Genomic DNA, 57,671 nt, shown 5'->3' with positions numbered 1-57,671 from the left:
TGGTCGGTGCGCGGACGGCGGACGGCGGACGGCGGACGGCGGACGGACGACGGGGGACGGACGACGGGCCCGCTACCGGAGCACGGTGCCGGGCCCGGCGGCGGTCACATGGACCGGGTTCGTGTTCTGAACGCAGAGTCTTGACGTGTCCATGGGATGCCTTTACGTTCCTCACTCATCGCAGAGTTCACAACACGGCCCAGTGTTCATGTATATGAAATCCCGTGTCGGGTCGCGCTGTTGAACCCCACCGCACCGGAAGGCACCCCACATGCGTACCGGCACCCTCGCCCGCGTCCTGGGCACCGCCACCGCACTGGCCGCGCTGATCGCCACGGCCTCCGCGGCCCCGGCCGCGGCGGACAGGCCCGCCGCGGCCGATGCCGTATCCGTGAAGGCCGCCGCCCCCGCCGCCTTCACCCACCCCGGCGTCCTCGTCAGCCGTCCCCAGCTCGACTTCGTACGCGAAAAGGTCCGGGCCGGCGCGCAGCCGTGGAAGGGGGCGTACGACCAGATGCTGGCAAGCAAGTACGCCTCGCTCACCCGGACCGCCAAGCCCCGCGCCGTCGTCGAGTGCGGCTCCTACTCCGATCCCAACTACGGCTGCACCGACGAGCGCGAGGACGCCATCGCCGCGTACACGCTCTCGCTGGCCTGGTACATCGGCCAGGACGACCGGTACGCGCGCAAGGCCATCGAGATCATGGATGCCTGGTCCGGCGTGATCAAGGACCACACCAACAGCAACGCGCCCCTCCAGACCGGCTGGGCCGGCTCCTCCTGGCCGCGTGCCGCCGAGATCATCAAGTACACCTACCCGAGCTGGCCGGACTCCGGCCGTTTCGGCACGATGCTGCGCGATGTGTATCTGCCGGAGGTCGCGGGCGGCTCCCGGTCCAACGGGAACTGGGAACTGTCCATGACCGAGGCGGCGATCGGCATCGCCGTCTTCCTGGAGGACCGCGCCGCCTACGACAAGGCCGTGACGCTGTTCCGCGGGCGGGTTCCCGCGTACATCTATGTGACCGCGGACGGCTCGCTGCCCAGGACCGCGCCCGGCAGCGGTCTGGACACCCGCGACAAGGTCATCACGTACTGGCAGGGCCAGTCGACCTTCATGGACGGGCTGGCCCAGGAGACCTGCCGCGATCTCACCCACACCGGCTACGGCCTCTCCGCCATCTCGCACATCGCGGAGACCGGCCGCATCCAGGGGCAGGACCTCTACCCCGAGGTCGCCGAGCGGCTGCGGCACGCGCTGGGCCTGCACGCGAAGTACCAGCTCGGTGCGGCGGTGCCGTCCTCGCTGTGCGGCGGCACGCTCAAGGACAGGCTCGGCCCGGTCACCGAGGTCGGCTTCAACGCGCTGCACAACCGGATGGGTTACGCCATGTCGAACACCCAGCAGCTCACCGAGCAGCAGCGGCCCGCCGCCTCCAACAACCTGTTCGTGGCCTGGGAGACCTTGACCCACGCGGACAACCCGGCCTGAGCCGACGGGGAACGAGGGGAATGAAGGGAACGAAGGGAACGACGGAACGGCCCGGAAGGAGTGTGAACTCCTCCCGGGCCGTTCCGGTGTCGTACTAGAAGGTCAGCTTGAAGCTGTTGATGCGTCCGGTGTCCTGCGAGGCGATGTCCTGGACCTTGAGCTTCCAGGTGCCGTTCGCCACCTCGGACGAGGCGTTGACCGTGTAGGTCTCCACCACGTTGTCCGCGGAGTCGCTGGAGGAGGAGTTCTTCAGCCGGTAGGCGGTGCCGTCCGGGGCGACCAGGTCGACGACCACGTCACCACGCCACGTGTGGGTGATGTCCACGCCGACCTTGAGGGCGGCCGGGGCGTTGCCCGTACGGCCGGTGACGTTGACCGAGCTGGTGACGGCAGCGCCGTTGTCCGGAATGGCGACCGCGGTGGTGTTCTCGAAGACCACACCACCCGGGTCGCCGCCACCGGGGCGCGGGCCGACGTTGATGCCGGCCCAGGCGTTGGCCACGGCCGTGTACTCAGGGCTGGTGGCGCCGTACAGCTCACTGGCCACGGCGAGGGTGCCGGTGCGGGCAGCGGCGTAGTTCGTCGTGGAGGTGAACTTGGTGGTGAGCGCCTTGAACCAGATCTGCAGGGCCTTGTCGCGGCCGATGCCGGTCACCGGGAGACCGTCGGAGGTCGGGGAGTCGTAGTTGACCCCGTTGACCGTCTTGGCGCCGCTGCCCTCGGAGAGCAGGTAGAAGAAGTGGTTCGCCGGGCCCGAGGAGTAGTGGACGTCGATGTTGCCGAGACCGGAGTACCAGGCGTCCTTGGACGCGCCGTCCTTGCTCGGCTTGTCCATGTAGCGCAGCGGGGTGCCGTCGCCGTTGATGTCGATCTTCTCGCCGACGAGGTAGTCACCCTTGTCCTCGGCGGTGTTGGAGTAGAACTCCACACCCGCGGCGAAGATGTCGGAGGTGGCCTCGTTGAGGCCGCCGGACTCACCGCTGTAGACCAGCTTGGCCGTGGCGGCGGTGACGCCGTGCGTCATCTCGTGGGCGGCCACGTCGAGCGAGGTCAGCGGTGCGGCGTTGCCGCTGCCGTCCCCGTACGTCATGCAGAAGCAGCTGTCCTGCCAGAACGCGTTGACGTAGTTGTTGCCGTAGTGGACACGGGAGTACGCGCCGACACCGTCACCGCGGATACCGGTGCGGCCGTGCACGTTCTTGTAGTAGTCCCAGGTCTCGGCCGCACCGTAGTGGGCGTCGGCCCCGGCGGTCTCGACGTTCTGCGGGGTGCTGTCGCCCCAGATGTCGTCGGAGCCGGAGAACAGCGTTCCGGTGCCGGACGAACCGTGGTTCAGGTTGTAGGTCTTGTGGTTGCCGCGGGTGGTGTCCGTCAGGGTGTACGACGGCGCGGTGCCCAGCGTGACCTGGCCGCTGTACTGGGTGTTGCCGGTGCCGTTCTCGACGGCCTGCCACTCGTAGAGCTTGGCGCCGGAGGAGGCGTCGGTGACGACGTGCAGCTCGTTCGGGGTGCCGTCGTGCTGGAGCCCGCCGACGACGGTCTCGTACGCGAGCTGCGGGGCGCCGCCGCTGGCCAGCCAGACCACCTTGCGCGGGGCCTTGCTCGCCTCGGTCTGCTTCGAACCCTCGGCCTTCGCCACACCGAGTGCCTGCTTCTCGGCGGCGGCCGGGGCCACGTCCGCCGAGGTGCCGACGGCCTTCAGCTGCGCGGAGGTCGCCTTCGACGCCTTGCTGACGCTCTCGGTCTTCCCGGCCTTGGTCTCCTGCACGACCAGGTCGCCGCCGAGTACGGGCAGCCCGGCGAGGGTGCGCTCGTAGCGGGTGTGCGTGGTGCCGTCCTGGTCCTGGACGACGTCGCGGACGACGAGCTTCTCCCCGGAACCGAGTCCGAGCGCCTTGGCGGTGTCCGCCTTGGTGGAGTTGGCCTCGCTGAGCAGCTCGGCGCGCTGGGCGGGCGAGAGCTTGACGGGGAGCGAACCGGGGTCGGCCTTGGTTGCCGCCGCCGGGACGGCGCCGGGGGCGCTGCCGGGGGTGGCGGTCGCGGTGCCGGACTGGACTCCGACGGCGAGGAGGGCTGCTGCGGCTATCAGAGCGCCGGTCGCGGTGGCACGACGGCTGGGCGTGGATCTCACGCGGACTCCTTCTGCGAGGGGGGTACCGGCGGCGCTGGTGAGCCGTCCGGACAGTGCAGGCGGTGCGCAGAACGGGGGAAGAGTGTCAGCAGTTGCGTACTCGTGTCAGGACCGCGTCAACAAGTTGGCCGGAATTCGTCCGTTGCCGAAAAGGTCATGTTCGTTAAGCGGACGTTTCGCCGATCATCATCGAAATGTCGCCCGGTGCCCCTCCGGCCCGTATTCACAGGGAGCGCACAAGATTGACTTTCCGGTGTCGTGTTCGAACAACGTACGCAGAAGCGGTTTCTGACCACCTGGTGAGACCGGGTCACGCTCTGGCGCGTTCCGGACATCGGATCGGCTACCGGGCCGGCCGCCGGAGGCGTCCCCGGACGGCGGAGGATGCGGCCGAGGGTGCGGCGGAAAGTGCGGCGGAATGCCGAGACCGAAGCCGATCAGTACCACCGGAGCGGTCAGCACGTCGTTCATGTGCTGTCTCCGGTACGTCCCCGCTCACTGGTGGTCGGGAGCGGCACCTTGATCGTCAGGCCGCCATCCGGATTGGCCTCGGCGTGTGCTTGGGTGCCGTGCGCACGGGCGATGGCGGCGACGATCGACAGCCCCAGGCCCATGCCTTCGCTGGGTGCCTGACGGCGCTCGGCCATGCGGTGGAAGGGTTCGAAGAGGCGGGGCACAGTTGCGGGAGGGATGATGGGGCCCGTGTTCGAGACCTGGAGGCAGTCGGCTCCGGTACGGATGGTGACTGTCCCGGCAGGCGTGTTGTAGCGGACGGCGTTGCTCACCAGGTTGTGTACCAGGTGCTCAAGCAGCACGGGGTCGCCCTCGACGTGGAGTGGGTCGGCCGTGAGGTCGATCACGACGTCGCGTTTCGTGGCTTCTGCGGTGAGGGCGTTGGCTACCGTCGCGGCGAGCTCGTGGACGCGAACGGGTTCGTAGCGCTCCAGGCCGCGTTCGGAGGCGGCAAGCAGCAGCAGGCCGTCGATGAGCTGCTGACTGTGCTCACTGATCTTGACGAGTTCGCCACGGATATACGCCACCTGTGCGGGGGTGGGGTCGCCGGCGAGGCCGATCTCCGCTGCGGAGCGCTGGCGCGCCAGCGGCGTGCGCAGTTCGTGGGCGGCGTTGGCGGCGAACCGGCGCTGGGCGGAGACCAGCTGTTCCATGCGGTCCAGCATCGAGTCGAAGGTGTCGGCGAGCCGTTTCAGTTCGCCCGGTGGTGCGTCCAGTGCGATGCGTTCGTGCAGTGTCGCAGCGGACAGGCGCTGAGCGGTGTCGGTGATCACGGCTACGGGGCGCAGGACCCGGCCGGCCATCCACCAGGCCAGGAGCACGGAGACGGCAGCGAAGGCCGTGAGGGCGATGAGGGAGACAACGAGCAGGCGGTGGAGGGCGGCCTGTTCGATCGTCGAGGCGAGTTCCGCGGCGCCTTGATCCTGCGGTACCACTTCGGTGGCCGGCCCGTCCGGGGCGGACTTTTCGGTGACGGTCCCCCGTTTGACCACGTTGCTGATGTTGGCGTGGAGCCCGTTGAGCAGCAGGACGTATACCAAGGTGATGAGCCCGCCGCCGGCGAGCAGGAGCAGGCCGGTGTAGAGGAGAGTGAGACGCAGGCGCTCACCGGGCTGCGGCCATGGCCGCCGACGCAGACGCGGTTGCGGGCGGGTGTTCATGCGGGGGTGTCGTCCTGCTGCGCGAACCGGTACCCGGCTGCCGGCACCGTCTCGATCGCTGGTGGCTCTCCGAGTTTGGCACGCAGGCGGCTGAGGGTGACGCGGACGGCGTTGCTGTCGTAGCTGATGTCCTCGGGCCAGACCTCCTCGATGAGGTCCTCGCGGCTGACCGCACCGCCCCGGGCGCGCATCAGGGTTTCGAGCACGGCGAACTCCTTGGGCGAAAGCGGCAGCGGATGGCCATGGCGTGAGGCTTTCCGGGCGGTGGTGTCCAGGCGTACGCCCGACTGCTCGAGGATGGGAGGTACCGCCGGTCTGGCACGCCGGCCGAGCGCCAGCACCCGGGCGAGCAGTTCTTCGTAGGCGAAGGGCTTGCCCAGGTAGTCGTCGGCGCCCAGGCCGAGCCCCGTGACCTTCTCGTGCACGGAGATAGAGGCGGTGAGCATGAGGATCCGGGTCAGCAGACCCTGAACCACCACGCGGCGGCACACTTCGTCGCCGTGCAGTCCTGGCAGGTCGCGGTCGAGGATCATCACGTCGTACGCGCCGAACCGCAGCTTTTCCAGGGCGGTGAGCCCGTCCGGCGCCCAGTCCACGGCCAGCGCGTCCCGCCGGAACCCGTCGGAGATCATCTTTGCCAGAAAGGCGTCGTCCTCGACGACTAGTACACGCATCCCTTCTGTGTACATCAGTCCCGTGTTTCAGCGGCATAACAGCATCTGTTAGGGAACTGAGACGCCATGGTGCGTCAGCCTCTTCGAGCATCGACACCGCATCGGGAGGCACATCATGAAGGCTCACCGCATCCAGCTCGCCATCGCCGCAGGCATGTCCGCACTGGCGCTCTTCACCGTCGGGTGCTCCGCGGACAGCGGCGCCGAGGACACCGGCTCCAACAGCTCGCAGGACGCCGGATCCAAGCAGGCAAAGGAGGCGGACTGCCTGCGCAGCAAGGGGCTGAAGGTCGAGGACGGCAAGGACGGCCAGAAGACCACCGTCACCAGTGACCTGTCCCAGGAGGCAATGGCCAAGGCGATGAAGGAGTGCGGCATCACCGGCGGCGGAGGCACCGGCGGCTCCGGGGGCGGCAAGGAGATGTCCCAGGCGGACAAGGACAAGCACGTCCGGTATGCCGAGTGCATGCGCAAGGAGGGCATTGACATGCCCGACCCGGAATTCGCGGACGGCGGTGTGCGCGGCGGCACCGTGGACCAGGGGCAGGACCAGAAGAAGTTCGCTGCGGCCGCCAAGACCTGCGCGGAAAAGGTCGGCTTCTGATGCGGCGCAGGACAGTGGTTCTCTCGGTTGCCGCGACCGCGCTGGTGGTGACCGGCGGCGGCATCGCGGCGAACACACTCGTCAAACCCGCAGATGACAGCGGTGGGCAGCAGCAGAGCCCCTCGCTCCCGCAGGCCGGCGCCGAGGTCACCAAAGGTGATCTCGACGCCGCGGTGCGGGTGCCCGGCAAGCTCGTCTTCCCGGCCGGACGCAAGGTGAGCGCCGACGCGTCCGGGGTCCTGACCTGGCTGCCCAAGAGCGGCACGGACATCTCCCGGGGCAACAAGCTCTACGAGGTGGACGCCAGGGGCGTCTATCTGATGTACGGCGCCAAGCCGATGTACCGGGAACTGAAGCACGGTGACGAGGGTGAGGATGTACGGCAGCTGAAGCAGAACCTCAAGGCGCTGGGCTACGGCGCGGTGCTCGCTGACGACGACGAGTTCACCCCCGGCACGGCCGAGGCCGTGAAGACCTGGCAGAAGGCCAGGAAGCTGAAGCAGACCGGGAAGGTGGACGCTGGGCAGATCACCTTCGCGCCCGGTCCCCTGCGGGTGGAAACGCCCGAAGCCACGATCGGTGACCGTCTGGGTCCGGGCAAGCCCGTGTACTCCTCCACGGGCGCGTCCCGTGTGGTGGAGGTCGAAATGAAGATCGCAGACGTCGGAAAGCGCAAGGTCGGTGACAGGGTGACCGTCGACCTGCCCGGCGCCGCCAAGGCCGAAGGCAGGATCGCGTCCATCGGCAACTCGGCCGAGCCCGAGGACCAGGGCGGACAGGGCAAGGGCGAGGACCCCAAAGTGAAGATCACGGTGGAGTTCGACAAACGCAGCGAGGCAGAGGGAGTCGTCGACCGGGCCCCGGTCACCGTGTCCATGTCCGGCGAACGCCGCGAGGACGTTCTCTCCGTACCGGTTGAGGCACTGCTGGCTCTGACGGGTAAGGGCTTCGGCGTTCAGGTCGTCGAGAACGGAAAGACCCGCGACGTACCGGTCACGCTCGGCCTGTTCGCCGACGGACGCGTCGAGGTCTCCGGCGGCGGCCTGAAGGCAGGCACGAAGGTCGGGGTTCCCAAATGAGTTGCCCCACAGACCCCTCGGTGCCCACCCCGTCCGCCGACCGCACGGTGCGGGACTCGGCGCCTCACACTCCGCAGGCAGCACCGGCGGTGGTCACGCTGAGTGGTGTCACCAAGGAATACCCCGGTGGCGTGACCGCCCTGCGCGGTGTGGATCTGGCCATCGGTACGGGCGAGCTACTGGCGATCGTCGGGCCCTCCGGCTCGGGCAAGTCCACCCTGCTGCACATCGTCGGCACCCTCGACCGCCCTTCCGCCGGCGTGGTGACACTGGCCGGGCACGATGTGAACCGGCTCAGCGACAAACGGCTCTCGGCGCTGCGCGCCCAGCACGTGGGCTTCGTCTTCCAGGCGTTCCATCTGGTGCCGGGCGCAAGCGCGCTGGCCAACGTGACCGAAGGACTGCGCTATGCAGGACTGAGCCACAGCGAGCGCCGACGGCGCGCCGCCACGGCACTGGAACGCGTAGGACTGGGCAACCGCATGCACCACAAGCCGCACGAGCTGTCCGGCGGCCAGAAGCAGCGCGTCGCCATCGCCCGCGCCGTCGCGGGCGAGCCGGACGTCCTGCTCGCGGACGAGCCGACCGGGGCGCTGGACTCCGCCTCCGGCCAGGCGGTGATGGAACTGCTGCACGAGCTGAACACCGACGGCGCCACCATCGCCGTCATCACCCACGACCGGGAGGTCGCCGACGCGCTGCCCCGGCGCGTCAGTATCCGCGACGGGCAGATCGTCGACGATTCCCGGCGCGATCAGGTCGCGAAGGCCGGTGCACTGTGAACCAAGCGAGCAGGAAGCTCGTCCCCGCCCGACTGACCGCCCGGGATGTGGCACAGGTCGGCTCGGCAGGACTGCGTGGGCGGCCCATGCGGGTCATCCTCTCCGCACTGGGCATCGCCATCGGCATCGCCACCATGATCGCCGTCGTGGGCATCTCATCCTCGTCCAAAGAGAAACTGATGCAGGACCTCGACAAGCTCGGCACCAACATGCTCGTGGTCAGACCGGGGCAGTCCCTGCTCACCGGTGAGTCCGCGAAACTGCCCCCGAAGGCACCGGAGATGATCGGCCGGATCGACGGCGTCGACCATGTGGCCGCCACGGGCACGATCGATGCCAACGTCTACCGCTCGGAACACATTCCAGACACCCAGACCCGCGGCATCTCCGTCCGAGCCGCCACGCAGGACCTCTTGAAGACACTGCGCGGATCGATGGCTTCGGGAACATGGCTCAACACAGCCAACAGCAAGTACCCCGCAGTGGTGCTCGGAGAGCACGCAGCGGGCCGTCTGGGGGTCACCGAGCCGGGCCAGCAGGTCTACATCAAAGGCCAGTACTTCACCGTCGTGGGAATCCTCGGTCCGCTGCCGCTGGCAGAAGAGATCAGCGCCTCCGCCCTCGTCGGCTGGGAAGCCGCCGAGAAGCTCCTGGGCTTCGACGGACACCCCACCTCGGTCTATGAACGCTCCGCTGACGACAAGGTCGATGAAGTGCGGGACCTTCTGGGGCGTACGGCCAATCCGCAGGCACCGCACGAGGTGGAAGTCTCCCAGCCCTCCGATGCCCTGGAAGCGAAAGCGGCGTCCGAAGGCGCCTTCACCAACCTGCTGCTCGGCCTGGGCGGAATCGCACTCCTGGTCGGCGGAGTCGGGGTCGCGAACACCATGATCATCTCAGTGCTCGAACGCCGCCACGAGATCGGCCTGCGCCGCTCCCTGGGCGCCACCCGCAGCCAGATCAGACTCCAGTTCGTCACCGAATCACTGCTCCTGTCCGGACTGGGCGGCGTGGCCGGCGTACTGCTCGGCTGCCTCGCCACCTGGATCTACGCCACCGCGGGCGCCATGCCCTGGGTCGTCCCACCCACCGCCATGGCCGGCGGCTTCGCCGCCACCCTCGTCATCGGCACCATCGCCGGACTGTACCCAGCGGTCAGAGCCGCCCGGCTCTCCCCCACACTGGCCCTTCACTCCGCGTGACCCACGGGGCCTGCAACGTTCGTCCGGCATGGCAAGGGGCGCCGACGGCCTGTCGAGTCGGAGCAGAGGTGGCAGCCGGACCGCACGGTGCGGCTGGTGCCCGGTCGGGTGGGCCGCATCGTCTTCTCCAGTTGCGCGAGGTGCAGGGCCCTGACGAGGGCTTCGACGTCGGCTTTCAGTTGCTGGATTCTGGCGGCGTCCGAGGCGAAGGGTGATGCGGGTGCGCGTGTTCGGCTGCTGCGGACTTCAGGCGTGCTGCGTGACGGCGGAGGCGGTCGGTAAGGGGGCCGGGGGGGCTGCTTTAGTGTCGGCTTGGTCTTCAAGGGCGGCTGCTCGGCGTGTGAGTTGGGCGGCGTGGTCGTCGGTGCGGGCGATGTTCGTGCACGACGGGCGGCACCGGTCGAGGCTCGGGCTGTCGGTGGTGTCCAGTCGGTGGGTACGCGTGCGTGTCCCGGGCCCTGTCCTCCCGGCTCGTCCTGGACCTCTGACCCCTCCGCCGACCCGGGCTGCCGCAAAGGGACTTCACGCATCCGGGAGCAGGCTCCAGGGCCCGCCCACGGGGCCCGCCCCCAGGGCCCGCCCTCAGGAGGAAGGAGGCCGCTCGCCGTGCCATGAGCGCCAGAGCGCGGCGTAGGCGCCGCCGGCCGCTACGAGAGCGTCGTGGGTGCCGAGTTCGGTGAGCCGGCCGTCCTCCATCACGGCCACCCTGTCGGCGTCGTGGGCCGTCTGCAGACGGTGTGCGATGGCGATGACGGTCCGGCCTTCGAGGACGGCGGCCAGCGCCCGTTCCGTGTGCCGGGCGGTCCTCGGGTCCAGGAGTGCGGTGGCCTCGTCGAGTATCAGCGTGTGCGGGTCGGCCAGCACCACGCGTGCCAGGGCGAGTTGTTGCGCCTGGGCGCCGTCCGGCCGGTGCCCCGCATGGCTCAGATCGGTGTCCAGCCCGTCCGGGAGTTCGGCGGCCCATTCGGCGCCGACGGCGGCGAGAGCCTCGCGCAGTTCGGCGTCCGTGGCGTGGGCGGAGGCGATCCGCAGGTTGTCCCGGACCGTTCCCAGGAACACGTGGTGTTCCTGGGTGACGAGGACGACGTGCCGGCGCAGCCGGTCGGGGTCCAGGTCGGCGACCGGTACCTGCCCCACCGTCACCGAACCGGACCGGGGTCTGTCCATGCCCGCCAGCAGCCTGCCCAGAGTGGTCTTGCCCGCGCCGGAGGGGCCGACGATCACCAGCCGCTCGCCGGGCCGGACGGTGAGGTCGACGCCGTGCAGGACGTCGCTCCCGTCGTCGTAGGCGTGGCGCACGTCGGCCACCTCGATCCGGTCGTCGGCCGGCGTGGGGGAGGGAGCGGCCGTCGGTACGGGCGCGGCCGGGCCGAGGCCTTCGACCCGGGCGAAGGAGGCACCGCTGCTCTGCAGTTGCTCCATCTGCTGAAGGATGGTGTCCAGGGGCTGGGAGAGCTGCCGCAGATACAGGGCCGAGGCGACCACCGCGCCGAGGCTCATCGTGCCGTGGTCGTGCAGCACGCCGCCGACCAGCAGAACACCGACCACGGGAAGGACGTAGGAGATGTCCACGGCAGGGAAGAGCACACTGCGGAGGAACAGTGTCCGGGTCCGGGTGGTCCGGCACTTCTCGATCTCCTCCTGGCATGCCGCCACCCGGCGCCGCTGGAGTCCGAGGGCCTCGATCGTGCGGGCGCCGGCGGCGGTGGACGCGAGTTGCTCCGCGAGAACCGAGTTGGCGGCTCCCTCGGCCAGGTACGCGGTGAGCGCCCGGCGCAGATACCAGCGGGCGGCGAACCAGATGCCGAGCAGGCCCAGCACCCCGCACGCCCCGAGCAGCGGATCGAGGGCGAAGACCGCCCCGAGGATGAACAACGCCTGGACCCCGGCGACGAGGACCTCGGGCCCGGTGTTCCGGAGGGTGGCGCCGACCGCGGCGACATCGGTGGTGCCGCGGGTCGTCAGGTCGCCCGTTCCCGCCCGCTCGACCACCGAGGCGGGCAGCGCGAGCGCCCGGTCGGCGTACTGCTCGCGAATGCGCGCCAGGGTCCGCTCGCCGAAGCGGTGTCCGAGGTAACCGGCGTATCGGGCCAGGACGAGCTGCGCCAGCGCGAAGAAGAGGATGGTGAGCGCCAGGCGGTCCACCGCGGCCACCCCGGCCCCGCCCCTGACCTCGTCGATGATGCGGCCGAGCAGCCAGGGGCCGACGAGTCCGGCACCGGCGGCCAGCGCGTTGAGGCCGATCATGGCGGCGAAGGCGCGAGCGTCCAGCCGGATCAGCCGGAGCGCTTCCCGGCGTATCCGCAGCGGCTCGGCGACGGGCAGGGCCGGGGCCGTGGGCGCGGAGCCGGCGGTCATCGCAGGGCCTTTCGGAACGGCGGGACGGTTCCGTCGCCGGTGAGGTCGTCGTCCTCGTCGTCCGCGCCGCGGGACACGAGACGGCGGTAGCCGGGCTGCCGGTCCAGGAGTTCACGATGGCTGCCGACGGCGGCGACGGAGCCGTCGACCAGGTAGTACACGATGTCCGCCTGGTCCAGCAGGAGCGGTGACGTGCTGGTGACGAGGGTGGTGCGGTCGGCCCGTGCGGTGCGCAGCCGGGTCGAGATGGCCGCCTCGGTGTGCGCGTCGACCGCGGAGGTGGGCTCGACCGCCAGGAGTACCTCGGGATCGGCCAGCAGGGCCCGGACCAGGCGGATGCGCTGCCGCTGGCCTCCGGAGAGGTTACGGCCCTGCGCGTCGACGGGTGAGTCGAGTCCGTCCGGCAGGCCGCGGACGATGTCCTGCGCCATGGCGGCGTGGAGAGCGCGGCCGATGGTTTCCTCGTCCCGGTCCCATCCGCAGATCACGTCCCGCAGCGGACCGGCGAACAGATCGGCCTCGTTGTCCGCGACCAGGATCCGCCGCCGCACCTGCGTCAGGTCGATCTCGTCGAGGCGTATCGCGCCCCAGGTCGCGGCCGACCCGGCGAACCGGCCGAGACGGTCGACCACCGCCGCGGACTCCGACGGCCGGGCGCTGACCAACGCGGTCAGCCTGCCGGGCGCCACCTCGACGCCGGACACCGGATCACGAAGCGTGGACGGCGCCCCGGGCCCGTCGCGCGTCGCCTCCTTGCCGGCGGAATCGGGCTCCAGGGCCAGGAAACGTATGACTCTGCGGGCCGCGACCAGTCCGCGGCTGAGGTCGTAGCCGCCCTCGATGAAGAACGCGACCGGCACGGCGAGCACCGCGGTGTATCCGTAGACCGCGACCAACTCGCCGACGGATATCTCTCCTTGCACGGCCATCCGGGCCGCCAGCCATGTCACGACCCCGAGGAACAGCGTGGGAAGGCCGACACCCAGGGCCTGAACCCAGCTGGTCACCGAGCCGACGCGGTAGCCCTCCGCCCGCAGCGCCCGCGAGCCGCGCCGGTAGCGCTCGGCGTACACCTCCTTGCCGCCGATGCCGTTGAGGACCCGCAGGCCCCTGACGATGTCCTCAAAACGGGAGGCGAGCCCGCCCTGCTGCTCCCGGTACGTCGCCTCGACGCGCTGCAGGCGCCCCAGCAGCGGCCCGACCGACACCGCGAGCAGCGGCACACCGAGCAGCACCACCACGGCGAGCAGTGGCGACACGGCCAACAGCAGTGCGGCCACGACGACATAGGCGAGCACCGCGCCGACGCCGGGGCCGGTGATGGTCAGCGTGCTGGCGATCACGGTGGCATCGCCGAACCCGATCGTGAGGACTTCCCCGGCCGTGACACGGCGCGGCAGCGCCCCGCCCAGCCTGGTCGCCTGCCGGACCACCACCTGCACGGAACGGAAGGCGGCGTCCAGCCGCACCCTGGTCATCGTGCGGTGTCGCATGATGGCCAGCCACGCGTTCAAGACCCCCACACCCAGCAACGCCGCCGCCCAGCCGACGAGCACGGGCCACCGGCCCGGTTCCAGGCCGTCGTCGATGGCGCGTGAGAGCAGGTACGGCGGCAGCGTCAGGCAGAGCATCCAGGCGCTGCCCAGCAGCGCACCGGCGGCGATCCGACGGCGCTGAGCGGTGATCAGCCACCACAGGTACCGCACGGCGCTGCGACAGTCCGGGGCTCCCGGATGCACGGGCGAATCCTTCTTCCACCACACGTCAGTGATCTCCGGTCGGTCGGTACGTGTCCGTCGTCCATCGAAACCCCGGGCCGGTCACCCCCCGCCCTCAGGCCAGGCTGTCGCGCCACGCGCGGTGCAGCCCCGCGAACCGGCCCGTGCCGCCGATCAGTTCGGCCGGGGCGCCGTCCTCCACGATCCGGCCGTGCTCCATCACCAGCACCCGGTCCGCGATCTCCACGGTCGACAGGCGGTGCGCGATCACCACCGCCGTACGGCCGCGCAGAACAGTGTCCATGGCCTGCTGCACCGCCCGCTCACCGGGGATGTCCAGGGAGCTGGTCGCCTCGTCGAGGATCAGCACCGCGGGGTCGGCAAGCAGGGCCCGCGCGAACGCGACCAACTGCCGCTGACCGGCGGAGATCCGGCCGCCCCGCTTGCGTACGTCCGTGTCGTACCCCTCGGGCAGACCGGCGATGAAGTCGTGCGCCCCGATGGCCCTGGCCGCGCGTTCGATGTCCTGCGGTGTCGCGTCCGGGCGGCCGATCGCGATGTTCTCCGCGACCGTCCCGGAGAACAGGAACGCCTCCTGGGTCACCATCACGACGCCCTTGCGCAACCCGGCCGTGTCGAGGTCCCGCAGGTCGACGCCGTCCAGCAGGACCCGGCCGTCCGTCGGATCGTAGAACCGGGCCAGCAGCTTGGCGAGCGTCGACTTCCCGGCACCCGTCGAGCCGACCACCGCCACGGTCTGCCCGGCGGGGATGTCCAGCCCGAAGCGGGGCAGCACCTCGCCGCCCGTACGGTAGGCGAAGCTCACCGCGTCGAAGGTGACCTCCCGGCCGGGGTGGTCGCCGGACCGCGCGGGAAGCTCCTTGGGCGCGGTCGTCTCGGGGACGGTGGGCCGCTGGGCCAGCAGACCGGCGATCTTGTCCAGCGACGCGGCGGCCGACTGGTAGGAGTTGAGGAACATCCCGAGCCGGTCGATCGGGTCGTACAGCCGCCGCAGATACAGCACCGCCGCGGCCAGTACTCCCAGGGCCAGCGTGCCGGACGCCACCCGGTAGGCGCCCCACAGCACCATCCCGGCCACCGCGGTGTTGGCGACCAGCCGGGAGCCGATGACATAGCGGGCCATCTCCAGCATCGCGTCACCGTTCGTCCGCTCGTGGCGGTGGTTGAGCGAGTCGAACACCGCGTCGTTGGTCCGTTCCCGGCGGAAGGCACGGACCGGGCGGATTCCGTTCATCGTCTCCGCGAACTTCACGATGACCGCGGCGATCGCCGTGGACCGCCTGGCGAAGACCCGGCCCGCCCGCCGCTGGTAGAGCCGCACCAGCAGATACAGCGGGACGAACGAGAACACCGCGATCGCCCCGATGCCGAGGTCCAGCCAGAGCAGCATCAGCGAGATGGAGGCGAACGAGAGGACCACGCCGATCAGTTCCTGCAGGCCCTCGCTCAGCAGCTCGCGCAGCGACTCCACGTCCGTGGTGGACCGGGAGATCAGTCGGCCCGAGGTGTAGCGCTCGTGGAAGTCGACGCTCAGGGACTGGGCGTGCCGGAAGATCCGGCCGCGCAGATCGAGCAGCACGTCCTGGTTGATCCGCGCGGCCGCCCTGATGAACGCGTACTGCAGGACTCCGGCAGCGACGGAGCAGAGCGTGTAGCCGGCCGCCACCGCGATCAACGGCCCGTAGTCGTGGTCCCGGAAGGCCGGAACACCGCTGTCGATGGCGTACGCCACCAGCAGCGGGCCCGCCTGGACGGCGGCCTGCTGGAGCAGGAGGAAGAGCGCGGCCACGACGACCCGGCCGCGCATCGGGGCGAGCAGCGAGGTCAGCAGGGTCCGGGTCGCACCGCGCGGTGCGGGCAGGTCGTCCCGGTCGAACGAGTCCCCGGAGGCCTCGGAGCCCCCGCCGGACTCCTCCGACGTCGGTGCGGCCCTGCGCGCCAGGTCGTCGTCCGTGAGCGCGTCGTCGGCGGTGGTCGTCATCGGGTGCTGCCCTCCTCGGCAGGGGTGTGCTCGGCGCCCGACATCAGCCAGGCGTACTCGGCGTTGCCGCGCAGCAGTTCCTGATGCGTGCCGACCGCGGTGATCCGGCCGTCGGAGAGCAGTGCCACCCGGTCGGCGAGCATCACGGTGGACGGCCGGTGGGCGACCACCAGCGCGGTCGTCCGCTCCAGCACGCGCCGCAGCGCCGCCTCCACCAGCGTCTCCGTGTGTACGTCCAGTGCGGAGAGCGGGTCGTCCAGCACCAGGAAGCGCGGCTCGCCGACCACGGCGCGGGCCAGCGCGAGACGCTGCCGCTGGCCGCCGGAGAGGCTGAGCCCCTGCTCGCCGACCTGGGTGTCGAGCCCCTGCGGCAGGTCGTACACGAAGTCGGCCTGAGCGACGGCGAGGGCCCGCCGCAGTTCGTCCTCGCCCGCGCCCTCGGCGCCCATCAGCACGTTCTCGCCGACCGTCGCGGAGAACAGCGTCGGCTCCTCGAACGCCACCGACACCAGCTCCCGCAGCCTCGGCCGCTCCAGCGCGGCGATGTCCTCGCCGTCCAGGGTGATCCGCCCGGCGGTCAGCTCGTGCAGCCGCGGCACCAGGGCGGTGAGCGTCGTCTTCCCGGAACCGGTGGCGCCCACCAGGGCCATCGTCTCGCCGGGCCGGATACGCAGATCGATCCGCGTCAGTACGGGTACGGAGCCGGGTCGCGCGTCGGGGTAGCGGAACTCGACACCCTCGAAGGCCATTCCACCCCGGTCGGGGGTGGTACCGGGGCCGGGGCCTCCATCGGTTGTGGCTTTGGCGTAAGCGTCGGCATGGGTATCGGCATCGGCTTCGGTGTCGGCTTCGGCTTTTGCGCTTGCTTCGGGGGCGGTCGCCCTCACCTCCGTATCGCGTTCCTCCGCCACGTCCATCACCTCGAAATACCGCTCGGTCGCGGTCGCCGACTCCTGGCTGATGGCCAGCAGGAAACCGATCGACTCGACCGGCCAGCGCAGCGCCAGAGCTGTCGAGAGGAAGGCGACGAGCGTGCCCGCCGACAGATCACCGTCGGCCACCTCGACCGTGCCGAGCACCAGTGCCGCACCGATCGCCAGCTCGGGAATGGCGGTGATGAGGGCCCAGATCCCGGCGAGCAGACGCGCCTTGCCCAACTCCGTGGCGCGCAGCCGCTGGGAGAGCGCCCGGAAGGCCAGCGCCTGGCTGCGGTGCCGGCCGAAGCCCTTGATGATGCGGATGCCGAGGACGCTCTCCTCGACCACCGTCGTCAGGTCCCCGACCTGGTCCTGGGCCTGACGTGCGACCACCGCGTACTTCGTCTCGAAGAGCGAGCACAGGATCATCAGTGGTATCGCGGGCGTCAGCAGCACCAGCCCGAGCGACCAGTCCTGGGCGAACAGAATGAGGAAACCGAGCACGATCGTGGCGCCGTTGACCAGCAGGAACGTCAGCGGGAAGGCCAGGAACATCCGCAGCAGCATCAGATCCGTGGTCCCGCGCGAGAGCAACTGCCCCGACGGCCACCGGTCGTGGAAGGCCACCGGCAGCCGTTGCAGATGGCGGTAGAGGGCGGCGCGCATCGACGCCTCCACCCCGGCCAGCGGCCGGGCCACCAGCCACCGCCGCAGCCCGAACAGCAGGGCCTCGACGATGCCCAGCAGCAGGAGATACAGCGCGCCGAGCCAGACGCCGCCCGGGTCGCGGTCCGCGACCGGGCCGTCCACCATCCACTTCAGTACGAGGGGGATAACCAGGCCCAGACAGGAGGCCAGGATGGCGACGAGAGCCGCGCTGAGCAGGCGGATCCGAACGGGGCGGACATAGGGCCACAGGCGCAGGAGGGAGCGCACGGCGGACCGTTCCGTGTGCTCGGCAGGTATTTCGGGCATCAGGGCCGACCCTACGTTTCACCACTGACATCGGTCCTGTGTATTTCTGCCCGCGCACACCCTGCACGCACGCGTAAGCACCCCATACGCACCCGGCACCACCCGCCCACGCGCCCCGAACACGCCCCGGTCCGGGGGCGGGTCGTACCCCCGCATCAACCGATCGGCCGATGCCGGTTCGAGCGTTCCGGCCGATACCGCCGAGGCCCGGCCGCCGGAATTCTTGTGGCCATGGCGATCATCGAAGTGAACGGGCTGCACAAGGCGTACGGCGGGCGGACCGTGGTCGACGCGGTGAGCTTCCACGTCGACGAGGGGGAGATCTTCGGCGTCCTCGGACCCAACGGCGCGGGCAAGACCACCACCGTCGAATGCGTGGAGGGGCTGCGCGTCCCCGACGCGGGCACGGTCCGGATCGCCGGGCTCGACCCGGTCGCCGACCACGAGCGGGTGACTCAACTGCTCGGTGCCCAGCTCCAGGAGAGCGAACTCCAGGCCAGACTCACCGTGCGCGAGGCGCTGGAGCTCTACAGCGCGTTCTACCCGTCCGCCGTCGACTGGCGGCCCCTCGTCGGGCGGCTCGGCCTGGAGGACCGGCTCACCACCCGCTTCGGGAAGCTCTCCGGCGGCCAGAAGCAGCGGCTGTTCATCGCGCTCGCCCTGATCGGCAACCCCCGGGTCGTCGTCCTCGACGAGCTGACCACCGGCCTGGACCCACGGGCCCGCCGCGACACCTGGAAGCTCATCGAGGACATCCGCGACAGCGGGGTGACCGTTCTGCTCGTCACCCACTTCATGGAGGAGGCCCAGCGCCTCTGCGACCGGATCGCGGTCATCGACAAGGGCCGCGTCGTCGCCCTGGACACCCCGTCCGGACTGGTCCGGCAGGCCACCGGGTCCACGGTCATCTCCTTCGTCCCCACCCGCGCCCTCACCGGCCCGGAACTCACCGGCCTCACCGCGCTGCCGGGCGTGGCGACCGTCGCACCGCCCGACGGCGACGGCGCGCTCGTCCTCCACGCCACCGACGACACCGTCACCCCGCTCATCTCGCTGCTGGCCGGGCTCGGCATCACCGCCCGCCGCCTGCGGATCACCGAAACCAGCCTCGACGACGCCTTCCTCGACCTCACCGGACAGGACGCCTGACATGACCACCGCGCCCACCACCCGGAACACCCCGGCTCCCGCACCCGCACCCGCCGGACCCGTCGCCCGACGCCGCAGATCGGCGGGCGCCGTCCTGAGGGCCGAGACCCGGCTGTTCCTCCGCGAACCGGGCGGCCTCTTCTGGATCCTGGCCTTCCCGTCCGTCCTCCTGGTGATCCTCGGCTTCGTCCCGGCCTTCAAGGAAGCACAGGAAGACCTCGGAGGACGCCGCGTCATCGACCTGTACGTCCCGGTCTCCGTCCTGCTCGCCCTGATCATGTCCGGGATCCAGACCATGCCCCCGGTGCTCACCACCTACCGCGAACGCGGCATCCTGCGCCGGATGTCGACGACGCCGGTACGGCCGTCCGCCCTGCTCACCGCCCAGATCGTGCTGCACGGCGCGGCGGCGCTCGGCTCGGCGGCCCTGGTCATCGCCGTCGGCCGGCTCGCCTACGGCGTCCCGCTGCCCCGGCAACTCGCCGGATACGCGCTGGCGCTGCTGCTCGCCGTCGCCGGGGTGCTGGCCCTCGGTGCCACGATCTGCTCCCTGTCCCGTACGACGAAGGCGGCCGGCGCGGTCGGGTCGGTCAGCTACCTCGTGATGATGTTCACCGCCGGGGTGTGGCTGCCGGTCCAGACAATGCCCGACACCTTGCGCCACATCGTGCAGCTCACCCCGCTCGGCGCCGCCTCCCAGGCCCTGGACCAGGCGGTCACCGGGCAGTGGCCGGGCTGGGTCCACCTCGGGGTCGTCGCCCTGTGGACCGTCCTGCTGGGCTTCACGGCGAGCCGCGTCTTCCGGTGGGAGTGACGGGGACCGGGCGCCCGGGGGAGACTGCGCGCATGACGCAGGCGCTCCGTACCCCGCACATGCCCGGAGCGGCCGTTCCCCACCGGACCGACCAGCGCTGGGAGCAGTTCTACCGGTACGGCTCCTACGCCCTTCTCACCCTCGCCACCCTGGTCGCGGCCGCCGCCGCCGACCTGTTCATGACCCGTACCGAGGCGTACGTGGCCGGGGTGCTGGCCGCCGCGGCGTACGCGCTCCAGTTCTGGTGGGGCCGCGTCCGCCCGCGTACCGCACCGGGCGCCCCGGCCGGGCAGGTCTACTACGCCCTGCGTACCGTCCTCGCCTTCGCGCTGGGCTGGCTCAACCCCTTCTTCGCGGTCTACGCGGCCCTCGGCTACTTCGACGTCGAGCCCCTGCTCCCCAAGCGCGCCGTCCGTGTCGGGCTGTTCGCCACCGCCGTCACCATGGCCGGTTCGCAGAGCGGAGGGCTGCCGCCCGCCTCCCCGCTGAACTGGGTCGCCTTCGGCGCGCTGTTCGTCCTCAACGCCGCCCTGGTCGAGTTCTTCAGCAACGTCGGGGCCCGGGAGGCGGAGAGGGCCCGGATCCAGGTCGAGACCATCGCCGAGCTGGAGCGCACCAACCTCCGGCTGGAGGAGGCGATGGCCGAGAACGCGGCCCTGCACACACAGCTCCTGGTCCAGGCCCGCGAGGCCGGGGTGGACGACGAGCGGCGCAGGCTGGCCGCCGAGATCCACGACACCCTGGCCCAGGGCCTCACCGGCATCATCGCCCAGCTCCAGGTCGTCACCTCCACCGCGGACACCGACCCGGAGACCGCCCGCGTCCACCTCGGCCGGGCCGCCGCGCTGGCCCGGCACAGCCTCGGCGAGGCCCGGCGCTCGGTCCACAATCTGGCCCCCGTCGCCCTGGAGCACGACGATCTGGTGGGCGCGCTGAAGGTTGCGGTGGCCGACTGGTCCCAACAGCGCCGGGTACGGGCCGACTTCACGGTGACCGGGACCGTCGAGCCGGTGCACGACGAGATCGCCGCCGCTCTCCTGCGCATCGCGGGCGAGGCCCTCGCCAACGCCGGGCGGCACGCCGGGGCGGGCCGGGTGGGCGTCACGCTGTCCTTCATGGGCGACGAACTCGCCCTGGACGTCCGGGACGACGGGCGCGGCTTCGAGCCGGGCGCCGTGCCCCCGGCCGGCCGCACCGGCGGATTCGGCCTCGGCGGGATGCGGGCCCGCGCCGAACGGGTCGCGGGCTCGCTGGAGGTGGAGTCGGGACCGGGCCGGGGCACGGCCGTCTCGGCGCGGGTCCCCCTGGTCCGGCAGGGCTGCTCACGCGTACCGTTCGACCTGCCATGACTGAGGAATCCGCACGCGTCATCACACTCATCGTCGTCGACGATCACCCCGTCGTACGCGACGGCCTGCGCGGCATGTTCGCGTCGGCCCCCGGCTTCCGGGTCCTGGGGGAGGCGGCGGACGGCGTCGCGGGCGTGGACCTGGCCGCCCGCCTGGACCCCGACGTCGTCCTGATGGACCTGCGGATGCCCGGCGGCGGCGGGGTCGCGGCCATCGCCGAGCTGACCCGGCGCGGCGCCCGCTCCCGGGTCCTCGTCCTCACCACGTACGACACCGACTCCGACACGCTGCCCGCGATCGAGGCGGGCGCCACCGGCTATCTGCTCAAGGACGCCCCGCGCGAGGAACTGTTCGCCGCCGTCCGGGCCGCCGCCGACGGCCGCAGCGTCCTGTCGCCCGCCATCGCCTCCCGGCTGATGACCCGGGTGCGTATCCCCGAGGCCCCCGCCGACGACTCCCTCTCCGCCCGGGAACGCGAGGTGCTGGCCCTGGTCGCGCGGGGGACCACCAACCGGGAGATCGCCGCCGAGCTGTTCATCAGCGAGGCGACCGTGAAGACCCATCTGACCCATGTCTACGCCAAGCTCGGCGCCAAGGACCGGGCCGCGGCCGTCGCCGTCGGCTACGACCGGGGCATCCTCGGCTGACCTCCCGCCCGCGCCCCGGTCCCGGCTACGCGGTCACCCGCAGCAGCAGCACCGAGCACGCCGGTACGGTCAGGGCCGTGCCGCCCGCGTGGGCCGTGCCCGGCGCGGCCGACTGGTCCTCCCGCGAGGTGTCCAGGACCAGTTCGTAGCGCGCCCCCCAGGGTGGTCCCGGCAGCTGAAAGCCGCCCGGCTCCGCCCCGGCGTGCAGGATCGTCAGGAAGCTGTCGTCGGTGACCTGCTCGCCCCGCGCGTCCCGGCCGGGAATGTCGCGGCCGGAGAGGAAGAGCCCGAGCATCGCGGCCGGTGCGTACCAGTCGGCCTCCGTCATCTCCGTACCGTCGCGGGTGAACCACGCCAGGTCCCGCAGCCCGTCCGGGGCCTGCGGGCGCCCGGAGAAGAACGCCCGGCGGCGCAGCACCGGATGGGTGTGGCGCAGCTTCAGCACCCGGGCCGTCAGTTCGGTCAGCTCCCGCCACCGGGGCTCTTCCAGCAGCGACCAGTCCAGCCAGCCGACCTCGTTGTCCTGGCAGTACGCGTTGTTGTTGCCGCCCTGCGTACGCCCCATCTCGTCGCCCGCCACCAGCATCGGTACGCCCGTGGAGAGCAGCAGCGTGGTGAGGAGGTTGCGCAGCCGGCGCAGGCGCAGGGCGTTGATCCGAGGGTCGTCGCTCTCGCCCTCGGCCCCGCTGTTCCAGGCGCGGTTGTCGTCGGTGCCGTCGCGGTTGCCCTCGCCGTTGGCCTCGTTGCGCTTGTGCTCGTAGCTCACCAGGTCGCGCAGGGTGAAGCCGTCGTGCGCGGTGACGAAGTTGACGGAGGCGTACGGCCGTCGGCCGCCCCAGGCGTACAGGTCGCTCGATCCGGTCAGCCGGTAGCCGAGGTCCCGTACGTCGGGCAGGGCGCCGCGCCAGAAGTCCCGTACGGCGTCGCGGTAGCGGTCGTTCCACTCCGTCCACAGGGGCGGGAAGGCGCCGACCTGGTAGCCGCCGTCGCCGACGTCCCACGGTTCGGCGATCAGTTTGACCCGGCGCAGCACCGGGTCCTGGGCGATCACCGCGAGGAACGGGGAGAGCATGTCGACGTCGTGCATCGAACGGGCCAGTGCCGCCGCCAGGTCGAAGCGGAAGCCGTCGACGCCCATCTCCGTCACCCAGTAGCGCAGGGAGTCCGTGATCAGCCGCAGGACGTGCGGCTGCACCACGTGCAGGGTGTTGCCGCACCCCGTGTAGTCCGCGTAGCGGCGGGCGTCGGCCTGGAGGCGGTAGTAGCCGCGGTTGTCGATGCCGCGCAGGGACAGCATCGGGCCCAGCTCGCCCGCCTCCGCCGTGTGGTTGTAGACCACGTCGAGGATGACCTCGATCCCGGCGTCGTGCAGGGCGCGCACCATCCGTTTGAACTCGCCGACCTGGCGGCCCCCCGTGCCGCTCGCCGAGTACCCGGCGTGCGGGGCGAAGTAGCCGATGGAGTTGTAGCCCCAGTAGTTGTGCAGCCCGCGCCGCAGCAGATGGTCCTCGTGCGCGAACTGGTGCACCGGCAGCAGTTCGACGGCCGTCACCCCCAGCCGTCGCAGATGCCCGATCGCCGCCGGGTGGGCGAGCCCGGCGTACGTGCCCCGCAGCTCCGGCGGGATGCCGGGGTGCAGTTTCGTGAAGCCGCGCACATGCAGCTCGTAGATGACGGTGTCCGCCCACGGGGTCTTGGGGCGCCGGTCCTCCACCCAGTCGTTGTCGTCATGGACGACGACGCCCTTGGGCACGAAGGGGGCGGAGTCCCGGTCGTCGCGCACGGTGTCGGCGACGTGCTGCTGCGGCCAGTCCCGCACATGGCCGTACACCTCGGACGGCAGGGTGAAGGAGCCGTCCACCGCCCGCGCGTACGGATCGAGGAGCAGCTTCGCCGCGTTCCAGCGGGCGCCGGTCCAGGGGTCCCAGCGGCCGTGCACCCGGTAGCCGTACCGCTGTCCCGGCCGCACACCGGGCAGGAAGCCGTGCCAGATCTCATGGGTCAGCTCGGTCAGGGAACAGCGCCGCTCGCCGCCCCGCTCGTCGAAGAGACAGAGTTCGACCGCCTCGGCGCCGCCCGCCCAGAGCGCGAAATTGGTGCCCGCCACCCCGTCCGGACCGACCCGGAAACGGGCGCCGAGCGGCATCGGCGCACCGGGCCACACGGCGGGGGCCGCCGCTCCGTCCCCGTACCCGGCCGTGCGGGGCTCCGGCTCCTGTACTGCCTCCTGCTCGGCTGCGCTCGACACCTCTCGGCCTCCCGCGGCTCGTACGGACCGGGACCGGCGGGCGGGCACGCGGCGTCCCGGCCGCGACCTCCCCCGAGCGGTCCCTCCGTGCAGTCCTCCGTGCAGTCCTCCCCCCTGTTCTGCCCAGGGCCGGGCCCGCACTCACGTTTCCCCCGACCGGCCCTGATCGTTGGGGGGACGTGAATCACGTAGCGAAGAGAGCACGGGCGGGTTCGGCCGCCGTGCTGACATGGGCAGGACTACTCACTGTGCTGGCCGTACTGGCCGGCTGCACCGACGGAATGCCGTCGGTCCTCAACGGAAAGCCGCGCACGCCGACGGACGTGATCCGGATCGTGCCCGAGGACGGTGCCAAGGACGTCGGGGCGAAGACCCGGATCGAGGTGAAGATTCCCGACGGGCGCCTGGAGAGCGTCAACGTGAGGCGGATCGAGGACGCCCGGGGGGAGGAGATCGCGGGCCGCATCTCCAAGGACGGGCTCTCCTGGATTCCGGAGGCGGACGCGGGCCGGATCGGGCTGGCCGCGAAGTACAGCGTGGACGCGGTGGCCGTGGACGGGGCGGGGCGCCGCTCGGCCCGCCACACCACCTTCACCACGGCGGTGCCCGACCACCGCTTCATCGGCTACTTCAAGCCGGAGAACCGGTCCACCGTCGGGACCGGGATGATCGTCTCCTTCTCCTTCAACCAGCCGGTCACCCACCGGGCGGCGGTGGAGAAGGCCATCAGGATCACCGCCGAACCGTCGGTGGAGGTGGTGGGCCACTGGTTCGGCAAGGACCGTCTGGACTTCCGCCCGGCCGCCTACTGGAAGCCCGGCACCGAGGTCACGGTGGACATGGGGCTGCGCGATGTGCAAGGCGCCCCCGGGGTGTACGGCAGCCAGGACAAGACGGTCGTCTTCACCGTGGGCCGTTCCCAGGTGTCCCTGGTGGACGCGGCGGAGCACACCATGGAGGTACGCCGTGACGGGGAGGTGATCAGCACCATCCCGATCTCCGCGGGTGGCCCGAAGACGACGACGTACAACGGGAAGATGGTGGTGACCGAGATGCACGACGTGACCCGGATGGACGGCCGGACGGTCGGGTTCGGCGGGGAGTACGACATCAAGGACGTCCCGCACGCCATCCGGCTCACCGAGTCCGGCACCTTCCTGCACGGCAACTACTGGGAGCCGTACGACACCTTCGGCTCCGAGAACACCAGCCACGGCTGTGTCGGCCTGCGCGATGTGAAGGGCGGCAGCGGGGACACCCCGGCGGGCTGGTTCTTCGACCGGACCCTCGTCGGGGACGTGGTCGAGGTGGTCAACTCCCGTGACAAGAAGGTCGCTCCGGACAACGGGCTCGGCGGCTGGAACCTCGACTGGAAGAAGTGGAAGGCGGGTTCGGCACTGCGCTGACACCCGTGCGGTACGGGGCCGGCGCCCGCGTCGGTCCCGGCCCCCCTTCCCGGCTCCGTCCTGACCCCGGTCCCGGCGGGCGCCGCCCCTCGCGCCGTTCTTCCGGCGCCCGGCGCCGCCGGGGCCCCGCACCCCGTGCCACCTGCGCATGTCCCCGGACAAGTTGGGACTGAACGGTGACATTCGCGGGGGAGTCCACCCGCCTCCGGTGTGATTATCTTGCGCCGAGCACGCATATGCAGCGTGCGGGGGTGCGGGCCGGGCGGTGCCAGGCCGTGCGAGGGGAGACGACCACATTGAACGGGCAGCCGATATCGGGGGCATCGGCCGGGGCGAGCAGGGGTAGGCGCGGGCGCGGGGGCCCGGGACTCCTGGCCCTGGTGCTGGGTGCGCTGCTGTTGCTGGTGACGGCATGCGGCGGGAACGCCGACGCGGGGGGCAAGGCGGGCGGCGGCTCGAAGGCGGAGGACACCAGCGCCTCCGAAGCGGTGGTGACCGTCGCACCGAAGGACGGCGCCGACTCCGTGTCCACCAGCGGGGCGCTGAAGGTCTCGGCCGCGCAGGGCAAGCTGACCACCGTGAAGGTGGCCGACCCCAAGGGCAACGCGGTCGAGGGCAAGATCGCGGCCGACGGTGCGAGCTGGGCACCGGAGCGGCATCTGGCCGCGGCCACCAAGTACACGGTGCACGCGGTCGCCAAGGACGGCGAGGGCCGTGAGTCGGCGAAGGACACCACGTTCACCACGCTGGTTCCGCAGAACACCTTCATCGGCCAGTACACGCCGGAGGACGGTTCGACCGTCGGCGTCGGCATGCCGGTCTCGATCCACTTCACCCGGGGCATCACCGACCCGGACGCCGTGAAGAACGCGATCAAGGTGACGTCGGAGCCGGCCGTCGAGATCGCGGGCCACTGGTTCGGCAACGACCGTCTCGACTTCCGCCCGGAGAAGTACTGGGCCGCGGGCACCAAGGTGACCGTGGAGCTGAACCTCGACGGCGTCGAGGGAAGGCCGGGCGTCTACGGCAAGCAGACCAGGACGGTGAAGTTCACCATCGGCCGCAGCCAGGTCTCCACGGTGGACGCGAGCACGCACCGGATGAAGGTGGTCCGGGACGGCGAGCAGATCAAGGACATCCCGATCTCCGCGGGCGCCCCGGCGACGACCACGTACAACGGGCAGATGGTCATCAGCGAGAAGCTCAAGGTGACCCGGATGAACGGCGACACGGTCGGCTTCGGCGGTGAGTACGACATCAAGGACGTGCCGCACGCGATGCGGCTGTCCACGTCGGGCACCTTCCTCCACGGCAACTACTGGGGCTCCTCGGGCATCTTCGGCACGACCAACACCAGCCACGGCTGTGTCGGTCTGCGTGATGTGCGCGGCGGCTACGACGGCCAGACCCCGGCCGCGTGGTTCTTCAACAAGTCGCTCATCGGCGACGTGGTGATCGTGAAGAACTCCAAGGACAAGACGATCGCTCCGGACAACGGCCTCAACGGCTGGAACATGGACTGGTCGGAGTGGACCAAGTAGGTCCCCGTCACGAAGAGCGTGGAGCGGGCCCGGTGCTGTGACCAACAGCACCGGGCCGGCTCCCGTTAGCCACGGTTAACCTGCTCCCCATGACCGTAACCCTCGAAGTACGCGACAACGTCGGCACGATCCGGCTGGACCGGCCGCCGATGAACGCCCTGGACATCGCCGTCCAGGACCGGCTGCGCGAGCTGGCCGACGAGGTGGCCCGGCGCGACGACGTGCGCGCCGTCATCCTCTACGGCGGTGAGAAGGTGTTCGCGGCGGGCGCGGACATCAAGGAGATGCAGCGGATGGACCACCCGGCGATGATCGTCCGGTCCAAGGCGCTCCAGGACTCCTTCACCGCCGTGGCCCGCATCCCCAAGCCCGTCGTCGCCGCCGTCACCGGCTACGCGCTCGGCGGCGGCTGCGAGCTGGCGCTCTGCGCCGACTTCCGGGTCGCGGCGGACAACGCCAAGCTCGGCCAGCCCGAGATCCTGCTCGGCCTGATCCCGGGCGCCGGCGGCACCCAGCGTCTGGCGCGGCTGGTCGGTCCGTCCAAGGCCAAGGACCTCATCTTCACCGGTCGTCAGGTGAAGGCGGACGAGGCCCTGGCGATGGGACTGGTGGACCGTGTGGTGCCCGCCGCCGAGGTGTACGAGCAGGCGCACGCCTGGGCCACCCGGCTGGCGAAGGGGCCCGCGCTGGCGCTGCGCGCCGCGAAGGAGGCGGTGGACGGCGGACTGGAGACGGACATCGACACCGGGCTCACGATCGAGCGGAATTGGTTCGCAGGTCTGTTCGCCACGGAGGACCGTGAGCGCGGTATGCGCAGTTTTGTGGAGGAGGGTCCGGGCAAGGCCAAGTTCCTCTGACCGAACGCCAGTTGGGTACGCGAGGACGACGGTTCATTCGTGCGAGCGGATTATCCGGGCCTTAAGGCAGCCTTAAGGCCCGGATGCCCTCGGTCGCGGTGTTTCCCGGTCGGGGGTGCGTTCTCCCAGCTCAGAGGGGTTGTGTGCGGCGTCGTCTTGCCTGTGGCATATGCCAATACGCCCTTCCGGAATGATGTGTTCCGGGGGGCGGATTCCCTCGGAACGGCCCCGGAAGCCGCTCGGTGCGGCCATGATGGTGGACATGGCGGGCCTGGAGGGTGTGGAACAGCCGCGACCGTGCAGCAACGCGGCCGCGGCACGCTTGACGTCGACCTTTGAGGACGAACAGGCGTTCAAGGCGCTGGAGTTGTTCGGAAATCCGACCGAGGGTGAGGTCCGGCTGCCCTCGCGTCCGGAGTCCGCGGCCACCGCCCGCCGGCTCACTTCCTGTGTGGTGCTGCGTCAGTGGGCGCTCTCGCCGCAGACCGCCGAGTACGCGGTGCTGCTCGTCTCGGAGCTCGTCGGCAACGCGGTACGGCACACCGGCGCCCGGGTCTTCGGGCTGCGGATGCTGCGCCGCCGCGGCTGGATCCGGATCGAGGTGCGTGACCCCTCGCGCGGGCTGCCCTGTCTGATGCCCGTGCGCGAGATGGATGTCAGTGGGCGCGGCCTCTTCCTGGTCGACAAGCTCTCCGACCGCTGGGGGGTGGATCTGCTGCCGCGCGGCAAGACCACCTGGTTCGAGATGCGGATCTCCGACCGCTGACACACAGAAGCCCCCGGTCGGCCGTGGTGCGGCGCTGCGGGGGCCTCTGTGGGAGGCCGTGAAATGGGGGGTGTTCTCACGGCCGCTTGTGACGACCTGGCCCGGGTCAATGGGGGTCGTGCCACCGACTATGGCAGACGGGCGACCCCGGCGCCAAAGTCGCATTTCTCTTTATTTTCGACATAACCGGACAATTCCTAGGTGAATCGTAGGTGTGCTGGGTCACTCGCCTGGCATTCAGTGAATCCTTATGGCATCCGATGAATGATTCATAGACCATTCAGTGGGTCGTTCAATCGGTATATTTCGCATATCTCGCCTCTACTGTGATGCGGGGATCCGCCGTCCTGCCGGACACCGGATCCGTCACGCCGATCCCGCGAGGTGGACGTGCATGAACGGTCGCGAAACACCGGTGCGCCGCCGGGAAGCCCTGTGCGCGGGCGCCGGGGCGCTCACCGCGGCAGCGCTCGCCGCAGGCTGCGCGGACGGCGGGGGCACCGCATCCCGCACGCCCGCCGCCCACACCGCCGCCCACCCCTCCGTCACTCCCGCCCGCCCCGCCGCGAGCCCGGCGAAGAACGCGCGGAACGCCGCGGCCCCCGCACCCCGCCGCTTCCCGGGGCAGCCGGTCCAGGTGGGCCACGGCCCCCGCGACCGGGCCCGCGTCGCCCTCACCTTCCACGGGCAGGGTGACCCCGCCGTCGCCGAGTCCGTACTCGCCGCGGCCGAACGGGCCGGGGCCCGGCTCACCGTGCTCGCCGTCGGCAGCTGGCTCGACGAGCACCCCGGCATGGCCCGCCGCATCCTCGACAGGGGCCATGACCTCGGCAACCACACTCAGCACCACCTCGACATCAACACGATGGGCGAGAGCGAGGCGTATGCGGAGATCACCGCCTGCGCCCGGCGCCTGCACCGGCTGACCGGGTCCATCGGCACCTGGTTCCGGCCCTCGCGCGCCCAGTACGCCACCCCGCTCGTCCAGCGGCTCGCCCGTCGGGCCGGCTACCCGCACGTCCTCTCGTACGACGTGGACTCCCTCGACTTCACCTCGCCCGGCGTCCCGGCCGTCACCCGCAAGGTCGCCGGGGAGATCCGCAACGGGTCCGTGGTGAGCCTGCACTTCGGTTACGCGGACACCGTCGCCGCGCTGCCGCTCCTCCTCACCGAAATCGACCGGCGCCGACTGCGCGCGGTGACCACCACGGAGCTGTTGACCTGATGCCTCCCTTCACCCGCACTACCACCACCACTGCCGCCACCGCCCTGCTCGGGGGCCTCCTCGTCGCCGCGCTCGCCGCCTGCGGCACCCCCGCGGACCGGGAGAGCCCCCGGGCGCGGAGCACCGAAGCCGCCGCGCCCGCCGAACCGGTCCGCGCCGCGGCCCCGCCCTCGCTGCCCGGCATGCCGCCCGTGCTCGACCCGAAGGACGTCTACGCGGCCGACCGGGCGGGCAGGCTGGCCCCGGCCGTCAAGAACTTCCCGTCCCGCGTGTACGTCCCCAACACCAGCTCCCACACGGTGTCGGTGATCGACCCGAAGACGTACAAGGTCATCGAGACCATCCCGGTCGGCAACCAGCCGCAGCACGTGGTGCCGTCCTGGGACATGAAGACGCTCTGGGTCAACAACGACCTCGGCGACAGCCTCACCGCCATCGACCCGGCCACCGGGAAGGCCGGCCGGACCGTCGAGGTCTCCGACCCGTACAACCTCTACTTCACCCCGAACGGCAAGTACGCCGTCGTCATGGCCTCGATGGACCGCGAGCTGGTCTTCCGGGACCCGCGGACCATGGACCGGGTCAAGACGGTCCCGGTGACCTGCGCGGGCGTCAATCACGCCGACTTCTCGGCGGACGGCCGGTACTTCATCGTCTCCTGCGAGTTCTCCGGCGAACTCCTCAAGGTCGACACGGAGAAGATGAAGGTCGTCGGTCAGCAGAGGCTGCCGCTGAAGGGCGCGATGCCGCAGGACGTCAAGCTCTCCCCGGACGGGAAGACCTTCTACATCGCCGACATGATGGCGCACGGCATGTGGGTGCTGGACGGGCTGAAGTTCACCGCCCCGAAGCTGCTGCCCACCGGCAAGGGCTGCCACGGGCTCTATGTCAGCCGCGACTCCAAGGAGATGTACATCTCCAACCGGGGCGAGGGTTCCGTCTCCGTCTTCGACTTCGCGCGGAACGCACTGACGAAGAAGTGGCATCTGCCGGACGGCGGCAGCCCCGACATGGGCGGCGTCTCCGCCGACGGCAAGGTGCTGTGGCTGTCGGGGCGTTACGACGCCGAGGTGTACGCGATCGACACCACCAGCGGCAAGCAGCTCGCCCGTATCCCGGTCGGCAGCGGGCCGCACGGCCTCGCCGTGTACCCGCAGCCGGGCCGCTACTCGCTCGGCCACACCGGCATCTTCCGCTGAGCCGGCCCGGCACCGGCGACCGCCGCCGCGACCCGGCCGCCGCACGGGCCGCCGGGACGGCCCGATAATCTGACCCCGACAGTTGGCATGACGAAGGGGCGGAACAGTGGCGGACATCGAGTCGGCGCGCAAGGCATTCGAGCGGTTCGACCAGGACGGCGACGGCCGGATAACGGCGACCGAGTACAAGAGCGCCATGGCGCAGCTGGGTGACCCCTACGTCACCGAGACGGTGGCGCAGGCGGTCATCAACTCCCACGACACGAACGGTGACGGCCGGCTCAGCTTCGACGAGTTCTGGGCAGCGCAGAACAAGGGCTGACCGCAGGGGAACCCCCGGCCGGACCGGTCGGGGGGCCGTTGTGACCTCCCCGATGAGCCCTTCGGGTGAACTTCGGGCATTCCCATGGACAGTGAGCGGTTTGCTGTGTGTATGTCCACCGGCAAGGATCGGGCCGTGATGCTCCCCGGTCCGCCCACCGAATCCGCCGAACCTGCCGAACCCGCTGTGCCCGCCGCACCCGTCGGACCCGATGACGCCGCGCCGGATCGCCGCCGGATCGCCGTGCCCGTGCTGCTCGCCGCGCTCGCGGCCGGGGCGCTGGCCGTCCTGGTCGCCCTGGCCGGCCCCGGATTCATGGCACGCGACACCGGAGAGCTGCGCATACCCGGCGCCGGACCCACCACCCTGCTCCGCACCGTCCTGTTCGCCGCGCTCGCCCTCCACCTCGGCGAACTCGCCGCGACGGGCCTGATCAGACCGGTCCGCGGCCGGCCCGGGACCGCCGTGCGCGGCTGGTCCGTGCACGCCTCGCTGGCGGGAGCCGCCGCGGCCGCCGGGCAGATCGTCGTGCTGGCCACCGTCAGCGACCTCGGGATCTCCGAGACCTACGGCACCCGTGAGGGCGGCCTGCTCCTCCTCGTCGCCAACGGCCTGGTACTCGCCGCGGGATGCGCCGCGAGCAGGCGCCCCCGGCTGGCCCTCGCCCCGCTCGCCGTCGTCATCGGCGCCGAGGCGCTGCGGGCGCACCCGGAGGCGTACAGCCCGGTGGCCGGTGCCGCGCTCACCGTCGTCCACCTGACCGCCGCGTCGCTGTGGACCGGCGGCCTGCTGTACGTCCTGCGCACCATGTGGCTCTGGCGGGACTTTCCGGTCGCGGCCCGCGCCCTCCTCGGCCGGTACGCGCGCCTCGCCGTCTGGTTGTACGTCGCGCTCGCGGTGACCGGCACGCTCAGCGGGCTGCGCAGACTGCCGGTGGACGTGGTGTTCACCTCCGCCTACGGGCGCACCCTGCTGGTCAAGCTGGCGCTCATGGTGGTGGTGAGCGCGCTGGCGGTGGCGGCCCGGCGGCGGCTGTCCCGGGACGCCGACCCGGCCGTCGCCCACCGGATCGCCCGCCGGGAACAGGCCGTACTGGCCCTGGTCGTCCTGGTCTCGGCGGTCCTGACCGTCGTCCCCGACCCGCACTGGCTCAGCACGCGCTAGCTCTCTTGACCACGAGCGTTGTCAACAGGGCCGGAGACCGGGTCCCTACCGGGGCCAGCCGCTCAGCTCGTCGTCGCGCGGGGCCAGGACCACCGCGGGCGCGCCGGGGCCGAAGCCCATCACCGGCCGGGTCGCGTCCCAGGACGGCCAGCCCGGGTCGCCGGAGACGGCGAACCGCACCCACGCGCCGTGCATCGCGTCCGCCAGTTCCTGCGGGGCGTCCGGGCCGGTCAGGGCCACCGTGTCGGGGTGGGCCAGGGTGTCGAAGACGAAGCCGATCTCCAGGGCGTGACAGGCGCCGAGCCGCCGCACGGGGGAGGGCCAGCCGAACTCGTAGAAATACGTGGCCCCGGCCGCGTCCGTGCGGGCGTCGGCCAGCCGGTTGAGCGGGACCCGCAGCAACAGGTCCGTGGCGATCGCGCCCAGCAGCTCGCCCGGTGTGGCACCCGGCCGGTTGGCCCGGTACGGGCGCGCCATGGCGGCGGACACCCTGAACTTCAGCAGAGCGAGGCGGAGCTTGATCTTCCCCAGCTTCTCGACCAGGCCGCTGGGGACGAACCAGAGCCGGTACTCCTCACTGTTCGTCCCCATCAGCAGGTCGACGTCGGACGCGGCGCCGTCGCGCAGCGCCTCGGCCGGATCGCGGGGCAGCAGATCGCCGTCCACCACTATCTGGAAGGAGTTCCCACCGGTCAGCGGCGATCCGCCGCCCGTCACCTCGGTCTGCGCGGCGAGCAGCGCCGCCGGGTCCGCGGCGGCCAGCGCGGCGGCCGTCGCGGGGAGGCCCATCCGCTTCGCGATCCGCTCGGTCGTGCCGCGCCCGGTCTCCACGGAGAGCGCGGTGGGCGCCCCGCTCTGGAGCACCGCCCGCCGGAACAGCCCCGCCGCCCTCGGCGCGGCCAGCAGCGCTCCGATGCTGATCGCGCCCGCCGACTCACCGGCCACCGTCACCCGGTGCGGATCGCCGCCGAACGCCGCGATGTTGTCCCGCACCCACTCCAGCGCCGCGAGCTGGTCCAGCAGCCCCCGGTTGGCGGGCGCGTCCGGGAACACCCCGAAGCCCTCCATCCCCAGGCGGTAGTTGACCGAGACGAGCACCACCCCGTCGCGGGCGAACGCCGCCCCGTCGTACACCGGCACGGCGGAGGAGCCGTGCAGCAGCGAACCGCCGTGGATCCAGACCAGGACGGGCAGTCCGGCCGGGCCGGTCGACGGAGTCCACACATTGAGGTTGAGACAGTCCTCGCCCGCCACCTCCGGGTCCGGCAGCAACTCGTCCAGCGGCGGGGCGTAGGGGCGCTTGGGCGCCGTCGGGCCGTACGCGACGGCCTCCCGGACGCCCTGCCACGGCTCCGGCGGCTCCGGCGCCCGGAAGCGGCGCGCGCCCACCGGCGGCGCCGCGTACGGGATGCCCCGGAAGACCGCCACACCGTGCTCCAGCGTGCCGCGGACGGCGCCGTGGGCGGTGGCCGCCTGCGGGGGTATCTCCACCTGGGTCTCGGACATGGTGCGCATCAGCCCTTTCGCAAGTCGATGGACGAGGTGCCGTACGGATGGTGGGTGAGGGAGCCGTCGGGGTGCAGCACCTCGACCGGAACCGGTGATTCGATACGTACCCGTTCCGGCGTCGCGTCGACCTGGACCAGGCCCCCGGGGGTGGGCACCGCCCCGCGCGCCCAGGAGAGCCCGCCGAGCCGAGGGGCGACGCGTACCCGCAGGTAGCCGGGCTCGGCCGGGGTGACGCCGAGCGTGTGCACCAGCAGATCACGGCTGGGGGTGGCCGACCATCCGTGGCAGTACGAACCGCCCTCCCAGCACTCGCGGAACGCCGAGCCGCCGCTCTCCAGCAGGGCCGTCCAGTCGTGGCAGAGCCCCTCGATCCGGTCGGCCGCGCCGAGCAGCGCGAGCGCGTCGTGCACGACGTACCGGAAGAACGGCTGGGCGCCCACGACGAGGCTCTCGGTGTCCCAGTCGGGCCCCTCCCGGTCGGACACCGGATCGGACGTCAGCGGACCGCCGGCGTCGCTGCCCCGGTGCCGCATCGGTGACCGGGTGAACATCGCCGCCCGGTCCAGCAGCAACTCCCGTACAGCGCCCAGGCGTTGATCCGGTACGAGGTGGCCGCAGACGGCCGCCGCGTGGGTGTGCTCGCTGACCGACGTACCGAGCCGCCCGCCGTCCAGGTTGTCGCGGTACGCGCCCCGGTCCGCGTCCCAGAACGCCTCGAAGCCGGTGACCACCCCCTGGTGGGCCTCGCGCGCCCAGCGGGCCCGCCCCGCGTCGCCCAGCCAGTCGGCCATCTCCGCGAAGTCCGCGAGACCCCGCGCCCACAGGGCGTTGAGCGCCGCGCTCGCCCCGGTCACCTGCACCGGCGACCAGTCGATCAGCACCCAGCCGCTCACCCGGTGCAGCAGCCCGTCGGGGCGGCGGAAGGGCAGGAACCAGCGCAGCACACCCTCCGCCGTCGCCAGCAGCCGCGCCACCAGCTCACGGTCTCCCGTGCAGCGGTACAGCTGGTGCACCGAGCGCACCCAGTGCAGGGACCAGTCGGGGATCGTCGGGATCGGGTCGCGGGCGAAGTCCCCGGCCGCGACCATCCGCAACATGCCGTCCGAGCGGGGCTGCGCGGCCAGCTGCGGACTCCAGCGGGCCAGGCTCCAGTCGGGATTGGTGACCAGGTCGACCGCCTGGTGCACCACCGAGTCGCCCGTCCAGGCCCGCTGCTCGCGGGTCGGGCAGTCCAGATACGCGTCCTGCGCCGTGAGGTCCACGGTGCGCAGGCCCACCCGGTGGATCTCGTTCAGCTCGGCGTCGTCGCAGCTGAAGTACGGTCCGGCGGGGCGCGGGCGCAGCCGCTCACGCACCTGGACCGGACCCAGCCGGAGGCTGCCGGTACCCGTCGCGACCAGCAGGGCGTACCGCCCGCCGACCGGGTCGGACGTCTCGAAGGTGTCCTCGTGGCCCCGGGCGATGTAGTGGAAGGTATTGGCGGCGTCGAGGGCGGCGGCCGTGGGCAGCTCGACCAGGGCCCCGGAGATCTCGGTGCCGGACTCCGCCGTGCAGGAGAAGCGCAGATGGCCCGCGACGACGCGGCCGAAGTCGACGAGCAGGAGCACGGGCGCCGCGCCCAGCGGGTGCGTGGCGTCGGCCGTGGCGGGGGCGGCGTCCCCGGTGGCCCGGAGCGCCTCGGCGAGCGCCTGCCGCGGGTCCGGCGGCAGCGGGCCCGGCAGCGGAGCGGTACGCAGGGACTCGGCGCCCCGGACCGTGTCGGTGAGCGGCGGCAGCGGCCGGGGCAGCAGCGCGCCGTACGGCTCCGAGTCCGGCCGGGTGCCGCCCTTCGGGCCCACCACGGCCCGGGTGGACAGCACCCGGGCGGGCCGGTCCGGCGTCGGGCCGCCCGGTACGGCCCGCGTCCATGCCGGGTCCAGCAGCCGGGCGTCCAGCGACTCCGGGGTCTGGGTGACCAGCTGGGAGTGCGGGCGCTGCGGCGTCCATGCCCCGGCCGGACGGCAGGACCAGGAGGAGTCCGTGGCGATCCACCGGTCCTCGGTCAGCCGCAGCTCGGCCACCAGAGCTCCGCCGCCCAGCTCGAACGTCCACGGCGACGGCTCCCACCACGGCACCGCGTGTCCGTAGTGGCGCACGAGCACCGCGATCGAGTTCCGGCCGGGGAGCAGCAGCGGTGCCGCGTCCCCGGTGTCGTAGTGCAGCATCCGGGGCCCGTGCCGGACGGGGCCGCGTGCCGCCTCGACGCCATTGATGTACAGCACGTGCCGGGAGTCCGACGTGATGCGGTACGGCGCCGAGGCGGGGACCCGCGACAGCTCGAAGTCGCGCCGGAACATCATCCGCCGGTCGTACACCTCCGGGTCCGGCGCCCCGAGCATCGACCCCGGGCCCGGCGGGGTGATGCCCCGCTCCTCGCCCCAGATCCACTGCCCGTGCCAGTCGCCCCACGTCGGGTCACTCATCGTCGCTCGTCCCTTGTGCCGAGGCGGTCGCGCGCCGTGCGGTCAGTTCCTCCGTGATCGTCACCGAGACCCGGCGGGTGATCGGGTAGGCCAGGAACACCCCGCCGCCGATCAGGATGAGCGCGAGGGGCACCCCCGCCTGCGCGTACCGGATGCCGTCCATCGCCCGCTGGGTCTGGTCCGCCCCCGGGACATAGCCGAACAGCCCCAGGCAGTACGCGGTCGCCGCCCCGCCGAGACCGCCACCGGCCTTCGCCGCGAACGAGGCCAGCGAGGCCAGGGCTCCTTCGGCGCGATGTCCGTGCCGCCACTCCACGTAATCCGTCAGCTCGGCCAGGAGCACGTAGTTGAGCGTCACGGCAGCCCCGATGCCGAACCCGGCCACGGCCAGGCAGCACATGAGGGCGGGCACCGTGTCGTACGGCATGAAGAACAGCGTGGCGTTGCCGGCCGCGGCCACGGTCAGCGCCCCGGCGTAGACCGGCTTCCCGCCGATCCGGGCGGCCAGTGCGGGGGCCAGGACGCTGCCGCCGGCCATCGGCACCATCATCACCAGGGCGGCCACCGTCACCAGGCCCTTGTCGCCCACGTTGTAGAGGAAGTAGAACGGCATCGTGGCCAGCGTCGCCGCGCTCGCCGCCGACGTCGACACCTTGGCCGTCAGCAGCACGCCCGCCGCCCGGCCGCCGGAGAAGATCCGCAGCAGGTCGCGCGGCCCGTACTTGTCGGTGCGGGTGGGCCGCACCCGCTCCCGTACCCCCAGCGCGGCCGTGGTCGTGCAGACGACCGCCAGCACGGCGACGGCGGCGCAGAACAGCATCCAGCCGGTGCGCTCCGAGGAGAACATCCCCACCACGGGCAGGGTCACCGCGATGACGAGCATCCCGCCGAAGAGATACGTGAACCCCTTGATGGCGGCCAGCGAGCCGCGCTGCTTCTGGTCCGATGTCATCACCGGCAGAAGCGAGTTGAGCGGGATGTCCATCATCGGGAACGCGATGCCCCACAGCAGATAGACGATCCAGGCGACGACGAGCGGGCCGGGCAGCAGCGCGGGCGCCAGGAACAGCGCCGCGAAGCTGAGCCCGCCCAGCACCCCGCCGATCAGCAGATACGTACGGAATCGGCCGCGCCCGGTGGCGGGCAGATGGTCCACCGCATAGCCGACGAAGGGGTCGACGAGGCTGTCGATGATCCGTACGACGAGCAGCAGCGTGCCGACGGCTGCGGCGGCGATGCCGAGCACATCGGTGAGATAGAGCAGCAGGAACGAGCTGATCGTGGTGGACAGCAGGATGTTGCCGAAGTTGCCCGCGAAGAAGCTCAACTTCTCTTTGACCGAGGGGCGTTGTGAGGCGGCCGGTGGCGCCGGGGCGGTCGTGGGAGGTCTGACGGGGACGGGGACGGTCATGGCGGTGCGTTCCTCCGGGGGAGCGGCACGGGGGTGGGGGCGGCCCGGACGCGGTGCGGTCAGGTGGTTCGGGGGTGACGGTGGTGGTCGGGACGCGGTGGCGTCGGGGTCCGGCGGCGCGCTCAGGTCCCGGCGGCGCTCAGGGTGTGGTGGCCGGGGGTTCGGCGGCGCGCTCAGGGTGTGGTGGCCGGGGTCCGGTGGCGTGCTCAGGGTGGGGTGGCCGGGACCGGTGGCGCTCTCAGGACGCTCAGGACGTGGTGGCCGTCAGGGCCCGCTTGAGGACCTTGCCGGTCGGGCCGAGCGGCAGCCGCTCGGTGAACCGGACGATCCGCGGGTACTTGTGCCGCCCGAGCCGTTCCTTCGACCAGGCGATCAGCTCGTCCCCGGTGACCGGCTCCGCGTCCGGCCGGACCACCACGACCGCGCAGATCTCCTCGCCCCGCGCGTCGTCGGGCACCCCGATCACCGCGACCTCGCCGACCGCGGGATGCCGGACCAGGATCTCCTCGACCTCGCGCGGATAGATGTTGAACCCGCCCCGGATGATCAGGTCCTTCTTCCGGTCCACGATGCTCAGGAAGCCGTCCGCGTCCCGCACCCCGAGGTCCCCGGTGCGGAACCAGCCGTCCACGATCGCCGCCGCCGTCGCCTCCGGGTCGTCCAGATAGCCCGCGAAGACACAGTGGCCGCGCACCACGACCTCGCCGATCTCCCCGTCCGCCAGCAGCCGCACCGACTCGTCCACCGCCGCGTCCGCGATCCCGATCTCCACGCCCCACACCGGATGCCCGACCGTGCCGGGGCGCCGGCCCAGATGCGGCTGGTTGAACGTGGCGGCCGGGGACGTCTCGGTCAGCCCGTACCCCTCCAGGACCTGCGTGGAGAAGGCCGCCTCGAACCGTTCCAGGACCGCCACCGGCAACGCCGCACCGCCCGAGACCGCCGCCCGCAGCGTCAGCCCCCGCGCCGCCTCCCCGCTCAGCGCCGCCGCCTCGACCAGGGCGTGGTACATGGTCGGTACGCCCATGAAGATGCTCACGCTCTCGGCCGCCAGCGCCGTCAGGGCCGCCGCTCCGGTGAAGCGCGGCATCAGGACGAGCGTCGCTCCGGCCCGCAGTGTCGCGTTCATCGCGCACGTCTGGCCGTAGCTGTGGAACAGCGGCAGACAGCCCAGCACCACATCGTCCGGGCCCATGTCCAGGAGGTCCGCGGTGATCACGGACGCGTTCATGACGATGTTGAGATGGGTCAGCCGCGCCCCCTTGGGGCGGCCCGTCGTCCCGCTGGTGTAGAGGATCACCGCGGTGCCGGCGGCCTCGGCGGGCTCGGCGGCGGTCAGCGGTTCACCGTCGGGGGCCCCGTTCAGGGCCCGCACCCCGGCCGCCCGCGCGGCCTCCTCGGCCACCGGCCACAGCGGCCCGGCACTGATCAGCGCCACCGACCGGCTGTGCCGCAGCACGTACGCCACCTCGTCCGCCACGAGCAGCGCGTGCACCGGGACCACCGTCGCCCCGGCGGCCAGCGCCCCGTAGTACGCGTACAGGAAGCCCGCGGAGTTCGGCAGCAGGACCGCCACCCGGTCGCCCGGCCGCACCCCGGCGGCCCGCAGCGCCCCCGCGCAGCGCAGCGACCGCGCCCACAGCTCCGCATAGGTCAGACGCACCTCGCCGTCCACCACGGCGGTGCGGCCGGGATACCGGCGGGCGGACTCGCCCAGGACAGAGGCGACGCTGAGAGACATGGCACGCTCCGGGAAACATGGCGTTAACACGGCTGATGTCCCTCAGAATCAGCCGTGCGTCCGTCTCCGCACAATGTGCAGGTGCCCACCATCCGCCCCGCTCACCTGGGCAGCGGCACCCGCAGCCGTGCGCCGTGTGCGGCATTCGCCTAATCTCCTGGCCATGGCGTCCGCGAAAGTCCCTCAGGGCCCACAGAGCCCACAGAGCCCCCCGAGCTCCCCGACCTCGCAGGGGCCGTTGTCCGGCGGTGGCGAGGACATCGGTCTGCGGCACGATCTGGCCGCCGCCCTGCTGCCGGAGCTCGACGAGCTGACCCGCAGGGTCGTCGACGACATCCACGCGCACAGCGGTACGTACGCGGCGCAGAACCTCGTCAGCCGTGAGGACCTGTGGCGGATCTGCCGCGACAATCTGCTCAGCGCCCTGGAGGACTTCGGCGGACTGCCGCCCACCGGCGGCGACTTCGAGCACGCGGCCCGCGAGACCGGACGGCGCCGCGCCGAGCAGAACCTCCCCCTGGACACCGTCCTCCAGGCGTACCGGCGCGGCGGGCGGGTGATGTGGCAGGTCATGGCGGAGTACCTGCGCGCGGGCACGGGACGCCGGGAGCCGGGGCCCGGACACCGGGAGCCGGGCACGGCGGACCGCCGCGACGTGGAGCTCGATGTGGCGGGCGCCGTCTGGGAGACCATCGACCGGTACTCCCTGGTCATGGCCGAGTCGTACCGGCTCACCCAGCTGGAGATGCAGGGCCGCCAGGACACCCGCCGCGTCGCCCTCTTCGAGGCGCTGCTCGACGGGCGCGGCTCCGATCCGGCCGTCGCCTCGGCGGCCGCCGCCGCACTCGGCGTACCGCTGCACGACCGGTATGTGATCGTGGTCGCCGCCCAGGACCCGGCCGCCCCGCCCAACCCGGCACCCGTACTCGACGAGCACGGCCTCTGGTCCTTCTGGCGGCCGCGCTCGGGGCGGTACGCGGGCATCGTGCGCCTGGCGGCGGGGGAGTCGGGCATGCTGCTGGAGCTGCTGCGCGGGCGGACCGGGGCGACCGCGGGGGTGTCCCCGGAGTTCGACCGGCTCGACGGTGCGGGCCGGGCGCTGCGGCTGGCCGAGCAGACGCTGCGCACGCTGCCTGCCAAGAGCGGCGAGGCGGCGGCGTTCGACGACCGGCTGACGGAGGTCCTGCTCACCGGACGCCACGAGATCGCCGCCCGGATCGTCTCCCGGTACCTCGGCCCCGTACTGGACACGGCGGCCGAACGCGACGCGCTGCTCGACACCTTGCGCATCTGGCTCGACCACGGCTGTTCGGCGGCGCGGGCCGCCGAACTCCTCTACTGCCACCGCAACACGGTCCTCAACCGGATCGGCCGGGTCGCCGAACTCACCGGCAGATCCGCCGAGTCGGGTGAGGACCGGCTGGGGTGGGCACTGGCGCTGCGCGCCCTGCCGCTGTCGGGCACCGGTGACGAACCGGCACCCGACGACGACTACTGGGACGCGGCGCCTACGTGAGGTGGACGAGCCCGTCCGTGGTGACGGTCGGGCGGCCCTTGGTGCCGGCCACCACGATCTTGACGGTGTGCTTCGCGCTGGAGGACCAGGACTTCGTCCAGATCGCGTCGCGGTACTTGGTGCTGGAGGACTTCAGGTCCACCGTGGCCACCTTGACGCCGTCCACATAGACGTACGCGATGCCGGAGGTCGAGGCCCGGGAGACCACCCAGGCGACCGAGCGGCCGGTGAACGTCCAGGTGAGGGCGGCGTTCTTGGTGCCGCTCGCGTACGACTTGCCGCCCAGGTAGTGGGACGAGGACTTCGTCGACCAGCTGCCGGACTTCTTCGCCGAGGACTCCTTGAGGATGACCGGAGTACCGGTGACCGAGGCGCCCGCCGTGTTGCCCGCACGGTCGTACGCCGTCATCCTCCAGGCGGTCGCCACGCCGGACTTCGCGGTGTGCGAGGCGCTGACCGTCGTCGGACCGTACGTCTTCGCCGTGGGCGTGGTGAGCCTGACCTCCTTGAGCGAGGCCGCGTCGGTGGCCTTCCACTTCAGCGTGAGCGGGACGGCGGTGGTGCTCACCGTGCCGGTGCGCAGCGAGAGGCTCGGCCTGGCCGGGAAGGCGGGCGGCGTACGGTCCGCGACGACGGTCGCCGTCGCGGAGAGGCTGGTCCTCCCCGACTGGTGGGTGGCCCGGACCTGGACCTTGTGGCTGCCCGCGGCGAGCGTGGCCCCGGCCGAGGTGACGCTGCCCTTGGTGGTGGCCACGGACTTCCCGTCGACCAGCAGGTCGTACGTGGTGATGAACGCGGCGGGAGTGGAGGCCGCCCAGCCGACAGTGATGTCCGACGTGGTGTAGTAGGTGCTGCCCGAAGCGCTCGCTCCGGTCACCGACTTGATGGTCAGGCCGGTGACGGGGCCCGCGGCGAGGCCGCGGATCGCGGAGAGCTGACCGTAGAGCTTGCCGCCGGGGCACTGGGTGTTGAAGCCGTCCCGGTGGCCGGAGATCCGCTGGAAGGAGTACTTCTTCCCGGCGGTGAACTTCGTACCGGCGTAGTTGTTTCCCGCCGCACCCGCGGTCAGCGGGACCGTACCGGCGGGGTCGCCGCCGTACTGGCCGAGCTTCCACGCGGCGATCCGGGCGACCGAGGCGGTCGCGGCGCTCGCGGCCTTCGTGTCGGTGTACATCCCGATCACGGCGATACCGGCGGTGTCGCGGTTGAAGCCGTAGGTGTGCGCGCCCTGGACCGCCCGGTCCACGCCGCCCTTACGGCCTTCGAAGATCTTTCCGCACGTGTCGACCAGGAAGTTGTAGCCGAGGTCCTTCCAGCCGTTCGACTTCACATGGAAGGCGAGCAGACCGCGCACGATGGCGGGAGAGTCGGCGCAGGAGTAGCTGTTGGTCTGCGCGGTGTGGTGGACGAAGACGGCCTTGACCGAGGACATGTAGTCCGGGGACTCGTTGTTCAGCGACTCGTCCGCGCCCCACCCGGCGCGCGGGACGACCGGCGGCTGCGGCACCGTGGACGGCGGGGCGGGCGGCAGGGTCGCCGACGGCTCGGCGGTCACGGACGGCGGCTGCGACGGAGCCGGGGACGTCAGGATCGGGTCCGGGTCGGAGCTGGGCGTCCGGGGGGTCTCCGTCGTCGCGGAGGGGTCCGGTCCGGTGGTGTCGGCCGGGGACGGATCGGGCGACGGCGGAGTGTCGGGCGTCTGTGTCGGCGCCGGTTCCTCGGTGGCCGTCGGATCTTCGGCGGGCTCCACCGGTGCGGTGTCGGCAGCGACGTACGCGGCCGGTTCGGCGGCCGGGGACGTGCTCCCTCCGGGGTCCACGGTGTCCAGCCGCAGCCCCTTCGGGAGCCCGGCCGACGTGCCGTCCCCGGCGGTGACGCGGACCTCCACGCCGTTGGACGGACCGACCCAGCGGGGTTCGGTGGTGCCCCGGACGCCGGGGCGGCCCGCCTCGGTACGCCCGTCGATCTCCGTGTCGAGCGGCAGCCAGCCGGTCCAGCTGCCCGTGGCGGCGGACCGGGTACGTGCCTCGACCTCGCCCGACACCTTGGCGGCCGGGTCGGTCCAGGTGACGCCGAGCATGCTGAACGGTTCGGTGCTGCGCTGCCGCAGGGAGGCGGAGCCGCCGTCCTCGGACACCTTCAGCGCGGTCTTGCGCACATCGGCCTGCGCGGGAGCGGACTTGGCGTCGGGGTCCTCGCCGGTGGTGGGTGTGCCGGTCACCCCCTGGACGACCAGGACACCCGCCACGGCTGCCGTCGCGACGGCAGCCGTGGCCCATACTCTTCGCTTCGATCTCACGTGATTCCCCGGGGACGTTGGTGAAAGGAGCGGCATTCCAGCAGGTCAGGAGCTGTGTGGGGGAACAGCGGTTCCGTCGGCGCGGCCAGACGGCGACCTGTGGTGGTGCCGGTTTCCACAGTCTTCCATGTGATCGCCTCTGATCTGTCCTGTCCTGTCCCGACCTTTCATGACTCGATCCGATCACCACGGGAAGGGCCCGGGGACTCCCTCGGCGGGAGTCCCCGGGCCCTGTGCACGGCCGGTGCCGCGCTCTGGGGCCTTCAGGCCCTCAGCTCCTCACACCCTCAGCTCCTCACACCCTTGGATCCTCAGGCGGCGAAGTACCGCGACAGCGAGTCCCGCTCGTCCAGCTCCACGAGATCGGGACGGGTGTACCGCTCGGCGCGTGCGTGGTAGTCGAAGTCGCCCCGTACGAGCCCCCGGTAGTCCTGTACGCAGCGTTCCAGCGCGGCCCGGGTGCCTCCGCCGATGTCCGCCGCGTCGATTTCCTCGGCCAGTTCCTTTTCCGCCCGCTGTACCCGCTCGGCAATCCGGGCAAGTTGAATCCCGGCCTCGTCCACGGCCTCCTGGAGGCTGGTTCCCCGGTCCCGCTGGATGAGCCGTACGGCGTTGTGCTCGTAGCCGAGGGCGGCCTCCTTCTCGAACGAGCAGATGTCGTTGCAAAGCCCGGAATGATCGGTCACCGCGTTGCGCAGGGCGATGTAGGCGGGCAGGCTCCGGGCGGAGTCCGGGAGGTCGATTCCGGCGGTGATCTCGTGCAGGCACAGGAAGGGCTGCATGGCCACCGAGTCCCGGCGGTGCTTCACGAAGTCGGCCCGGCTCGGGACCTGTCCGGCGGCCCGCTCGACCGCCTCGGCGTAGTACGTCCACAGCCAGGCGACGGTGTCCCGGCGGAACTGCCGTACCCAGCGCGGCGACCGGTCCCGGCAGGTCCGCTCGCGCAGTCCGTCCAGGGCGTGCTCCATGCGTCCGACCGGTACGGCTCCGTCGAACACGTCGACGAGCCGGGCGATCGCCTCCTCGCACATCCGGGGATCGCGCCCGGCCGGACCGTCGTCGAACTCGTCGTCCACCAGGAACGCCCAGAACAGCCACTGGCAGAAGAGGTCGAGATGGCGCTGGGAGGCCCTGGGGAAAATGAGGGAAATCCAGAGTTCGGGGCGTGTCCGGATCATCTTTTTCCGGGCGGGCGGGGAAAGGAACAGGCCATGGGATTCCGCCCACTCCCAGGCGGCCTTCCTGGTTTCCGCGATGCCCGGATTGCACCCTGTGCTCTCGAACGGCATATGAAACGTCGGTAAAGCGATCTGGCTCATTTGTAGCCCCTCTGCGGAACGGTACGGAAGAACGGTGAGAGCGCGGAATATCTCGTGCTCGCGCATGGGGCCGGTCCGGCGGAGTGCGGACGCCCGGCGCCCACCACTCGTGGCCAAAGGGTCACTGTCCGAGGTGAGGCGGTCATCGCTGTCCTCTTTCCTCCGCCGGGGCCGGGGCATCGGAGCCGGATTCGCGAGCCGATGGGGGCGAACCGCGTCACCATGCGTGACCCCCAGTCAACCCCTTGTGGGTGATTGTGGGAAGCCTATATGTGACCGAAATCGCTTCATCGTCGCGAACGCCTGAACGTCTCTGAGCGGTTGGTGAACTTCCGGGACTCTCCAGGACGCCCGGGACGGGTGAGCCACGAGCCGGTCCGGCGGGCCCGTCGGCTCACCGCTCCGGCGGGCCCCTGACCGGCCGATCACCCGTGTTAGGGTCCTCCGCATGTCTACGTTGTTTGGTTGGTATCGGCGCTTTACGCCGGCTCCGGGTGGAGCCGGTGGTCACATGCGCTGACCACCGACCAATCATCCGGAGCCAGCAGGGCAGAGACGATCCGTCTCTGCCTTTTCGTCGTTGAGGCGGCTGGTAACGGGTGATGCGGACGTAGCACCGCAGGACCGGGACCCTGCCTCGGCACAGAGACAGGATCACCCCATGACCACGCCCACCTCGGGCCCCCTGCGCACCAATGACCTGCGCGTCACCGGATTCCAGCCCCTGATCGCCCCGTCCGTCCTGCTCGGCGACCTGCCGTTGGGCCCCACCCGCGCCGCTCTGGTCCAGGACAGCCGACGCGCCGTCGAGGACGTGCTCACTGGGGCGGACGACCGCCTGCTGCTCGTCGTCGGCCCCTGCTCCGTCCACGACCCGGCCGCCGCCCGGGATTACGCCCGGCGCCTCGCCGCGGCCGTCGCCCCGCTCCACGAGGACCTGTGCGTGGTGATGCGGGTGTACTTCGAGAAGCCCCGTACGACGCTCGGATGGAAGGGGCTCATCAACGACCCCCACCTGGACGGGACGCACGATGTCCAGCACGGGCTGCGGATCGCCCGCCAGGTGCTGCTCGATGTGCTCGACACCGGACTCCCGGTGGGCTGCGAGTTCCTGGAGCCGACCAGCCCGCAGTACATCGCGGACGCGGTGACCTGGGGAGCGATCGGCGCGCGTACGCCGGAGAGCCAGGTGCACCGCCAGCTCGCCTCGGGCCTGTCGATGCCCGTCGGCTTCAAGAACGCGACCGACGGCGCGGTGCAGCCCGCCGTCGACGGATGCCGGGCGGCGGCGGGCGACCATGTCTTCTTCGGCGTGGACGAACAGGGCAACGGCTCCATCGTCTCCACGAGCGGCAACCCCGACTGCCACGTCATCCTGCGCGGCGGGCGCGGCGGCCCCAACTACGGCCCCGAGGACATCCGCGACGCCCTGAAGCTGCTGGCCGGGGCGGGCATGCCCGAGCAACTGGTCATCGACGCAAGCCACGCCAACAGCGGCAAGGACCACCACCGGCAGGCGGAGGTCGTCGGCGAGATCGCCGACCGGATCGCCGGGGGCGAGGAAGGGATCGCCGGGCTGATGGTGGAGAGCTTCCTGCGCGAGGGACGTCAGGAGCCGGGCCCCCTCGACACGCTCACCTACGGGCAGAGCGTGACGGACGCCTGCATCGGATGGGAGCGGACGGAGGAACTGCTGGGCGAGCTGGCGTCGGCGGTGCGCCGGCGCCGGGCGGCACGGCGCACGTCCGCCGCATAGGACCCGGCCGGGCGTGCGGGGCCGGGCCGCCGGCTCGCCGAGCGGTCACAGGGTGACGGGCAGGGCCCGGAACCCGTTCGAGATGAACGACTCCATGGGCACCAGGTCCCGCGGTTCCCCGGCGAGCGCCAGGCCGGGGAACCGTGCGAAGAGGGCCGGCAGGGCGATCCGCGCTTCGAGGCGGGCGAGGGGCGCGCCCAGGCACATGTGCACGCCGTGGCCGAACGCCAGATGCCCGTGGGCGGGCCGGGTGATGTCGAAGTCGTCGGCGTCGTCGCCGTGCTGATCCGGGTCCCGGCCCGCCGCCGCGTAGGCGGGGAGGATCGCCTCGCCCCTGGCGATCGTCCGGCCGTCGGGGAGCGGGATGTCGTCCACGGCGAAGCGCAGGGGCAGGCTGGCCACGCTCGGGGCCCAGCGCAGGGTCTCCTCGACCACATCGCTCCAGGACGCCTCGCCCGCGGTGACGAGACGGAGCTGCTCGGGATGGCTGAGCAGGGCGTGCACGGCGTTGCCGATGAGATTCACGGTGGTCTCGAACCCGGCGGAGATCACCAGCCACAGGGTGTGCAGCAGTTCCTCCTCGCTCAGCCGGGCCCCGTCCTCGTCCCGGGCGGCGATCAGCACACTGGTCATGTCGTCGCCGGGATCGGGGCGCTTGAGCGCGACCAGTTCGGTCAGCACCTCCTGGATCTCCCGCCAGGTGGACGCGGCCTCCTCCGGACCGATGTCGGTCTCGAAGATGCGGGCGATGACCGCCGCGGTACGAGGCCGGAGCTGCTCGGGAATCCCGAACAGACTGCACATGACCTGCATCGGCAGCGGGTGCGCGTACCCGGCGCGCAGATCGATCCCCCGGCCGGCCGGGACCGTCTCCAGGGTGTCCAGAAGCCGGCCGGCGATGCTCTCGATCTCACCGGAGAGGGCCTCGGTGCGACGGGCGGTGAACGCGGGCGCGACGAGTTTGCGCAGCCTGCGGTGATCCTCCCCGTACGCCGTGAACATGTTGACCACGCCGAGCCAGGTGTGCAGCCAGGAGTCCGGGGTGATCTCCCCGCGCTGCCAGGTGGGCCAGTGGGTACGCGGGTCCTTGCTCACCCGGTCGTCGGTGAGCAGCTGCTTGAGCAGCGAGTGATGGGTGACGGCCCACGCGGTGATGCCGCCGGGCAGCGTCACGAGGGTGGCGGCTCCGGCCTTGCGGAGCCGTGCGCCCTCGGTGGGGATATCGCTGCCTGCCGGGTCGATGGGGAAGGGCACATCCACGGAGTGGCTCCTGTCCCGGTCGTGGGGGGACCGGCGAAGGGAAGACGGGGAAGGGGAGGGCTGGACGCCCGTCGATGACGGAGCGTCAATGATCAGGCTACTGATCGGCTGCCCGTCCGGCCGTGCCCGCCGGTGCATAGAGCACGATGGAAGAAGTGCCCCACCGCGGGCGAGACCGCGGTGAGCGGGGCGTAACGGAGGGGAGCGGAGGGGCATGGGGCCGGGGTGCTCCCCGCACCGGCGGCCGGTACGGGGCGTCGTCCCCGACGCCGGACGTACCCGGTCCCCGACGCGGCGGCGGACGCCGTCATGCCGATGAGCGGCACCGGAGCGGGAAAGGGCGGCGCGCCCCGGCCCTTCGACGGGCCGCGGGCGCCGGGGAGCCGGGGAACCGCCGAAGCCCGTCGCCCGGCGTCCGGGCCGGCCGCCGGGCGTATGCGGAACCGGCGGCCGACGGACAGCCCCGGACGGACGGAGCACGGCTTCCCCACGGCCGCGCCCACGCTCGTGGACCCGGTGGCCCGGAACGGGGGTGACGGACAGTCAGGGCCGAGGGTCGGCGGAACGTCGCGGCGACGGCCTACGGCGCGTCCCCTAGCACTCGATGATGTTCACCGCGAGCCCGCCGCTGTTCAAGGCTCCCCGCGCAGCGCTCCGATCCGCACAAGGGATGGACCGAGGTGCGGCCTCGCCGGGTCACACCTTGACGATGCGGACGCCGGGGCGGCACAGCACGAGGAGGTCCTCGGGGTCCGACGTCAGCACGGTCACGGGGGCGGGCGAGGCGAGTGCTGTGGCGGCCACGATGGCGTCGAGGGCGTACTTGTGGCCGTGCAGGCCGGCAGTGGCGAGGAGCTTGCTGGCATGGCGGGCGATGGCTTCGGTGGGCGGGATGATGTTCACGCGGGAGACGGCATGGTCGAAGCGGGCCTGGTTGACCTTGGGGTCGCGTGCCTCGACCAGCGTGACGGAGCTGGTGACCACGCGGATGTCCTCGTCCTCGGCCGCGGCCAGCCACTCCGTGACTTCAGGGGAGCGCCGTACGAGTTTGGACAATCCCTCACAGTCCAGGACGAGCGTCCCACTCACGCTGCGTCCGCCGAGTCGGCCACGTCACCGCGGAGGATCGCTCGCTTGGCCTCGACCGCTACCTGGTCCACCGGGCCGTGTTCGGCTTCAGCGTCTTCGATGAGTTCGCGCAGCAGGTCCCGCTCTAGCTGGCGCTGGATGAGAGCTTCGACGTAGGCGGACATGCCGCGTTTGCCGGTACGTGCCTTGAGGGCGGCGATCGTGCCTTCGTGGAGGGAGACGGAGACCGGACGGATGGGGCCTTCGCCGGGAGCGGAGGAGGTGACCATGAACCTACTTTAACAAAACTCTTGTTACTGAGTTATCGCCATCCGTGCCCGGTCCCCGGCGCAGATATCGCCTGCAGAACTGTTCGAACGGTGCCAGGGAGAGGGGCTGACGTCGAGCAGATGCGATGCCCCCTGGTCGGACGTTGATCCACGAAGGATTTCCCAGACTTTTCAGGGACTTTCACGCCTGTCCCAGGGGCGATCCAGGGACTTTCCGCCGTGAAGGCAGGGAAGGCCCTGACAGCGCTGAAAGACAGAAAAGCGCTGGTCAGGGCCTATGTCATCAGCACTCGATGATGTTCACCGCGAGCCCGCCGCGTGCGGTCTCCTTGTACTTGACGCTCATGTCGGCGCCCGTCTCCTTCATGGTCTTGATGACCTTGTCGAGGGAGACCTTGTGGCTGCCGTCGCCGCGCAGCGCCATCTTCGCCGCGGTGACCGCCTTGACCGCGGCCATGCCGTTGCGCTCGATGCACGGGATCTGGACGAGGCCGCCGACCGGGTCGCAGGTCAGACCCAGGTTGTGTTCCATGCCGATCTCGGCGGCGTTCTCGACCTGCTCGGGGGAGCCGCCGAGGACCTCGGCCAGCGCGCCCGCGGCCATGGAACAGGCGGAGCCGACCTCGCCCTGGCAGCCGACCTCGGCGCCGGAGATGGAGGCGTTCTCCTTGAAGAGCATGCCGATGGCTCCGGCGGCGAGCAGGAAGCGCACGACGCTGTCTTCCTTCTCGGCCTCGGTGCATCCGCCGGCCGCGAAGTTCATGTAGTAGTGCAGAACGGCGGGGATGATGCCCGCCGCGCCGTTGGTGGGGGCCGTCACCACGCGCCCGCCCGCCGCGTTCTCCTCGTTGACCGCCATCGCGTAGAGGGTGATCCACTCCATCGCGTGGGCCTGCGAGTCGCCCTCGGCGCGCAGCTGGCGGGCCGAGTTCGCGGCGCGGCGGCGGACCTTCAGGCCGCCGGGCAGGATGCCCTCACGGGACATGCCGCGCGAGACGCACGCCTGCATGACGCGCCAGATGTCCAGCAGACCGGAGCGGATCTCGTCCTCGGAGCGCCAGGCCCGCTCGTTCTCCAGCATCAGGGAGGAGATGGACAGGCCGGTGTCCCTGGAGAGCCGCAGCAGTTCGTCGCCGGTGCGGAAGGGGTGCTTGAGCACGGTGTCGTCCAGGACGATGCGGTCCTCGCCCACCGCGTCGTCGTCCACGACGAAGCCGCCGCCGACCGAGTAGTACGTCTTCTCCAGGACCAGGGCGCCCTCGTGGTCGTACGCGAAGATCGTCATGCCGTTGGCGTGGTACGGCAGGGCCTTGCGGCGGTGCAGGACCAGCTGCTCGTCGGCGTCGAAGGGGATCTCGTGCATGCCGAGCAGATTGATCCGGCCGGTGGCGCGGATCTGCTCGACGCGGGCGTCGGCGCCCTCCACGTCGACGGTGCGGGGCGACTCGCCCTCCAGGCCGAGCAGCACGGCCTTGGGCGTGCCGTGGCCGTGGCCGGTCGCGCCGAGGGAGCCGTACAGCTCCGCCCGTATCGAAGCGGTGTGGGCCAGCAGGCCCTCGTTCTTCAGGCGGCGCGCGAACATCCGGGCGGCCCGCATGGGGCCCACCGTGTGGGAGCTGGACGGGCCGATGCCGACCGAGAACAGGTCGAAGACCGAAATGGCCACGGGATGACTCCTAAGGGTTGGTGGACGCCGTTGTCCGCCGGGTGGTGCGGTACGGGCCGGGGGCCCGAAGAGCGAGGACAAGGGTGGGGGCACCGCGCTCACTGTCCAGTGTGCGCGGTGCCCCGCCCGAAACGTGATGACTGGTGCCGGACTACTTCAGACCGGGGTACAGCGGGAACTTCTCGGCGAGTGCGGTGACGCGCGCCTTGAGGTCCGCGGCGTCGTACGACGGCTTCAGGGCGGCGGCGATGATCTCCGCCACCTCGGTGAAGTCCTCGTCGCGGAAACCGCGGGTCGCCAGGGCCGGCGTACCGATCCGCAGGCCCGAGGTGACCATCGGAGGCCGCGGGTCGTTCGGGACGGCGTTCCGGTTGACCGTGATGCCGACCTCGTGGAGACGGTCCTCGGCCTGCTGGCCGTCCAGCTCGGAGTCGCGCAGGTCGACGAGGACCAGGTGCACGTCCGTGCCGCCGGACAGGACGGAGACACCGACCTCGGTGACGTCCGGCCGCACCAGACGCTCGGCGAGGATGCGGGCGCCGTCCAGGGTGCGCTGCTGGCGCTCCTTGAACTCCTCGCCCGCCGCGATCTTGAACGAGACCGCCTTGGCCGCGATCACGTGCTCCAGCGGGCCACCCTGCTGACCGGGGAAGACCGCCGAGTTGATCTTCTTGGCGAGCTCCTGCGTCGACAGGATGACGCCACCGCGCGGACCGCCGAGGGTCTTGTGCGTGGTGGTCGTGACGACGTGGGCGTGCGGCACCGGGTTGGGGTGCAGACCCGCGGCCACCAGGCCGGCGAAGTGCGCCATGTCGACCATGAGGTACGCGCCGACCTCGTCCGCGATGCGGCGGAAGGCGGCGAAGTCGAGCTGACGGGGGTAGGCGGACCAGCCCGCGACGATCAGCTTCGGCTTGGACTCCTTGGCCAGGCGCTCGACCTCGGCCATGTCCACGGTGCCGGTGTCGTCGACGTGGTACGGGATCACGTTGTAGAGCTTGCCGGAGAAGTTGATCTTCATGCCGTGGGTCAGGTGACCGCCGTGGGCCAGGCTCAGGCCCATGATCGTGTCGCCCGGCTTCAGCAGCGCGAACATCGCGGCGGCGTTCGCCTGCGCACCGGAGTGCGGCTGGACGTTCGCGGCCTCGGCGCCGAACAGGGCCTTGATCCGGTCGATCGCGATCTGCTCGACCACATCGACGTGCTCACAGCCACCGTAGTAGCGGCGGCCGGGGTAGCCCTCGGCGTACTTGTTGGTGAGAACGGAGCCCTGGGCCTCCATGACGGCGACCGGAGCGAAGTTCTCCGACGCGATCATTTCGAGGGTGGACTGCTGACGGTGGAGCTCGGCGTCGACGGCGGCGGCGACGTCCGGGTCCAGCTCGTGGAGGGAGGAGTTGAGAAGCGACATCAGGGGTTCCCTAGGGTCTCAGTTGCCGGAGAACGCGGTGTACTCGTCTGCGGAGAGCAGGTCGCCCGGCTCCTTGGCCACACGTACCTTGAACAGCCAGCCGCCCTCGAAGGGAGCGGAGTTCACCAGCGACGGGTCGTCCACGACGTCCTGGTTCGCCGCGACGATCTCACCCGTGACCGGGGAGTACAGGTCGCTGACCGACTTGGTCGACTCCAGCTCACCGCAGGTCTCGCCCGCGGTCACGGTGTCGCCGACATCGGGGAGCTGGGCGTAGACGACGTCACCGAGCGCGTTGGCCGCGTACTCGGTGATACCGATCGTGGCCACGCCGTCCTCGACGGCCGACAGCCACTCGTGCTCCTTGCTGTACCGCAGCTGATGGGGGTTGCTCATGACCTGAATTCTCCTGTACGCGGGGGAGTGCTGATGAACGGTGGTCTTACGGTGTGAGACGGGAATGCGTCACTTCCGGGGCGGTGGAATGCCCCGGATGTCACTTCTCGCGCTTGTAGAAGGGCAGCGCGACGACCTCGTAGGGCTCGTGCGTGCCCCGGATGTCCACGCCGACGCCCCCGGTGCCGGGCGTGGCGAAGGCCGCGTCCACGTACGCCATGGCGATCGGCTTGCCCAGGGTGGGCGACGGGGCGCCGGAGGTGACCTCGCCGATCACCTGGCCGTCGGCGACGACCGCGAAACCGGCGCGGGGGACCCGGCGGCCCTCGGCGATCAGGCCGACGAGCTTGCGCGGCGGGGCGGTCCCGGCGCGCTCCGCGGCGGCCGTGAGAGCCTCGCGCCCGACGAAGTCGCCCTCCTTCTCGAACTTCACGACCCGGCCCAGACCCGCGTCGAACGGGGTCAGCGCGGTCGTCAGCTCGTGCCCGTACAGCGGCATGCCCGCCTCCAGGCGCAGCGTGTCGCGGCAGGAGAGCCCGCAGGGGATCAGGCCGTGCGGGGCGCCGGCCTCGGTGAGCGCCCGCCACAGCTGCTCGGCGTGCTCGGGGGCGACGAACAGTTCGAAGCCGTCCTCGCCGGTGTAGCCCGTACGGGCGATGAGCGCGGGCACCCCGGCGACCGTGCCGGGCAGACCCGCGTAGTACTTCAGGCCATCCAGGTCGGCGTCCGTGACGGCCTTCATGATGGCGGGCGACTGCGGGCCCTGGACGGCGAGCAGCGCGTACGCGTCCCGGTCGTCGCGCACCTCGGCGTCGAAGCCGGCCACCCGGTCCCGCAGCGCGTCCAGCACGATCTGGGCGTTGCCCGCGTTGGCGACGACCATGTACTCGCTCTCGCCCAGGCGGTAGACGATCAGGTCGTCCAGGATGCCGCCGTCGCTCCCGACGATCATCGTGTAGCGGGCGCGGCCGGTGCCGACGGTCGCGATGTTGCCGACCAGCGCGAAGCTCAGGAAGGCGGCGGCCTGCGGCCCGGTGACCGTGATCTCGCCCATGTGCGACAGGTCGAAGAGACCGGCCCGGGTGCGTACGGCGTTGTGCTCGTCGCGCTCACTGGCGTACCGCAGCGGCATGTCCCAGCCCGCGAAGTCGGTCATGGTCGCGCCCAGCGAACGGTGCAGGGCGTCGAGGGCTGTGTAACGGGGGGCATTGCTCATGGATTCGGCTCCAGGGCATGACGACAGAGGACGATCCCTCCCCATCTGTCATCGGAACCTGAGAGGTTCGCCGAAAGGCCCTGAAGGGGTCAGCCCTCGCCGGGTTCGGCTTGCACCTTGGGTGGAGCCGCCGGGCGGCTCGCTTTTCAGATCTGCCTCATCCACGCGGTACGGGGCCTGAGAGATTCAAGGGAGGAACTTGCTCCTTCGGCGCCCGGCACACACAGTGGCCGGAACTCTCCCGCGCGGATTCAAACGGCCGGTATGCAGTTGGCGGGGTCATCATCGCATGTCGTGCGGGAGAGTGGGGCGTCCGGCCCCCACCGACTTGGTCGGCGGGCCCAGTTGTGCCGCATTACCTTTTCTTTACACTTCTTGGGCAGGTGTGGGTGACCCGACAGGGGGAGGGCGATGACGTTGCAGCGGTACGCGACGACCGCGGGGGTCGCGCACGGCGCGATGCCCGCGCAGCCGGGCGCACCCGCCCGGGAAATGCTGGGCACACACGCGCCGGTGGTGCGTGATCTGCGGGACCGGGCCGGGCGAAGCCCGCACAGCCTGGACTTCGGGGAGGGTGATCTGGTGGTGGTCTCCGGGCTGCCCGGCAGCGGAAAGTCGACACTGATCAAGCGGGCCGTGACGGACCGCGCCATCGATTCCCAGGACACCCGGGACACCTGGGCCGGTGCGCTGCCCCGCTTACTCCCGTACGCCCTCTACCGCCCGCTGGTCCGGGCGGCCCACTATCTCGGGCTGTGGCGGGCGCTGCGCTCCGGCGCGTCGGTGGTCGTGCACGACTGCGGTACGCAGGCGTGGGTACGTCGCTGGCTCGCCCGGCACGCCAGGCGCCGGGGCCGCATCCTCCACCTCGTCCTGCTCGATGTCACGCCCGAAGTGGCGCGCGAAGGACAGCGCGAGCGCGGCCGGGGCGTCTCCGGCTACGCCTTCGCCCGGCACCGGCGCTCGGTCGGGCGGCTGCTGCACGACACGGAGCTGGGCCTGCTGCCCCCCGGGTGTGCCTCGGCCGTGCTGCTGGACCGTGAGGCGGCCGGGGTGCTCGGCCGGATCTCGTTCGCGGACGGGTAGGGGCGGAGGGGCGCACAAGCGCATGTCGCGTGCGGGGGCGGACGGGCGGAAGCGGACGTTCCGGGGTGGACGGGCCGGAGCACACGTGCGGAAGCAGATGTTCCGGAACGGAGGCGCACGGCCCGTTCGCGGACGCACAGCCCTCGGCCGCCCGGTCGTCCGTCCGGCAGCTGGACGGACGGCCTCCCGGGGAGGCTAGGGTTTCCGCCGGAACGCACGGTCGAGAGAGGGACACCGAGCCAGTGGACATTCCGGTACCGGCCCAGACACATCCGCAGCAGGGATGGCCGGCCAACGAGCTCGAAGAGGTGCTCGTCGCCTCGATCGGCGTCCCGGAGGCGGGCGGGCGGCTCGTCGAGGTGCTCGGGCGCAGCCCCGTCTGGGTGCCCCTGCCCAACGGCGGCAGCCCCGAGAGCGCCGATCTCGACCTGCCGATGATGGAGATCGAGGGCGTCGCCTACGTCCCCGTGTTCAGCTCCGAGGCGCAGTTCCTGGCCTGCGTCGGCACCCAGATGTCCTTCACCGTGGCCCCCGCCCGCGACTTCGCCCGCGGTCTGCCCCCGCAGGTCGGCATAGCCGTGAACCCCGGCGGCGCCGTCGGTCTGCCGTTGCCGCCGCCCGCCGTCGCCGAGCTCTGCCGGGCCGGCCGCACACCGCTGGACGGACCCTCCACCGGAGGCCGGGTCCGGCTGTTCGAGCCGGACTGGCAGCAGGAACCGGTCGATTTCCTCGCCGCGGTCTCCGATGAGTTCCAGGAGAGCGGCGTCGTGAGCACCGCCCGCCGGGCACTCGCCAGCATCGAGGGCGGCGACCCCGTCCTCTTCGTCGGCGTCGAGTTCGCCACCTGGGACGGCGCCGGACAGAGCGCCCCGATGGACGCGCTGGGCCGGGCCCTGGGCCGGGTCCAGGTGCCGTGGCCGGTCAACCTGGTCCTGCTCGATGTCGCCCAGGACCTCGTCGGCGACTGGATGCGGGAGAAGGTCCGGCCGTTCTACCGGCGCGAAGGGTACTGACAACCGGCGCGCAGGGCACCGAAGGCGCCGGTGGCGGGGTCAACCGCCGTTGCCGGGTGGCGGACGCCGACCCATGGCGTCAAGTCGGTGTCAGGATCGGCGCATAAGCTGGTTTGATGGCGGGGTCGCTTCCGTGTGCCCGGGAGCGGCGGCGCGACACAGCGGATCGACGAGGGGCGGAACCCAGGGTGAGTGCGTCAGGCACTGCGGCGGCCGGACAGGTCGAGCACATGCTGCGCCAGGTGACACCCGGGCGCTACGACGCCTATGAGGCGCTGCTGGCGGCCCTCGCCGACGGCCGGATCTGGATGCTCCTCTGGCACGGCACGGCCGGTTCGCCGGACGCCCAGTACGGGAACATGGAGATCGACGGCCTCGGATACGCGCCGTGCGTGACCTCCGCCCAGGAGCTCTCCGCCAGCGGCTGGAACCGGGCCCACGAGCTCGTCACCGGCCGCGACATCGCCCGCGCGCTGTTCCCCGACCGCTGGGGCATCTGGCTCAACCCGCACGCCCCGGGCGGCGGTGTCGGGATCCCCTGGCTGGACCTGCGCCGCATCGCCACCGGCCTCGACCGGCTCCCCGCGGGTCCGCTGCGGCTCTCCGAGCCCGCCGTCGAGATCCCCCAGTTCTACGCACTGCTCACGCAGAACGCCCACCGCACCCCGGCGGTCCGCTCGCTGCGCCGCGCCTGGGTGCACCCCGCCATCGGTGTCCCGTACCTCGCGATCGGCCTCGACCTCTACGACACGGGCCGCGCGTCCGTCGACGCGGTCCGCGAGATGATGCGGCAGTCGATCGGGGCGGTCCCCGACGGGCTGCCCGTCTCCACCGTCGCCATGTCCGACGAGTACGACCCGGTCGCGATGTGGCTGCGCGCCAACTCCCGTCCGTTCTACGACCGCGAGGCGCACGCCCCGGCAGGCCCGCCGCCCGCGGCCGTGCCCGGTTACGGATACCCGTCGGCCACGGGCCCGGCCCCCCGCGCGTACTGACCGGACGCCGTCCGGCACATCCCGCCCGGTCCGCGACGCCCGGCACGCGCGACCGCGGCGCTGCTGCCGCGGCCGGCGGACACCCTCGCGCGTGCCCGCCGCCCTGCCCCGTATGTCCACCCAAATAGCCACCCAATCAACCTGGTTGGGCGGCATGTCCGTTCTGGTGGACTAGTGGCCGAGACCTCCGCTCAGAAGATCAAGGCGTCCGGATAACGGAAGCCCTCTGACCGCATCACGTTTGAGCAAACATTCCCCTTCAGGGCTGGCGGGTGATCGCAAAGTCGCTGAAGACTCCACGCAGCAGGTGGTCCCGGCCTGGCGCGCGCTGCTCTGAACAGACGCTCACAGCAGTGGGTTCCGCCGCAACGTGACCACATGCGTGACGTTTTGTACGAGCCGCTACAGCGGCGGTCATGGGCCGGCCACCGTCGGCCGAGAGGGGTCTCCAGCGTAATGACGGCACCTATCGAGACCACCGGGGCGGATGCGAAGCCCGAAGCGGTGCTGGAAGGCGCCGGGCGCAAGCAGATCGAAGGCCGGTCGCTCGGCCGGATCGCCTGGACCCGCTTCAAGCGGGACAAGGTGGCCATGGCCGGTGGCATCGTCGTGGTGCTGCTCGTCCTCGTCGCCGTCCTGTCCAAGCCGCTCCAGTCCCTCCTCGGACTCGATCCCAACGCGTTCAACCAGGATCTGGTCGACCCCACGCTGCTGGCGCCCAAGGGCAGCTTCGGCGGCATCAGTTGGGACCACCCCCTCGGTGTCGAGCCGCAGACCGGCCGCGACATCCTGGCCCGGATCATCGAGGGCTCCTGGGTCTCGCTGGTGGTCGCCGCCGGGTCCACGCTCCTGTCCGTCGTCATCGGCGTCGTGATGGGTGTCGTGGCGGGCTTCTACGGCGGCTGGGTGGACAGCTTCATCAGCCGGCTGATGGACACCTTCCTGGCGTTCCCGCTGCTGCTC

General features: G+C 71.2%; 43 protein-coding genes, 1 pseudogene and 1 riboswitch. Of the genes and pseudogenes, 23 read left to right on the top strand and 21 right to left on the bottom strand.

Features of this window, described 5'->3' with window-relative positions; all coding sequences use genetic code 11:
• Window positions 1-271 precede the first annotated feature (271 nt).
• Window positions 272-1,492, top strand: a complete 1,221-nt coding sequence (locus tag A6A29_RS36260) for an alginate lyase family protein (RefSeq protein ID WP_073727141.1) — start codon at window positions 272-274, stop codon at window positions 1,490-1,492.
• Between the two features lie 94 nt (window positions 1,493-1,586).
• Here the strand turns inward: A6A29_RS36260 and A6A29_RS36255 are convergent, their stop codons facing one another.
• The 3 genes from A6A29_RS36255 to A6A29_RS36245 all read right to left on the bottom strand — a co-directional run bounded on the left by A6A29_RS36255 (window position 1,587) and on the right by A6A29_RS36245 (window position 5,970).
• Window positions 1,587-3,623, bottom strand: a complete 2,037-nt coding sequence (locus A6A29_RS36255; protein ID WP_073727139.1) for a M4 family metallopeptidase — start codon at window positions 3,621-3,623, stop codon at window positions 1,587-1,589.
• A 467-nt stretch (window positions 3,624-4,090) separates the two neighbouring features.
• A complete protein-coding gene (locus A6A29_RS36250; protein WP_073727137.1) occupies window positions 4,091-5,296 on the bottom strand; it encodes a sensor histidine kinase in 1,206 nt (401 codons plus the stop codon).
• A complete protein-coding gene (locus tag A6A29_RS36245; RefSeq protein ID WP_073727135.1) occupies window positions 5,293-5,970 on the bottom strand; it encodes a response regulator transcription factor in 678 nt (225 codons plus the stop codon). The genes A6A29_RS36250 and A6A29_RS36245 overlap by 4 nt, the downstream gene beginning before the upstream one ends.
• A 115-nt stretch (window positions 5,971-6,085) precedes the next feature.
• Between A6A29_RS36245 and A6A29_RS36240 the strand changes: the two genes are divergently transcribed.
• From A6A29_RS36240 to A6A29_RS36225, 4 genes are read left to right on the top strand one after another with little or no spacing between them, the layout of a single operon-like run.
• Window positions 6,086-6,574 (top strand): hypothetical protein, encoded by a 489-nt coding sequence (locus A6A29_RS36240; protein ID WP_073727133.1) that lies wholly within the window; start codon window positions 6,086-6,088, stop codon window positions 6,572-6,574.
• Window positions 6,574-7,653, top strand: a complete 1,080-nt coding sequence (locus A6A29_RS36235) for a peptidoglycan-binding protein (protein WP_073727131.1) — start codon at window positions 6,574-6,576, stop codon at window positions 7,651-7,653. Before A6A29_RS36240 ends, A6A29_RS36235 begins: the two co-directional genes overlap by 1 nt.
• Window positions 7,650-8,435: an ABC transporter ATP-binding protein gene (locus A6A29_RS36230; protein WP_079183166.1), complete on the top strand. Its 786-nt coding sequence runs from the start codon at window positions 7,650-7,652 to the stop codon at window positions 8,433-8,435. The genes A6A29_RS36235 and A6A29_RS36230 overlap by 4 nt, the downstream gene beginning before the upstream one ends.
• Window positions 8,432-9,637 carry an ABC transporter permease gene (locus A6A29_RS36225; protein ID WP_073727129.1) on the top strand — a complete coding sequence of 402 codons (1,206 nt, stop codon included), beginning with the start codon at window positions 8,432-8,434 and terminating at the stop codon, window positions 9,635-9,637. Before A6A29_RS36230 ends, A6A29_RS36225 begins: the two co-directional genes overlap by 4 nt.
• Before the next feature lie 582 nt (window positions 9,638-10,219).
• On the opposite strand, the gene A6A29_RS36220 is transcribed toward A6A29_RS36225, so the two are convergent.
• The 4 genes from A6A29_RS36220 to A6A29_RS36205 all read right to left on the bottom strand — a co-directional run bounded on the left by A6A29_RS36220 (window position 10,220) and on the right by A6A29_RS36205 (window position 17,607).
• A complete protein-coding gene (locus tag A6A29_RS36220; RefSeq protein WP_073727127.1) occupies window positions 10,220-11,995 on the bottom strand; it encodes an ABC transporter ATP-binding protein in 1,776 nt (591 codons plus the stop codon).
• On the bottom strand, window positions 11,992-13,626 hold the full coding sequence (locus A6A29_RS36215; RefSeq protein ID WP_241838782.1) for an ABC transporter transmembrane domain-containing protein: 1,635 nt from the start codon (window positions 13,624-13,626) through the stop codon (window positions 11,992-11,994). Before A6A29_RS36215 ends, A6A29_RS36220 begins: the two co-directional genes overlap by 4 nt.
• Window positions 13,627-13,828: 202 nt before the next feature.
• A complete protein-coding gene (locus tag A6A29_RS36210; protein WP_073727123.1) occupies window positions 13,829-15,715 on the bottom strand; it encodes an ABC transporter ATP-binding protein in 1,887 nt (628 codons plus the stop codon).
• The gene (locus tag A6A29_RS36205; RefSeq protein ID WP_073727121.1) at window positions 15,712-17,607 is read right to left on the bottom strand and encodes an ABC transporter ATP-binding protein; all 1,896 of its coding nucleotides are present in this window, start codon (window positions 17,605-17,607) and stop codon (window positions 15,712-15,714) included. Before A6A29_RS36205 ends, A6A29_RS36210 begins: the two co-directional genes overlap by 4 nt.
• 231 nt (window positions 17,608-17,838) lie before the next feature.
• Here A6A29_RS36205 and A6A29_RS36200 point away from each other — a divergent pair, with 231 nt between their 5' ends.
• From A6A29_RS36200 to A6A29_RS36185, 4 genes are read left to right on the top strand one after another with little or no spacing between them, the layout of a single operon-like run.
• Window positions 17,839-18,756 carry an ABC transporter ATP-binding protein gene (locus tag A6A29_RS36200; protein WP_073727119.1) on the top strand — a complete coding sequence of 306 codons (918 nt, stop codon included), beginning with the start codon at window positions 17,839-17,841 and terminating at the stop codon, window positions 18,754-18,756.
• Between the two features lies 1 nt (window position 18,757).
• Window positions 18,758-19,570 carry an ABC transporter permease gene (locus tag A6A29_RS36195; RefSeq protein ID WP_073727117.1) on the top strand — a complete coding sequence of 271 codons (813 nt, stop codon included), beginning with the start codon at window positions 18,758-18,760 and terminating at the stop codon, window positions 19,568-19,570.
• A 32-nt stretch (window positions 19,571-19,602) separates the two neighbouring features.
• Window positions 19,603-20,919 carry a sensor histidine kinase gene (locus A6A29_RS36190; RefSeq protein WP_073727115.1) on the top strand — a complete coding sequence of 439 codons (1,317 nt, stop codon included), beginning with the start codon at window positions 19,603-19,605 and terminating at the stop codon, window positions 20,917-20,919.
• Complete coding sequence (locus tag A6A29_RS36185) at window positions 20,916-21,566, top strand: response regulator (RefSeq protein ID WP_073727113.1); 651 nt, start codon at window positions 20,916-20,918, stop codon at window positions 21,564-21,566. The genes A6A29_RS36190 and A6A29_RS36185 overlap by 4 nt, the downstream gene beginning before the upstream one ends.
• A gap of 25 nt (window positions 21,567-21,591) precedes the next feature.
• Here the strand turns inward: A6A29_RS36185 and glgX are convergent, their stop codons facing one another.
• The gene (gene glgX, locus A6A29_RS36180; RefSeq protein WP_073727111.1) at window positions 21,592-23,814 is read right to left on the bottom strand and encodes a glycogen debranching protein GlgX; all 2,223 of its coding nucleotides are present in this window, start codon (window positions 23,812-23,814) and stop codon (window positions 21,592-21,594) included.
• A gap of 179 nt (window positions 23,815-23,993) precedes the next feature.
• On the opposite strand from glgX, the gene A6A29_RS36175 reads away from it, so the two are divergent.
• The 8 genes from A6A29_RS36175 to A6A29_RS36140 all read left to right on the top strand — a co-directional run bounded on the left by A6A29_RS36175 (window position 23,994) and on the right by A6A29_RS36140 (window position 32,294).
• The gene (locus A6A29_RS36175) at window positions 23,994-25,220 is read left to right on the top strand and encodes a L,D-transpeptidase (RefSeq protein WP_073727109.1); all 1,227 of its coding nucleotides are present in this window, start codon (window positions 23,994-23,996) and stop codon (window positions 25,218-25,220) included.
• Window positions 25,221-25,516: 296 nt separating this feature from the next.
• Entirely contained in the window at window positions 25,517-26,761 is a 1,245-nt protein-coding gene (locus A6A29_RS36170; protein ID WP_073727107.1) for a L,D-transpeptidase, read from the top strand.
• Window positions 26,762-26,850: 89 nt separating this feature from the next.
• Entirely contained in the window at window positions 26,851-27,618 is a 768-nt protein-coding gene (locus A6A29_RS36165) for an enoyl-CoA hydratase/isomerase family protein (RefSeq protein ID WP_073727105.1), read from the top strand.
• 250 nt (window positions 27,619-27,868) lie between these two features.
• Window positions 27,869-28,384: an ATP-binding protein gene (locus A6A29_RS36160; protein ID WP_073727103.1), complete on the top strand. Its 516-nt coding sequence runs from the start codon at window positions 27,869-27,871 to the stop codon at window positions 28,382-28,384.
• Between the two features lie 394 nt (window positions 28,385-28,778).
• Entirely contained in the window at window positions 28,779-29,609 is an 831-nt protein-coding gene (locus tag A6A29_RS36155; RefSeq protein ID WP_073727101.1) for a polysaccharide deacetylase family protein, read from the top strand.
• The gene (locus tag A6A29_RS36150) at window positions 29,609-30,808 is read left to right on the top strand and encodes a YncE family protein (protein WP_073727099.1); all 1,200 of its coding nucleotides are present in this window, start codon (window positions 29,609-29,611) and stop codon (window positions 30,806-30,808) included. The genes A6A29_RS36155 and A6A29_RS36150 overlap by 1 nt, the downstream gene beginning before the upstream one ends.
• 106 nt (window positions 30,809-30,914) lie before the next feature.
• Window positions 30,915-31,130, top strand: a complete 216-nt coding sequence (locus tag A6A29_RS36145) for an EF-hand domain-containing protein (protein ID WP_073727097.1) — start codon at window positions 30,915-30,917, stop codon at window positions 31,128-31,130.
• A 138-nt stretch (window positions 31,131-31,268) separates the two neighbouring features.
• Window positions 31,269-32,294: a CopD family protein gene (locus tag A6A29_RS36140; RefSeq protein ID WP_073727397.1), complete on the top strand. Its 1,026-nt coding sequence runs from the start codon at window positions 31,269-31,271 to the stop codon at window positions 32,292-32,294.
• A gap of 45 nt (window positions 32,295-32,339) precedes the next feature.
• On the opposite strand, the gene A6A29_RS36135 is transcribed toward A6A29_RS36140, so the two are convergent.
• From A6A29_RS36135 to A6A29_RS36120, 4 genes are all read right to left on the bottom strand, one after another.
• Entirely contained in the window at window positions 32,340-33,800 is a 1,461-nt protein-coding gene (locus A6A29_RS36135) for a carboxylesterase/lipase family protein (RefSeq protein WP_073727395.1), read from the bottom strand.
• Between the two features lie 8 nt (window positions 33,801-33,808).
• Entirely contained in the window at window positions 33,809-36,265 is a 2,457-nt protein-coding gene (locus A6A29_RS36130; RefSeq protein WP_073727095.1) for an alpha-L-rhamnosidase-related protein, read from the bottom strand.
• Entirely contained in the window at window positions 36,258-37,676 is a 1,419-nt protein-coding gene (locus A6A29_RS36125; RefSeq protein WP_073727093.1) for an MFS transporter, read from the bottom strand. Before A6A29_RS36125 ends, A6A29_RS36130 begins: the two co-directional genes overlap by 8 nt.
• 247 nt (window positions 37,677-37,923) lie before the next feature.
• Entirely contained in the window at window positions 37,924-39,417 is a 1,494-nt protein-coding gene (locus A6A29_RS36120) for a long-chain-fatty-acid--CoA ligase (RefSeq protein ID WP_073727091.1), read from the bottom strand.
• A gap of 163 nt (window positions 39,418-39,580) precedes the next feature.
• On the opposite strand from A6A29_RS36120, the gene A6A29_RS36115 reads away from it, so the two are divergent.
• Window positions 39,581-40,933 (top strand): PucR family transcriptional regulator, encoded by a 1,353-nt coding sequence (locus A6A29_RS36115; protein ID WP_079183164.1) that lies wholly within the window; start codon window positions 39,581-39,583, stop codon window positions 40,931-40,933.
• Here A6A29_RS36115 and A6A29_RS36110 read toward each other — a convergent pair.
• Together A6A29_RS36110 and A6A29_RS36105 are read right to left on the bottom strand one after the other, a co-directional pair.
• The gene (locus A6A29_RS36110) at window positions 40,926-43,232 is read right to left on the bottom strand and encodes an N-acetylmuramoyl-L-alanine amidase (RefSeq protein ID WP_073727089.1); all 2,307 of its coding nucleotides are present in this window, start codon (window positions 43,230-43,232) and stop codon (window positions 40,926-40,928) included. The genes A6A29_RS36115 and A6A29_RS36110 overlap by 8 nt on opposite strands.
• Before the next feature lie 311 nt (window positions 43,233-43,543).
• Window positions 43,544-44,410 (bottom strand): terpene synthase family protein, encoded by an 867-nt coding sequence (locus A6A29_RS36105; RefSeq protein ID WP_443333368.1) that lies wholly within the window; start codon window positions 44,408-44,410, stop codon window positions 43,544-43,546.
• 802 nt (window positions 44,411-45,212) lie between these two features.
• Between A6A29_RS36105 and A6A29_RS36100 the strand changes: the two genes are divergently transcribed.
• Complete coding sequence (locus A6A29_RS36100) at window positions 45,213-46,307, top strand: 3-deoxy-7-phosphoheptulonate synthase (RefSeq protein WP_073727085.1); 1,095 nt, start codon at window positions 45,213-45,215, stop codon at window positions 46,305-46,307.
• A gap of 45 nt (window positions 46,308-46,352) precedes the next feature.
• On the opposite strand, the gene A6A29_RS36095 is transcribed toward A6A29_RS36100, so the two are convergent.
• The 7 genes from A6A29_RS36095 to gcvT all read right to left on the bottom strand — a co-directional run bounded on the left by A6A29_RS36095 (window position 46,353) and on the right by gcvT (window position 53,614).
• A complete protein-coding gene (locus tag A6A29_RS36095) occupies window positions 46,353-47,567 on the bottom strand; it encodes a cytochrome P450 family protein (RefSeq protein ID WP_073727083.1) in 1,215 nt (404 codons plus the stop codon).
• 696 nt (window positions 47,568-48,263) lie between these two features.
• Window positions 48,264-48,656, bottom strand: a complete 393-nt coding sequence (locus tag A6A29_RS36090; RefSeq protein WP_073727081.1) for a type II toxin-antitoxin system VapC family toxin — start codon at window positions 48,654-48,656, stop codon at window positions 48,264-48,266.
• On the bottom strand, window positions 48,653-48,925 hold the full coding sequence (locus A6A29_RS36085; protein WP_073727080.1) for a hypothetical protein: 273 nt from the start codon (window positions 48,923-48,925) through the stop codon (window positions 48,653-48,655). The genes A6A29_RS36090 and A6A29_RS36085 overlap by 4 nt, the downstream gene beginning before the upstream one ends.
• A gap of 283 nt (window positions 48,926-49,208) precedes the next feature.
• The gene (locus A6A29_RS36080; protein ID WP_073727079.1) at window positions 49,209-50,591 is read right to left on the bottom strand and encodes an L-serine ammonia-lyase; all 1,383 of its coding nucleotides are present in this window, start codon (window positions 50,589-50,591) and stop codon (window positions 49,209-49,211) included.
• A 151-nt stretch (window positions 50,592-50,742) separates the two neighbouring features.
• A complete protein-coding gene (gene glyA / locus A6A29_RS36075; RefSeq protein WP_073727078.1) occupies window positions 50,743-52,002 on the bottom strand; it encodes a serine hydroxymethyltransferase in 1,260 nt (419 codons plus the stop codon).
• 18 nt (window positions 52,003-52,020) lie between these two features.
• Window positions 52,021-52,398 carry a glycine cleavage system protein GcvH gene (gcvH, locus tag A6A29_RS36070; RefSeq protein WP_073727077.1) on the bottom strand — a complete coding sequence of 126 codons (378 nt, stop codon included), beginning with the start codon at window positions 52,396-52,398 and terminating at the stop codon, window positions 52,021-52,023.
• Window positions 52,399-52,498: 100 nt separating this feature from the next.
• Window positions 52,499-53,614 (bottom strand): glycine cleavage system aminomethyltransferase GcvT, encoded by a 1,116-nt coding sequence (gcvT, locus tag A6A29_RS36065; RefSeq protein WP_073727076.1) that lies wholly within the window; start codon window positions 53,612-53,614, stop codon window positions 52,499-52,501.
• 156 nt (window positions 53,615-53,770) lie between these two features.
• Window positions 53,771-53,868, bottom strand: a riboswitch (glycine riboswitch).
• Between the two features lie 157 nt (window positions 53,869-54,025).
• On the opposite strand from gcvT, the gene A6A29_RS36060 reads away from it, so the two are divergent.
• The 4 genes and pseudogenes from A6A29_RS36060 to A6A29_RS47230 all read left to right on the top strand — a co-directional run.
• Window positions 54,026-54,700 carry an AAA family ATPase gene (locus tag A6A29_RS36060; protein ID WP_073727075.1) on the top strand — a complete coding sequence of 225 codons (675 nt, stop codon included), beginning with the start codon at window positions 54,026-54,028 and terminating at the stop codon, window positions 54,698-54,700.
• A gap of 242 nt (window positions 54,701-54,942) precedes the next feature.
• A complete protein-coding gene (locus A6A29_RS36055; protein WP_073727074.1) occupies window positions 54,943-55,713 on the top strand; it encodes an enhanced serine sensitivity protein SseB in 771 nt (256 codons plus the stop codon).
• 230 nt (window positions 55,714-55,943) lie between these two features.
• The gene (locus A6A29_RS36050) at window positions 55,944-56,708 is read left to right on the top strand and encodes an enhanced serine sensitivity protein SseB C-terminal domain-containing protein (protein ID WP_073727073.1); all 765 of its coding nucleotides are present in this window, start codon (window positions 55,944-55,946) and stop codon (window positions 56,706-56,708) included.
• Window positions 56,709-57,164: 456 nt separating this feature from the next.
• Window positions 57,165-57,671: pseudogene (locus A6A29_RS47230) on the top strand (ABC transporter permease); the annotation flags it as partial.

The sequence above is a fragment of the Streptomyces sp. TSRI0281 genome (assembly GCF_001905125.1).
Lineage (GTDB): Bacteria > Actinomycetota > Actinomycetes > Streptomycetales > Streptomycetaceae > Streptomyces.
The sequence above is the reverse complement of the archived record's forward strand: the minus strand, read 5'-3'. Positions and strand labels throughout refer to the sequence as shown.

Coding starts and splice junctions, on each gene's coding strand:
- A6A29_RS36260 (WP_073727141.1), top strand. CDS start 272: ATGCGTACCGGCACCCTCGCCCGCGTCCTGGGCACCGCCACCGCACTG.
- A6A29_RS36250 (WP_073727137.1), bottom strand. CDS start 5,296: ATGAACACCCGCCCGCAACCGCGTCTGCGTCGGCGGCCATGGCCGCAG.
- A6A29_RS36245 (WP_073727135.1), bottom strand. CDS start 5,970: ATGCGTGTACTAGTCGTCGAGGACGACGCCTTTCTGGCAAAGATGATC.
- A6A29_RS36240 (WP_073727133.1), top strand. CDS start 6,086: ATGAAGGCTCACCGCATCCAGCTCGCCATCGCCGCAGGCATGTCCGCA.
- A6A29_RS36235 (WP_073727131.1), top strand. CDS start 6,574: ATGCGGCGCAGGACAGTGGTTCTCTCGGTTGCCGCGACCGCGCTGGTG.
- A6A29_RS36230 (WP_079183166.1), top strand. CDS start 7,650: ATGAGTTGCCCCACAGACCCCTCGGTGCCCACCCCGTCCGCCGACCGC.
- A6A29_RS36220 (WP_073727127.1), bottom strand. CDS start 11,995: ATGACCGCCGGCTCCGCGCCCACGGCCCCGGCCCTGCCCGTCGCCGAG.
- A6A29_RS36215 (WP_241838782.1), bottom strand. CDS start 13,626: ATGCTCTGCCTGACGCTGCCGCCGTACCTGCTCTCACGCGCCATCGAC.
- A6A29_RS36210 (WP_073727123.1), bottom strand. CDS start 15,715: ATGACGACCACCGCCGACGACGCGCTCACGGACGACGACCTGGCGCGC.
- A6A29_RS36205 (WP_073727121.1), bottom strand. CDS start 17,607: ATGCCCGAAATACCTGCCGAGCACACGGAACGGTCCGCCGTGCGCTCC.
- A6A29_RS36200 (WP_073727119.1), top strand. CDS start 17,839: ATGGCGATCATCGAAGTGAACGGGCTGCACAAGGCGTACGGCGGGCGG.
- A6A29_RS36195 (WP_073727117.1), top strand. CDS start 18,758: ATGACCACCGCGCCCACCACCCGGAACACCCCGGCTCCCGCACCCGCA.
- A6A29_RS36190 (WP_073727115.1), top strand. CDS start 19,603: ATGACGCAGGCGCTCCGTACCCCGCACATGCCCGGAGCGGCCGTTCCC.
- A6A29_RS36185 (WP_073727113.1), top strand. CDS start 20,916: ATGACTGAGGAATCCGCACGCGTCATCACACTCATCGTCGTCGACGAT.
- A6A29_RS36165 (WP_073727105.1), top strand. CDS start 26,851: ATGACCGTAACCCTCGAAGTACGCGACAACGTCGGCACGATCCGGCTG.
- A6A29_RS36160 (WP_073727103.1), top strand. CDS start 27,869: ATGATGGTGGACATGGCGGGCCTGGAGGGTGTGGAACAGCCGCGACCG.
- A6A29_RS36155 (WP_073727101.1), top strand. CDS start 28,779: ATGAACGGTCGCGAAACACCGGTGCGCCGCCGGGAAGCCCTGTGCGCG.
- A6A29_RS36150 (WP_073727099.1), top strand. CDS start 29,609: ATGCCTCCCTTCACCCGCACTACCACCACCACTGCCGCCACCGCCCTG.
- A6A29_RS36140 (WP_073727397.1), top strand. CDS start 31,269: ATGCTCCCCGGTCCGCCCACCGAATCCGCCGAACCTGCCGAACCCGCT.
- A6A29_RS36135 (WP_073727395.1), bottom strand. CDS start 33,800: ATGTCCGAGACCCAGGTGGAGATACCCCCGCAGGCGGCCACCGCCCAC.
- A6A29_RS36130 (WP_073727095.1), bottom strand. CDS start 36,265: ATGAGTGACCCGACGTGGGGCGACTGGCACGGGCAGTGGATCTGGGGC.
- A6A29_RS36125 (WP_073727093.1), bottom strand. CDS start 37,676: ATGACCGTCCCCGTCCCCGTCAGACCTCCCACGACCGCCCCGGCGCCA.
- A6A29_RS36120 (WP_073727091.1), bottom strand. CDS start 39,417: ATGTCTCTCAGCGTCGCCTCTGTCCTGGGCGAGTCCGCCCGCCGGTAT.
- A6A29_RS36115 (WP_079183164.1), top strand. CDS start 39,581: ATGGCGTCCGCGAAAGTCCCTCAGGGCCCACAGAGCCCACAGAGCCCC.
- A6A29_RS36105 (WP_443333368.1), bottom strand. CDS start 44,410: ATGATCCGGACACGCCCCGAACTCTGGATTTCCCTCATTTTCCCCAGG.
- A6A29_RS36100 (WP_073727085.1), top strand. CDS start 45,213: ATGACCACGCCCACCTCGGGCCCCCTGCGCACCAATGACCTGCGCGTC.
- A6A29_RS36085 (WP_073727080.1), bottom strand. CDS start 48,925: ATGGTCACCTCCTCCGCTCCCGGCGAAGGCCCCATCCGTCCGGTCTCC.
- glyA (WP_073727078.1), bottom strand. CDS start 52,002: ATGTCGCTTCTCAACTCCTCCCTCCACGAGCTGGACCCGGACGTCGCC.
- gcvH (WP_073727077.1), bottom strand. CDS start 52,398: ATGAGCAACCCCCATCAGCTGCGGTACAGCAAGGAGCACGAGTGGCTG.
- gcvT (WP_073727076.1), bottom strand. CDS start 53,614: ATGAGCAATGCCCCCCGTTACACAGCCCTCGACGCCCTGCACCGTTCG.
- A6A29_RS36060 (WP_073727075.1), top strand. CDS start 54,026: ATGACGTTGCAGCGGTACGCGACGACCGCGGGGGTCGCGCACGGCGCG.
- A6A29_RS36050 (WP_073727073.1), top strand. CDS start 55,944: ATGCTGCGCCAGGTGACACCCGGGCGCTACGACGCCTATGAGGCGCTG.